The organism is Vibrio sp. 10N.261.51.F12 (assembly GCF_041471725.1).
Taxonomy (GTDB): Bacteria; Pseudomonadota; Gammaproteobacteria; order Enterobacterales; family Vibrionaceae; genus Vibrio.
Genome location: NZ_JBFROV010000014.1, coordinates 35,599 through 93,269 on the forward strand (window position 1 = coordinate 35,599; position 57,671 = coordinate 93,269).

Genomic DNA, 57,671 nt, shown 5'->3' on the forward strand with positions numbered 1-57,671 from the left:
CACGTTAACGTGAGACCAAGCCTCGCTATTTGGCGATAAAAAGTAACCACTCCTCATTCGGTTTGAGTGTTACTTTTTATAATCAAATTTCAATGGGTATACATTGCTATGACCACTAATAATACCACCACAAACCGCGGCTTTGTTTCTCTTGTCGGCGCAGGTCCTGGCGACCCAGACTTACTTACCGTTAAAGGTTATCGCGTCATCCAGTCCGCAGATGTGGTCGTTTATGATCGTTTGGTCTCCGATGAAATTCTTGCACTCGCCAAAGTCGATGCGGAAATGATTTATGTCGGCAAAAAATTAGATTTTCACTGCGTACCTCAAGACCAAATAAACCAAATTCTCGTCAAAAAAGCGCAAGAAGGCCACAACGTTGTTCGCTTAAAAGGTGGCGACTCGTTTATCTTTGGTCGTGGCGGTGAAGAGCTAGAAACGCTGGCCGAAAACAATGTTCGATTTGAAGTTGTCCCTGGCATTACCGCCGCAGCCGGCGCTACGGCTTACGCAGGTATTCCGCTAACCCATCGAGACCATGCACAGAGCGTTCAGTTTATTACTGGGCATGTACAAAAAGATGGCAGAGAAATTAATTGGCAAGCCTTGGCACAATCCAATAACACGCTTGTTTTCTACATGGGTTTAAAGCAAAGCGCTCATATCACCACACAATTACTCGAACAAGGCCTCAACGCGGACACACCGTGCGCGATCATCGAGAATGGCACTCGCAAAGAGCAACGCGTATTTCAGGGATCACTGAACACACTGCCTGAATTAGCCAGCCAAGCAAAAAGCCCTGCACTCATTGTTGTTGGGAGCGTGACCCAATTGCATAACAAGCTAAAGTGGTTTTAATCGCCACTCTTTCGTTTGAGAATCGTTTCCACTTAAAAGCCAGCCTTGAGCGCTGGCTTTCGTCCTTATGGCGTTTTGGTCGCCGAGTCTTCTACCGGTATATAAACATCGGATCGTCGATTTTGAGATCGTCCATCTTTGGTTTTATTCGATGCGATTGGTTCAGACTCTCCAAATGACTTTAACGTGGTATTTTGTTTTTCAATACCATATTTATGAAGCTCATTTGCGGTACTTTGTGCTCGATTAAGCCCTAGAGCTTGATTATAGGCATCAGAGCCAGCCCAGTCCGTGTGCCCTTCCACGGTAACCTGATAGTTATTCTGAGCCAATTGCCTTGCTACACCAGAAAGGACATCTCTTGCTAACGGTGTTAGGTTGTATTTGTCAAAAGCAAAATGCACTCTGGCCACCAAATACCCCTTGTCTGTTGCCTCCCCAAACGACGCGATACCTAAGTTAGATATATAGGTTAGGCAATCACTCTTATCTGTAAGCAAGGATGAGCGCTTTAGTAGCTGCATTTTTAACTCGTCATCATTACTGGTTTCAGTCACTTGTAAAAAACCGTCTCGGTGGCTAGCTATGCCATTAATTTCGCCGATAGTAATTTTATGCGAATATTCATAAGCCTTGGTACCACAATACTCATTAATAAAGGTACTTGGATCTTCGGCTACAACAACAGAAGATGCGAATACGCTGGTTGCAATCAATGCATTTATTTTTGACATTCCTAATCACCCATACAGTCTCGTCACACCGGTACCACGAGATCCTTTTTGAATAAGTTCTTCAATTACTTCAATAAAGTCTTCTGTATCTGTGACGTCAATAATGTCTTCGTCAACATCAATAACACAGTCCTGAAAACCACTTTGATCAGAGGCTTGAAAATCAATACCGATCACCGCGATGTACAAACCCGGTATTTCTTCTCTGGCCTTATCACACATTCCTTCATCGACTAACGCACCAAGAATGCCATTATTTGGACTTTCTACACCATCACTAAGCACAATAACCATCTTGATTTTTTCATCATAGGTCGCCAACTCATCCACATCTTCGGTGTCTGGCTTACCTTCAGCTAGATGTTGAAAGCCCCTTAACATTCCTTGAAAGGCTGCCGTACTGCCGTTGGCGTTCATATCATCAACTTGGTCTATGTCATCTCGATTATTCGTGAGCGCAATGTTGTAAAATTGTCCCGCGTCCGAGTCACCATATCCACGATACAGTTCATTATCATCGACCCGATATTTTGTTTTCATGTCAGGGAAAGTATTCTCGAACATTTCTTCAACGGTTAAAGAAAAATCTACATAGTCGTAAACCTCAACGCGATAAGAGTCATCGTCATCATCTGAGTCAATGTCGAAAATACTGACCAGTCTCTGTGCTTGTTTTCTCTCCCAAAGTTTTTGACTGGGACAATCATCTTGGTCCTCAGCACAGTCATAAACCTCACCAGACGTGTGTTTTCGCCATTTATTCCAGCTGACTTGTTCATAGGTTCGTTCGGAATCGGATGCATCCACATCATCACGGTACCGTAATTGACTAACGGTAAACTCTCTTGCACTTAAATCAGCGGTCGCCTCTCTTGTTTCTCGTGTCCTGATGTTAAACGGTACAATCGCTATTCGGTTGTCTAACTTACTTGTAAGACCACTTTGATCATCATCGTCACACACATCATCGCCACTCACAGCATCAGTCGACACATTCGAACACAAAAGCTTGTCTGCTATCGCCTTAACCGCGACTTTTAGATCCGCTATTTTGCAACTAGAACTGCTGCACGAATCGTTACTTCCCCATTGCCAACTCATCGACCCAGAAAAATCCGACACAAATACAATATCTATATTTTTATCGCCCAATATGATGGGATATTTTTTAGCTACCCCAACCCCGTTTAAGTTTTCACTGGTATCAAACGAAGGGATAATATTGCTCGCAAACCATGAGTGATGCGTTGTCGTTGCATTAACCGAGTACTCAATATACTCATCTTGAGTATCGGTTTGTTGTTGATGAACCCAGTCAACCGTTACGTTGGAGACTTGGATGTTTCTCACATAGTCATGGATATACGCGTCAGAAATCCTTTGCTCATCAGCACCATACGAATCTCTCTTGTCTTCAATGGTTTCCGCTATGGACGCGGCTTTCGCGGCATCTCTTAACCGGTTCGTTTCTTGAATGTAACGCGTGCCCTCTACCGCCCAAAAGGTCAATCCCAATACCGGTACAAGAGTAAATGCCATCCAAACTGCCGCCATACCTCGTTGGCGCGACATTGGTGCGTATGGTCTGGTATCCAGCGTTAACGATTTTTCATTCAGGGTTAACGTCTTTTTCTTCAGTGTATTTAGGTACTTCATGTTACCTCCCCGCCACGACTGAACTTGATGTGATCGTGAAAGTAGGTGTCCCAGAGTCTCCCCAAAAATTTGCAAACCAAGAATCCTTTTGGTCACACAAACTCACTTGATACAGTGAGTAAATTGTTCCGTCTTCTACTGGAGCTAGCGCCCCTTTTTCTGAAATACCCACCGCCTGGCAACCCAAGGCTTCAAACGGGGCACTTGTAAACACATCCACTGTCGATTTGTTATGCAGTGCTTCAATCTTGATAGCAAGGTTGGTCTCATCTTTGTCGAGCATGCGATAAGCCAACTGTCGCATGTCCGTTTGATCTGAGTCACTCAGAGAAGAAACGCCACCATAAAATCGAGTGCGTTCTTTTAGTATGTTGACGAGAGCAAAGCTGGTTCTATCCAACTGCGCTCTCACCAATAATTTATGGCTGATGTCTGTCATGAATAAATAGATACCAGCAAATATGAACAACACGATCATCAGCTCAATGGCAAAAGCACCTTGTTGGGATTGTATGGAATGCTTCATAGCTGCTCCCCCCAACCTTCATGCTCAAGATTAAGCACTGTCGTTCTTGAAATAGTTTGTGGCTCGTTACCGAACAGATTTACGATCGGCGTATATTCATAAGATAGGGTCAACTCAGCAAGCGTGTACTGCCCGGTAAAACTGGGATCATCTTCCGACAACCCAGTATTATTGACGAATTCTGAATACGAATTGAAGTACTTACCCGTTAACGTGAAGTTTTCATGTGGCGTCATAAACGACCACAAATGCCCATCGTCAGTCACTAAGTCATCAATTCGACTTTTATAATTATCATGGGTGCTATCCCCTGCATAAAATTGAGTATTACGTACAGTTTCTCTCAGTGCGTATTCCACTAAGTTATTGACATAAATATGATAACTGGCTTCGAAGATCATCAGCGTCGTCAAAATCAATGCCATGGCACCAATTGAAAACTCGACTGTTGTCACCCCTTTTTGACGTAATTTATGAGCACCCATAACAACTAACCATCAATGTTGTAGAGTTGTCTCGAGATTAATGACACTTGTGTTTCTGTATAATCTCCACTTAACAACTCTCTAGCTTGTCCAAATTGGCCAAGTTTGAAAAAAGCGATTGCCAAATTCGCCTTGACCACCTCATTGCTTGGATTCTCTTTGAAAACGGGTGCCAAAAGCTCAGTCACTCTTGCATATTTGCCTTGCGCCAAATACACAACCGCTAGATTGTTTTTGACGGCTACATCATTATGTCCTTTTAATCTTGCTTGATTAAATTCCTTTTCTGCTCGTTCAAAGTTATCCAATTTACTGTAAGAAATTCCCGATAAAACATGAATTTCACTGGTTTTATTACCGAGATCAACCGAGCGTAAATAACGTTCGATCGCCTGTTTATCTTCGCCTCGTTTATCATGAATCTGCCCGCGAAGTTGATACAACTGCCAATTGCTGACTCCTTTATCTAACAAGTGGTCAGCATAAAAACGAGCGGATTCAATATCGCCTTTTCCATAATAAACTTTGGCCAGTTCTTGCGTGACTTTCAGGTCTTCAGGGCTTTGTTGTAGGTGCCCTTTATAATGCTGAATCAAACCTTCGTGGTTATCGACTCTTTCCATGCTTGCGACCATCTCCTGATCCGTCGGTGCATTACTCGACGCACAACCGAGAAGCCATGTCGTAGTCAGAATTAACAAAATCCATTTAATATTCATGATCATTTTCCTACATTGAAGTCCACCTGCATCACGCCAGGTGCAAGAATCAAAATGACGATGGGAAACATAATGAGCAAGATGAGCGGAACACTCATTTTTGCCGCTAACTTCCCAACCTTTTCCTCAACCTTTAATAACTGAATTCTCCGCATGTCTTCTGCTAAATCACTTAATATATTGGCAACCGAGGTACCGTAATGTAGGTTTTGTACAATCGTTAAAACAAAACTCTGTACCTCTGGCGCGGGTAATCTAACGTTTAAATCATTTAGCGCTTTCTCTATACCGTGAATTTTGCTTGCGTCTGACGTTTTCTTGATTTGATAACTTAAGTCTTTATCGAATGCCTTTAATTCCCCGTGCAAGTAGCTAAAAGCCGCTTCTATCGTCATACCGGTTTGTACACACACCGACATCATGTCCAACAAATAGGGCAAACTACGGGATATCTTTCTCACCATGTAACGCTTTCGCATCTCCAGTAACAGATCGGGGACCACAATAATGCTCACTAGAGCGATCATCAAAGCGACTAACTGGTTGATGACTGGCAGACCACTGAAGAAGATGAGGATCGCTACCAAGGTTGCAACGATGACCTTCGCTGGTAGATAATATTTCGCGAGATTTTTGTTGTAATACCCCGCATCCAGTAGCTTCTGTTCTAAATCTTTTCTCTGCTCCTTCGCAAACCCAATAATAATTCGATTGGTTTTAACCGGCACCAAGGGCTGGTTTTTAATCATCAACGTCGATAAACGTTTATGGCGAGCGTGTGAGCGCATCCCCTCACTCACCATGAACACAATCGCAAAAACGACAAATAATATACTCGCGATCAAAATCATAGCTTCACCGCCTTAACCAGCAACCACACGATAAATAACCCCAGTAACTCGCTACCCACTACGTAATACAAGACGTACACACCTTCAGGGTCATACAGAATAAAGTTGATATTGTCCGGGCTAACTTGATACAAAATAATGGCAAATATGAGGGGTATCGCAGCCACAACCTTGGCTGAGATACGGGCTTCTGACGTCATTGCCATTTTTTTCGTTTCCATCGTCCTCGCGTCGACCAATACTCGAATAAGTCGCGCCAGCACGCCTCTTAACTGACCACCTCGGCTAATGTTGGCTCTAAGTGTAATGGTGAAGAAAATAAACTCAGGGTATGGAAAGCGCTTAGCGGCTCGTAACAACACTTTTTCAGGGGTCTCTCCAAGTTTGAGTCGGTCGCCCATATTCTTAAATTCACGACCTATTTCATTATCAAGATTCTGACCAACAAAACTGATTGCCTGCATCAAACTTTCACCGGCCGTGATGGCGCTCATCAATATATTCAACGCATCAGGAAAACTCTGCTGAAAGAGCTTACGTCTCCGCCCGAGCAGCCATTGATAGCCAATAAACACTAATCCAATCATGACGAGAATGGAGATGACAATGGCGTTCGTTTTTAAGAACTGAAAGCCGATATACCAAGCAACAAATCCACACGCCATTAAGTAGGTAAAGACCAAAAAATTCGCTCTAGGACCCAAGCTCTGGGCCGAAAACTTAAAAGAGTCCTGCGCTCGTTTAAAGCCTTTTTTGGGTACCAATGACCCTACATTGATTGCAGAAGCAGACTCCACATCCGTTTCTGCATCCGGGAAATAATCACCAATTTTGTGCTTTTGTCCTGTCATCAGCATGAGTGCAACCACACCAAACAGCACAAGTGAGAGCCAAATCATCATAATCTCGCTCCTTGGAATGAACTCATCAGTTCATCATAAAGGCCGTAAAACTGGGCCTTTTTGACAAGTTCCGAGCGCTGCATAATGCCCTGGGTAACAAACTTACCTTTTACCGCTTCACCATATCCTGACTCTTGGTAATCAAAACGATAGAGCTCCTCCATCACTACACTGTCGCCTTCAAGCCCGACGATTTCAGAAATGTTCGTAATTTTTCGCGTACCATCCCGCAATCGACTAATCTGCACGATCATTTGAACCGCACTAACAATGGAGCGGCGAATAGCATCGAGGGGTTGGTTGAGATTTGCCATCATGATCATCGACTCAACACGACTGATGGCGTCTCTTGGTGTGTTGGCATGCAAGGTTGACATCGAGCCATCGTGGCCCGTATTCATAGCCTGGAGCATTTCAAACGCTTCGGGTCCACGGCACTCCCCTAAAATAATTCTATCGGGGCGCATCCGCAGCGCGTTAATAACCAAATCTCTTTGCGTCACAACGCCGGTATGTTCGATACTCGCGGCACGAGTTTCCAAACGTACGAGGTTAGGTTGTTGAAGGCGTAACTCGGCGGCATCTTCTATCGTGACGATTCGTTCATCTTCCGTAATGTACTGAGACAATGCGTTGAGCAAAGTGGTTTTACCTGAACCGGTACCGCCAGAGATCAGTACATTCATACGGCAACGAGAGGCAATAGATAACACCCTTGCCATATCAATCGTCATCGACCCAAAATCAACCAGGTCTTCAACGCCAATGGTCTGCTCTCTAAATTTCCTGATAGAAATAGACGTTCCGTCTAACGCGATCGGTGGAATAACAATATTGACACGACTGCCGTCTTCTAAACGTGCATCCACGGTAGGAGAAAGTTCGTCAACACGACGCCCTACTCTTGACGCAATTTGCTTCGCGATCGCCAGTACTTGCTCTTCGCTTACAAAGGATATCTCTGATCGTTGCAACTTACCGTCTCGTTCAAAAAACACGTCAGAAGGCCCGTTGATCATGATATCGGTAATACTCTGGTCTTCGACGAGAGGCTGAATGGGCCCTAGACCGAACAGTTCATCCATCATACTTTTGACCAAACCGCTCTTCATCATGGCGGTAATCGGTCGCTCGAAACTGTTTGCCAATACATCTACCGCACTGCGGATTTGGTGCTCAACCTCTTTTTCAGAGAGCGTTTGAATCGCTTCCGGATCTAATGCTTCAAAGATCTGGGAGCGAAAAGCAACATAAATTTCTTTATTAGAGCTCATCGGATACCCAACCTTTGTAGTAGTCCTTTACTTTTATTCGCCGAACGTCCGTTAACCAACCGAACCAATTGTTCAATCGATTGGTTTACGTGTCTATCGTGTTTATAGGCGCGCTTACCATCAACGTGGAGGTGCGGCAGGTTTTTGCAATAGTTGAAATCCAGATCGACACTAGAGCCTAAGTATTTTTCTAACTCATCGCGCTCAATAACAAAACTTTTATCGGGTCTGTGGTGATTCACAACGGTGATAATACGAGTACGTTTTCGAGTGGCATCTCGTATCGCGTCAAGACTCGCTATAATGGATTTGGCTTTTCTTACCGCGGCAACTGAAGGCTCAACGATAATGGCAATCACGTCATAATTTTCGACAAGCAGGTTACAATCCACTTGAAAATCAACGCTGCCAGAGAAATCTTCAACAATAAAATTGGTATTTCGAGTCAGTAAGTCGCAAAGTGTCTGATTATATGCGAGCAGGTCACTTTGAGAAGCCTCCCCTTGAAGCGACAGCAGTCTAAGGTCTCGACTAACTGGATGTAAATAATTGACTGCCCCATCAAGATCCAGCTCATGGAGCGGCACTGAAAACTCATCTAATGCTCTAGGCGTATGGTCGGTTAACCCCAATAGTACATCTATGTTGCTGTCATTGTATTGGTGGTCGACCAGGATGGTATCCACCCCATCGTCTGCCATCTTGGCACTTAATTCGGTAGCAATGTATGACGTCCCGATGCCCCCTTTACTTCCTACTACCGCGACTCGTTTCGCTCTTCGTTCTTTGCTCACGCCCGAGTATGACTTCAGATCATTATGTACGTGCATAACAAATTCAGCGAACTCGTATTTGTTAATCGGCCAGAACACATAGTAAAAACCCATGCCCTTGAGTGAACGAAGCGTCGATATTGCGTCTTCTTGGCCGATAATCACCACCCCTTTATGGGTGGGTAATGTTGCAGCGATCGCTTGAGCATCTTCGACAACACTGGATGATTCATTGAGTTCAACAATAATCAAATTACTGTCTTGCTTTGCATAAAACTGGCTGTCGACTTTATGGTTATCCACACTATTTGGTGCGTCCCACCCTTCAAATTCAAATAACTCTTCGACCAATGTTTTGCATTCTTGTGTTTGAAAAATCAATGCGCAACCCGTTGGACCAGAACTGATCGGTATCTCTTGTTTTGACGCTTCAACTTCAGGAAGTTTTTTCGTAATATCGAACATTAGATTCCCTCCACTAAACGTTCTTTATGCGCTACCTGGTGTACTCTCGCCGCTTCAGAAAAACAATTTCGACTCGCGTTATCTGATTCAATCCTTGAGGGTTCACACTTTTTCATCACCAACGTGTGAAAGGTAATGGTGAGCTTAACGTCACTCGCTAGCGTGCTGTTTTTCGTGACCGCGAACGCCTCGGCTCGATAAGGTAATAGTTTTTTATCCGCTAGCGATGCATCGAGTAATTTTTTGGCCTTCGCATTTTTGTATTCAATGGAATACGACGCGCCAGAGTCAATCTCATCAACTGAATCAAAGATTTGAGATAATTTATCGATGGCTTCTGCTTTCGTTTTTGCAGTAAATTCATAAACGTGCTGTTCTGGATAAACCAACATTTCCGCTCCCTTACCATTGTAGTAACGTTCGCTACACCCCGTAAGCAAGAGAGTGATGAGCATTCCTTGCCATAGTTTCATTGGATAAATCCCCCTTTAGATAACAGCTCAATCGTTGGATTATCTCCGCTGTTAGTTTCTTCTGGTTCCGAAATATTCAACCAACGTCGTAACGTGTTCGTCTTGTTGATATAAGGAAGTTGGATATCTCTTTTCTTCATCGGCTTCACAAGGTTCACTGTCGCAACGATAAGGAGTTCGGTTCGACGACGATCCGTTGATGACTTTCTAAATGCAGCACCCAAAACTGGAATGTCACCAATAATGGGCGTTTTCTGGATTTCTTCGAAGTCAGTACTGCTCATTAATCCACCCAATACGAAGCTATCACCATCACCAAGCTCTATCGTTGTCATCGCACGACGAGTCGCGAGCTGTGGGACTTCAATGCCGGCCGCACGAATGTAACGCTCGACCTCGCTGACTTCAGGAAACAATTGCATGCGAATTTTTTCTTCAGAAAGGACTTTGGCGGTCAAGTCCAATTTGATACCAAACTCTTTAAAGGTGATATTGACGTTATTGTTAGTCGAGACAATTACTGGGATTTCTCCACCAACGAGGAAGCTCGCGGATTCGCCTGAAATAACGGTAAGATTAGGTTCGGCTAATACTTGAGCAACATTTTCATTACCTAGCGCGGTGATAAGTGTGGTGAGATCGGCGGCTTCAAATTGCTGAAATAAGAACTGCCCAACGTTTGCACCAAGTGATGACCAATCCACGCCGACCGTTTCGGCAAAACGCTCCGTGACCTGAGCTACCGATATTTTTACGTTAACTTGTTGCACTGTCGCGACTTCCAGCTGCTCTAAGATGCCTTCCCACGTCATGTTTCGTGCAAATATCATGCTTTCTGGTTCTTCTAGCGTCACGGAATCTGATTGGAATTCGAGCTTTTGCTTTCCATCCCAACGCTCTACTTTCCCTCGACCTAATAACGTTGCGACGGTACGGTATATTTCATCACGCTGTTGCTCAGAATGAACAATGCCGCTCACGGCGACCTGATTACCTACCGACTCAATTTTGATATCGACATCTGAAAAATGTAGTTTAATTTGGCGACGAACTTGGCTGAGGTCTATGTCAGCTATGATTCGGTCTGACATAAGAAGCTTTTCTGACTCGCCGTATACCATGAGCCGCGCTTGCCCTACCGCCTTGGCAAAAACGACAATCGTAGATTCGTTAATTACATTGTAATCCACAACATCGGGATCACTAATAAAGACCTTTGTAATCCTCTCGTCCAACTCGATGTGTTTCGCGTCATTAACCGTGATGTACTGCTGTCCTGCATAGACACTTGCACTACAAGCTAACAGGAGCACAACAAATACTTGTGTCCAAGACACGCTAAAATTGTCATCCATTACAATTCGCCTCCATGTCCATTTTTATTCTTTGACCCGCGCATTTCTTCAATACCGATATAGTTATCCATCACATTGCGCACATCCGCATAAACAGGTTCTTCATATTGTCGGCTGCGATATACTTCGAGATGCATAGTTCGCTGCGCTAAGGCTAGCCTCGCAACTTCGGTCGGTGGTATCTCAATAATGATTGTTGTGAAGCCATCTTCCTTCTGTTCGGATAATGGCTTTACTTTTTGGTCATTATCTTCACCACCCATGTTCAATACTTTAATGTTTTTAAGAAACAGCGTCGCAGTTACACCTTTAAAACGAATAGGCTTTTCTGTAGCTCCGGATAAGTTAGAACTTGGAGAGCTAACGGTGAGAATGTCTATTCGAGCACCTGGTCGAATATAGTCACTGATAAGATTGCTATTACTTACTGTCAATGGATATAACGTCATCCCTTCTGTCACTAATAAGTCAATATATCCAGGGTCGTTCTCACGCGTGATATATTCGGGTAACACGAGTACGCCTGAACTGATATCACGATTAAACAATGTAGACGGACTGAAATCTAAATCGACATCTGCTCGCAACCCCTCATCAAGCGCTTCCGTGAGCAACAATTGCTCGCGCTTTAACACATTAGAAGTGATTCCATCGCCACGCTTAACAGTCGTATTTGTACGCCAAACTGTTATGTAATCTACTTTGTCGGCTATTGGTTGAGGTGTTTGTTCCTTGACAATAACTGGCATGCTAGATTTATTTTTCAATACGCTATCATAGATTCCATAGCCACCAACTAATATAGCTATGAGAGCTACGAACATAATTATTCGTGACCTCATATTCTCACCCGTTATATATAAAAATTATATATCGTTATATAAAATCCAAAGCTTATGGCAATCCCATAAGGTAAACCAAGCTCCCCACCCTGCGGAACTAGCTTTAACACTCTATATTTCATTAAATAAAATATCGCTAACACGCCGCCTACGATTGCAATATTAAACAGGGCATCATCTAGATAGTGAATCGGTATTGCTAACGAAAAAGCAATCATTAACTTAACGTCTCCACCACCTATCATTTTTAAAACGTAAGCAAGTAACATAATTAAAATGACACATATTGCACTGAGCACATGCATTGAAACATTTTGTTTACTTTCAAACGACAACAATACTGAACAACAAAAAATAACAAACCCAAGTACATTACTTATTCTACGTAATGCTACATCACTTGCACAAACTAATGCACTAGTCACGAGCATTACGTATATAAGTATTATCATTAAGCTTTCATGATTCATCTAAAATATAAGCCAATGACTTTTTTAACTTAGAATGAAACGGCTGCTGCATCAGAAATATTGTCGGTAACAGTGTCAAAAGCACTGTCTAACTCAGACAAGAAGCCATCGGTGCCTGTTAATACTGCAGCCAATAGCACAGCCATTGCAACCGCAATAAGCCCATATTCAATTGCGGTCACGCCTCGGTTATCTTCTTTTAGACCATTAAGAAACATAGTCGCTTTTACATATAATTCAGTCATCATGGTATATTCCCTCTATCAACTGTTTGCACTTAGCATTGATAACTGTAGGAGTCGGATCACTGTCTCAAAAGTGGACAATATCGGTCAAACCGATACGGTTAATAGGAATATAAACTTGCCGATTAAGCCAAACGGATTAGACACCCATAATATAACCTATAATTTCAATAAGTTACTGGGAAATAACTAATTTCACTATGCGTACAAAGAGTTCAAACCCCCACACCAAAGCGTGATGAAGATCACAAAAAACCAAACAGGGCATTCAATGTTTATTTCAAATGTTACGCTTATATAATGTGTTACTAACGAGACATAGGTGTGTATTAATGAAATTGCCGTTTGACAATTTATTATCTTTTCACGCCGTAGTTAGTTGTGGCTCATTTAGTAAAGGGGCAAGAAAACTTGGGAAGTCCCAATCTACCGTATCCGGTGCTATTAAAAGCTTAGAAAATGAATTAGATTATTTATTAATTGACAGAAGTAAAAGTACGTTAACACTCACAAATCGGGGTGAAAAAATATACCACCTATCCACTCCTATTATTTCTAAATATATTGAACTAGTTCAAATAGCTGACTCGCTTCACGACAGTGATACCAAAAAAATTCATATCGGTATTGATCCGCTAATTTTCAATGATGATGTAAAGAAAGTACTAATAGAGTTTTCAGAGGTTTTTCCGGAAACAGAGCTTACAGTATTAACCAAGCCCAGCCATATTCTAGGGCAATACGTAAAAAACCATCAGATTGATATCGCCATCGGTAACCCGTACCATAAAACAGAGTATTCATTTAATATTGATGAATTATTCATGGTAAATTGCAGCTGGGTTATCCATAAAGACGTGTCCACCGACTCCAATCTTTCGGCAATGAGGTTGCTACTTCTTGATGGTTGTGACAATTTTGTGGACCTTTCAAGTATCGCCAAGCATAACGTGTGGATCTTAGACGATACCCGCACAATTCTCGATCTTTGCTTAGCGCAAAAAGGGATCGCCTTTCTACCTCATCATCTTATCGAAAATCATTTGAAACGTTCAGAATTGATCGCGTTCTCCGATGATTTACATTTATATGGTAAGCAATTGTACGCATCCTTATTTTGGCCTTTACACTGTGACTACACAAAACAACACCAATGGATACATGATCAATTGCGAAAAGTTAGATAACTCCGTAACTACGCAGATAAAACCTAAGCCTTTTCTGTCCATACATGTCAAAAATGAGACACGTTACTCTGCAAATCTCAGACTACTATTCAGATATTATATTGTGAAACATTACCTACCTTATCTCTATATACATAATCACCTAAACGTTAGGAAACTCATTTGGCTTCAGAGAAAAGTAACCGCTACATGATAACATCCTCACCTCTGCTTTGGTGCCTAATCTTAAGCGGATATTGTGCCGAGGGAGCCAGTAAAGCAAACAATCATCACCAAATGAAACCAGTCGTTAACATTGAAGATTTATCCACCAAACAACTCACGATAAAATCCACTCTAAAGACTAATGGTACAACGCTTAAATCACCGTCTTCTATTAAACACACCGACGTATATCGCATTACCCGCAAAGTACAAGAACTACGAGGCGGAGCTCTAACTCAAGGCTCGAAAGTGAGGCACAAGATAAATCGCCTTAATCATATTAACACTATCGGTAGCCCCAATAACACCGGCTATCTCTACGACATAAATACCGTCAACGCCCTTCCGCTAACCACTAAAGCCCGCGAGTTTCTACCTTTGGTGCGAAAAGCCTCTCATGCATGGGGAGTAGATGTCAGCTTGATACTTGCCATTATTCATGTAGAAAGTTACTTTGAACCGAAAGCATTATCACACGCCCCAGCCTACGGCTTAATGCAAGTGATGAAGTCGGGGGCGGTGGCTGAAATTATCGAACGTTATTATCCTCAGTCTCAATTTACTACTGAACAACTCTATACCCCAAGTGTCAATATCGATATCGGTACCGCATACCTCAATGTCCTTCAAGTACATTATCTACAAGATATACGTTCACCTATTTCCAGACAATGGCTCGCTATTGCTGCTTATAATTGCGGACCAGCTAATCTCCAAAAATACTTTAAACGAAATAATTATGTAGAGAGCTTTTCCCACACCGTTAATCAAATGAGTGATGATGCCATTATCCATTACCTCACTACCGAATTTCCCATTGATGAAACTAGAACGTACGTCACTAAGGTGTTAAAACATCAGCAAGGGTATCATAATGTTCATTAATCGCTGCGTAATTCTCTAACGTACAGTTCGTATGTCGATTCTTCTATTGAAGCCTTATCAACTTTTCTATATGTGCTGAGTGCAGTAACGAATGGCGGGTACTCCATCAATGCATTTAATAGATCACTCTCGCCATAGCGTGTCGCGGTTCTCTCCCTAAGGTGCACTACGATTAACGATGGTTTGTTATCGTTAATATCGTCTGTAATCGTCTTTTGTACAAATCGCATGGTGTCTTTATGGCTATCATTCTCTCGATACTTAATGGTAAGCGGTAGCAACCAGAAGTTAGGTTGTTTTGTTAACCAAGGTAAGCCTGAATGAATAGGAATAGTATGATGCGGTGACATGCCAGTAGAAGCAACAAACGTAATGTTTTGGCCTCGAACGCTATACTGATCAATTTTTTTAGAGAGATTTAGAACCTCTTCATCTACAAACATTGATTGAGTGATATTTTGTTTATCCGACAATAGACGGTGCAAAGCTAAGCCATAATCTAACTGGTAGCTTCTCTTTAAATCTTGATATTTAAACACACATACCGGTACAAGCGCTATCATCACGAATATTATATTAATAATACGAATGTTATGAACAAGCTTGTTTGATAGCAAGATTATTGCCATGTAAACCAAAGAAAATGAAAACGTAAATGCTGGAATAAGGTGATATCCAAATGCACTTCGCCCCATAATATATGCACTTAAACAGGAAACAAAAAATAACAACAATAAAAATACCACTCGTTTATCAAAATATACTTTTTTTAATAGCAAATAAGGGAAGAACATAACTATAAAAATAACCGACGCTGTCTTAACTACATCTCTCATACTTTTGAAATACACGCCATAATACTCCCTTGCCAAAGGAATGATATGCTCTATATATTCAGTCTGAAACTGGTATACAAAAACAATATAACTAAAACCAAGCAGTCCAACAGTAACGTACTCTTTCCATCTACATGCAGTGCTCTTCGTGACAAGTAGATATGCCTCTACAACTATAAAGACAATAAAGTACTGTGGCTTTAGACATATTGACATTGATAGCATAAACATTGAAATCACGCTTAATGCGCCACCTCCTTTCCCCAACTGTGCTCTTACGATGTGGCTGAAGTAAACCACCAAGCCTGCAGCAATCAAATGTTCTCTTTGAGCAAATGCTGATTGCGAAATAGTAAACAGACCTAAACTTAACGAAAATATTAATAGTAGCCTCTGATTTATTTCAAACATTAACAAATTAGCCCAACTTAAGTAAATCGCGAAAAGCAGATAGCTTACTACAGCTATTCTCAAAGAGGATATATCACTAACATACCCCAGATAATAAGGAACCATGAATAATTTATAGATGTATATAATTAAAGGTGGGTTTACTTCATAATAATCTAAATAAAAGTGACTCCACTCGGTATGCTTCGCCATATTGAGTAAAAATGCCACATCACCGTTTAAGGGCATCTGAGCTTGCAACAACAGCGTATGAAAAGCCAACATAAGTAAAAGCAGCAGTAATAGCGCCCTTTTTGATGTATTTGACATTGCCACTTCTCCATGTGCGCTGATTTTTCTACTGCATTAACACTTAGCAGGGTCTGCGCTAAGTTCAACAACAATAAACCTGAAAAGTAGGGCTGTCTTTAAAACGCTACAAATACTAACCTATCCGTTATATTCCCCCTTTCCCTCTACACTCCAATTTTAAAACATACTCTAAGCCAATTACCAGCCATCAAAAAAGCCAATAGTTAACTATTGGCTTTCATTCTTTACTCTACAATAGTTAAGTTTAACTAAGTAATATTCAAGAACGCCGCACCACGCACACCACCAGAGTCGCCGTGCTTCGCCTTAACGATTTTCGGGCACTTCGCCACAGACATTAGATACTTAGGCACACGTTTAGGCATTTCTTCGTAGATAAGTTCATAGTTTGAAAGGCCACCACCAAGCGTCACGACATGTGGATCGTTGGCTGTGAAGATGTTCGCAAAACAAATGGCTAGCAGTTCCATGAACATATCAACAAACTCGGTTGCAGACGGGTCGCCCGCTTCTCGCGCCTTGATAATATCGATCGCTTTCTTCTGCTCACCGTAGTAGTTCGCATAGAGAAGCTCAAAACCTCGACCAGATAGGTAGTTATCCAAGCAGCCTTTTTTACCACAGCCACAATCAAGCAACGGCGCTTTTTCGCCTAGGTGGAACCAAGCATCGATAGGCAAACGCATATGACCTAATTCACCAGCGACGTTGTTACGGCCTGAAAAGACTTTACCTTCATAGATAAGCCCGCCACCGAATCCTGTGCCCAAAATCAGCCCCATCACGGATGGTGCATCTTTTAGTTCATCATCCCATGCTTCAGAAAGTGCAAAACAATTCGCATCATTCTCGAGCTTCACTTCTCTACCGATTAACGCTTCTAGATCGCGGCGTAGTGGTTGTCCTTTCGCACAAGCGATGTTCACCGTTAGTACCGTTTCATCATCCGCATCTTCCATTCCTGGAAGCCCAAGTCCAACTTTTCCTTCTACCCCGAGTTCACGGTCATATTTCGCGACTAAACCAGCTAATGTATCAAGTAGTACCTGGTAATTATCACTTGGTGTAGGGACACGTTCAGTAGCGACTCGTTCTAATTTCTCGTTGAATGCACCAAACTCAATTTTTGTGCCGCCGACATCAAAGCCGTAATACATAGAAAACTCTCCTTGCTAACCCAAAATACGGGTAAAAATAAGATCACTTTAGACATTATCCATATCCCTACCCCCTCAAACCGTGACTCAACCCAAAGTTATCCCCTTGGTCGAGCTACTTGGTCAACAAGTCAGCACAATATCGAGTGTACTTTAGAGCGACGTCTCGTTTCTGATGAGTGCGATGTATTTATGCAAGTCCGGTCTTGTATGGTCAACCGAATATCGGGTTTTGCTCATCATGTAGCTCTCTCTAAAAGCCGCAAACCAATGGTCTAACACTCGAGCCATATTCGTCTCACCAAATTGCTCAAACACCAAACTCGCCACTTCTGCCGTCGCTAAATGCTCTTCAATGTCTGATTTTCTCATTACGTAGTTGGACATCACTTCGGGCTTGATTGAGCAAACGGGAAATCTATCAAGGTATGGTGATTTTCGAAAAATACGTCTTGCCTCTCGCCAGCTTCCATCTAAAAAAATGAACAACGGCTTCTTGACGGTCATCGCGACGTTGTCTTTATTATCAGTGCTCAATAGCCTTGATTTATCATCCACATAATCTTCCGGAAACACGACAATCGGCTGATAGGACTCATCGTTTAACAACGCGAGTAGACGCGGATCAGGTTCTGTGCGGCGCCAAGCGAAAGCGTAACCCTCTTTCACCGCATCCAGAATCAACCGTCCAGTATTACTAGGCTTTAAAATTTCGTTATCCGAAACCAGCAGTAACACGGCGACATCCGACTCTACGTCGGGCTGATGTTCGCAGATACAGTATTGCTGCGCGATTTGACATTGTGGGCAACGTTTAACCTTAGCTCCGCGAGCGTTGAAAGGCTTAGTGGCGATCGCGAGTCGCTCGTTGTACATTCGGTGGAAGGCGTGAAGTCTCATTTTTATGGTAATCTTAGGGCAGATGGCGGGATTCTAACCTCGCACTCTATATTTAAACAGCGGAAACCGTCATTTAAGTAAAGGAAATAGCAAATTGATGGAAAATAGCGACGCTTATCGACTGATCATCTTCGTCACTGTGCTGGTTGTTTGTGCCGTCTGGGAATATCGAGCCCCAAGAAAAGCGCGAACTCGAACTCGACAACTGCGTTGGAGTAATAATCTGGGATTGGTTGGTCTTAACTCGGTTCTACTCGCGGCTGTTATGCCAGTACTCGCGATCGACGCTGCTTATATAGCCCAGCAACACCAAATCGGTCTATTTAATCAATTCCAACTCTCAGCATGGCTTTTGGTGCCACTCGGGGTTGTGCTTCTCGATGCGGTTATCTATTTCCAGCACTTACTATTTCACCGCATACCGCTACTATGGCGCTTGCATCGTATGCACCATTCTGACAGAGACATAGACGTCACAACGGGTGCAAGGTTTCATCCCATTGAGATCCTATTGTCGATGTTGATAAAAATCGCAGTAATCACCGCTCTTGGCTTGCCTCCTCTCACTGTATTGCTATTTGAAATCATATTGAATGCCAGTGCCATGTTTAACCACAGCAATGGATTTCTGCCCCTGTCACTCGATAAGAAACTTCGACGAATTATCGTGACACCTGACTTTCATCGTGTTCATCACTCTATCTTAGTGGAAGAAACCCATTCAAATTTTGGTTTTTTTCTATCCGTATGGGATATCCGCTTTGGTACCTATCGCGAACAGCCAGCACAAGGTCATGATGACGTTGAAATCGGCATTCCCCAATTTAGTAACCCAAGCGAACAAAGACTGGATAAGATGCTCACCCAGCCTTTTCGAGAATAAACATTGGCCAAGGAAGGATGATCAGTGACGCTGTACCAATTCATATTTGTGTAGCATAGCTTGTTGGTGACCGGCAATATCAGCAACTTGCTCGGCACTTTCTACCATCGACTCTAATTGTAAGTTCGCGTTTTCAGCCTGCTCGCTGACATGCGAAATGGAACGCCCAACCTCGGCCGTCGCACGTTCTTGTTCCTCCGTCGCAACCGATACTTGTTCTACACGCTGGCGAATTAAGGCAACCGCACCTTCTATGTCTTCGAAAGAGGTTTTTACACGTTCGCTCGATACTAGCGCTTGATTCATTTCGTCACGAGACTCCACGACAGATTGGCGAGATTCTTGAGCGGCCTCTTCGAGCTCTGACATCATTTGTCGAATATTCGTCGTTTGGCTCGATGTGTCACTGGCAAGTTTTCTAACTTCGTCTGCTACCACCGCAAAACCACGCCCCATTTCACCCGCTCTCGCGGCCTCAATGGCTGCATTTAGAGCCAAAAGGTTCGTGTTGTCGGCAATACCACTGATCAAATCCACCATTTTTTGAATCTGTTTCACTTTGTCGTCAAGCTCATTCATAGATTCGGCATTACTGCTGAGCGTCGTCTCCAAAGAAAGCAAACGTTCTCGATTAGATTCCACCGCTTCTAGGCCGATAGTGGCAAAGTTTTCAGCTTGCTGTGAATCAGTAAATGACGCGTTAGTCACCGACGATATTTCATTAATGGACGCTTCTAGTTGCGTCACTGTGGTCACCATACTTTCCAACGAGGTATTTTGCTCTCGCATGCTGTTGCGAGTTTCTTCGGCCGCGCCATGACTGATTTCCGCGGTTTGATACAGGGTTTCACAGTTTCTTGTCACCATTTCAATCGAATCATGGGTTGAGTTGATTACCAGGTTTAACTTATGAGCAATATCCTGCATCTCTGTCGGTCCAGTTAGCGAGACATTACTCGTCAAATCATGCTGTGTCAGTGTCTTTAATTGGCTCGTGATATTTTTAAGCGAACGATTCACCCAGCGACGCAGCATAAAGAAGAGTAAAACGATCGCTGCAATCAAAATCGCCGTTGCCACAAATAAACTGTAAATATTGAATTGAATCGTATCGGTCACTACCGCTTTACTGCTATCAATCAACGTTGATGCGGTTGTCGAGATATCCGTTAATAGGTTTGTCGTCTCGTCGGCAAGCACCGTCGCTCGCGATAGCTGCTCTTGTTGCTCTTCCACCAACTCTAAACGTTCCAAGATTTGACGCAGCACGCCATCAGACTTAAATCCTTCTTGAACCATACTAAATGGCGCCGTTAAGCTTGCGAACTCTTTGACGTCGGGTTGCCATTGAGAAAAATCATCAAAGGCCAAGTCGATACCCGCAATACGATTACGCATTTCACGATATTCATTTTTCGCTTTTTGTAGCTCGTCTTGCATCATCAATACAAGAAAAGTGCTTTCCATCGAACTCGCACTGGCAATAAATCGGCTGGCGGCATCTGATGCCATCGGGTTGTCCTGAGCGAGAATCAAGCTGATACGGTTCATTTCTGGGCCAATAGAGCTAAGGCCATATCTAAAACCCACTACGTCTTTATCTATTTGGCTTTTCATAAATAGAATCTGTGACTGTAGCGCTAATATCGACTGGGTAAGGGATTGCAGTTCAATTATTTTTTCACTTAATTGCTCACGTTGTTCAATAGTGACCGCATTATCTAACGTACCTGCAATATCAAAAAGGCTTCTGACTCTTCTGTCACTCTGCTGGGCTAAAACATTGATCCGTTGCTGTGTAATGTCGAGCTCATCCGTTGCCGTTAATTGCGTACCATAAGTCAGCAATTTAACTTGTTCCAATACGTCTTGTGTGAGCGATGCATTGTTCATTGATAGCGGCAATGCTTTATCTGACAAATTGTCGAACTGCTGCTTAACTTGAGTGAGTCCGTTCGCACTGAGTAGGCTTAATCCAACAAAAAAGGAGGCGATGAGAGTAAAGATGACACTGAGTGAACGTATAAGTGAGGTCGAGCCTTTCCTAGCTTTCGAGGGAGTCATGCAAAATCCGTTACATTAGGTCACACAAACAGTGCCTTCCCATCACCGATGAGTATTAGACAACTATTTGAATTGGTATAGAATTAATAGGAATACTAGTTATTCTCAATGACAGATTTATTACACTTTTATTGAATGAAGATGACAAATGAAAATTCATAAGCTATTGATATGTTGCAGTATAGTTGCCGCTTTATCGGCGTGTTCATCTTCTCCTGAACGCCCAACGCATACGCAACAGTCTTACAACTCCCCTAATAATGCCCCCTTTTTAGCCGAATATAAAAAGTGGCAAGGTGTGCCTTATCGATTAGGAGGGACCAACTATAGTGGCGTGGATTGTTCTGCGTTCGTACAAGCGGTCTATAAAGATGCGTACTCAGTAAGCCTACCTCGTACCACCGCCCAGCAAATCAATATCGGCAGTAAAGTCGGTTACAACGATGCGAAAAGCGGTGATTTGGTCTTTTTTAAGACCGGTTACAAAACGCGCCATGTCGGTATTTATTTAGGTGGGAATACGTTCATGCATGCATCAACGTCGAAGGGCGTCATCATGTCGCGATTGGATAACCCATATTGGGCCTCCACATTTTGGCATTTCCGCTCAGTCAACTAGCTTTTTATGAACCTATAAGCCAAACGTACTCATGAACTCGTTAAACTAAAAAAGAGGCCAAATAGCCTCTTTTTTTATGTCATTTTTCACCGCTAATCGTACTTTGCAACCGCCGTGTCAAACAGGTTTTTCACCAGCGCGATGTATTCTTCAAGAAAGAACACTTGTTCGTTAGTGGCATTTTTATTCCATACACCCGCTAAGACTTCTTCAAGGTCTTGGATGACCAAGTCGACTTCTTTCAACAACTTAAATCGTACACTTGAATGAAGCTCGGGGTTTTGTTCAAACAAAACAATAATATTGGATGCCACCATATCCGTTGCTACGTCTTCAATGGTTTCAGATCCAGTGTCCCCGACTTGCGAGGTAAACACGTCCAAATTCATAGCAAGGTGTTCTATCAATGCTTGATAGCCGTCTGTCTCTACAACCACGACTGATCTCCTAGACACTACTTAAAGGTTAGTATTAAACATATCAAAGAAGATTAATCTATGTAAGCATTTGATTTAGAAAACGAGTGTATTCTTTTCTAGCTTTGCTTTAACTCACATCTACCCTGCTATTCCTGCCTTGAAAACATCCGTCTCAAAATCAGTTAAACAGCTCTATGACCAGTTTGTTGTCTTTTATCACTAAACTTGGCTCAGCCGACTTCAACAAGGCTTGCTTTACCTGAGAGGCATCAAGCTTATAAACAGGATGCTGCGAAAGCGCATAGCCGATCATAGAAACAGCAGGATTAATGAGAGCCTTCATTTCAGGCGTCAGCAATTGGCTTTTCTCGTCGAAGCGCTCCAGGCGCAGTGCTTTCAGATAGACCTCCCCGGTGTCGGGTTGATACTCAGGAACGGCACTAAATTCAATATCAAGATCTAATCCCACGCTTTTCGAGTTGAGCATCTGCACTTTCGCATTGGTATTTGCAAACACGGAAATCCGCTCAGCATCGGCTCGACCTATCTTAACGTCCAGATCTTCGATGGAGACCTGTGCGTACATCACATTTTCAATCCCTACCGATTGCTCGTACTGTACAGAATCTTGTAAATAGTTGGTCATGTCTTGTTCCGTGATGCTGTAACTTGCGCAGCCTGAAAGCATCACTGTACCGATTGTCATAGCAAGTTTTTTTATCGCTTCCATTTTTATGTACTCCAACTTATCTCGATCAGTTTCTGCTTAGCGTAGTAATCACTATATGTTATTCAGTAGGCCAGTGCATGTCCGTTTTTGATACACCCCAATTCTCACTGCTTCCTTAGATATCAATCAATGAGAACTCGCATCAATTCCATAATTCCTCCCCCCTATAAGAATGTCCTCAATGGCTTTTAAAGTGTCGCGTTGTTTTACCCTAAATCTTCTTTTGTGACTTATCTCTCATGTCTGTTAATTGTCTAATAAATCTGTATAATTCGCCGCGTAATAATATGTACTTTCATTTCCGTTGATTTGCTGTCTCACAATAAGTAGATCGACAACTATAATACCTAGGAATACTTCTTTGATATCTACCGCTAACATCACCATGCAATTCGGCGCTGAGCCGTTATTTGAAAACATTTCAGCTAAGTTCGGTAACGGTAATCGTTACGGCTTAATTGGCGCCAATGGATGTGGCAAATCAACATTCATGAAGATTCTTAGCGGTGCATTAACTCCGAGCTCCGGAAATGTCTCGATTACTCCAGGGCTTAAGCTTGGTGTCCTAAGCCAAGACCAATTTGCCTTTGAACAGTACAACGTTATCGACGTTGTCATCATGGGTGATCGCAAGTTATGGGAAATAAAACAAGAACGCGACCGTATTTATTCACTTCCAGAAATGAGTGAAGAAGATGGCATGAAAGTGGCCGAGCTTGAAAGTGAATTCGCTGAAATGGATGGCTACACCGCAGAAAGCCGTGCCGGTGATATTCTCATCCAGGCAGGTATAGAAGAAGAGTTTCACTTCGGTTTGATGCAACAGGTTGCGCCCGGCTGGAAACTGCGTGTTCTTCTCGCTCAAGCATTGTTTGCAAACCCAGATATTTTGCTACTTGATGAACCAACCAACAACTTGGACATCAATACCATCAACTGGCTTGGCGAAGAGCTCAACCAGCGTAAGTGTACAATGATCATCATTTCGCATGACCGTCACTTCTTGAATTCTGTGTGTACACACATGGCTGATATCGATTATGGCGAGCTTCGCATTTACCCTGGTAACTACGAGTACTTCCTAGAGGCGTCTGGCCTGATTCGTGAGCAACTGCTTGCTGGAAATGCAAAGAAAGCAGAGGAAATCAAAGAACTACAAGATTTCGTTAACCGTTTTGGTGCAAACGCTTCAAAAGCAAAACAAGCAAGCTCTCGCGCCAAAAAAATGGACAAAATCAAGCTAGACGAAGTTAAGTCAACCAGTCGTATTAGCCCATCGATTGATTTTGGTGAAGGCAAGAAATTACATCGCCAAGCATTACAACTGCAAGATCTCGGCCATTCTTTTGATGACGAGCTGCTATTCGAGAAAGGTAATCTACTACTAGAAGCCGGGACTCGCTTAGCGGTTATCGGTGAGAATGGTGTGGGTAAAACAACACTATTACGCTGCTTAGTTAATGAGCTTGAGCAAACGGCCGGCGTTGTTAAATGGTCTGAAAATGCATCTATCGGCTACTGCCCACAAGACAGCACCGCTGACTTTGATAATGACCTTAGTATCTTCGATTGGATCTCACAATGGCGCACCGTTAAGCATGATGACCTCATGGTACGCGGTATTCTAGGTCGTTTATTGTTCACCGCTGACGACGCCAACAAAAAGGCGAAAAACTGCTCTGGTGGAGAAAAGAACCGCTTGTTGTTTGGTAAATTAATGATGCAAGACGTGAACGTTCTTGTTATGGATGAACCAACCAACCACATGGATATGGAAGCCATTGAGTCACTCAATAATGCGTTAAAGAAATACGAAGGTACATTGATTTTCGTTAGCCATGACCGTGAGTTTGTTTCTTCTCTTGCCACTTCCATCATTGATGTAAAAGACAAAAAATTGGTTCAGTTCCAAGGGACGTATAATGAGTACCTTGCACACCAAAAGAAAACACTGGCGCTAGGATAATCTAAAAGTAATTTAGCTTACCCGCAGACACGAAAAAGGCAGGGATTACCTCATGGTAATCCCTGCCTTTTTACTATCCAATATCCTGACTCTACTCGGTTAAGCTGCCTTGCCATTGTGAAAGTGCTTTTATATGCTTTGGGCCTATTCCACAACAACCACCGATAATTGAAGCCCCCAATTCATGCCAGCGTTTGGCATAAATCAAGTAGTCATCAGGTGACAACTCCCGCATGGATTGAAGTGTGCCATTGGCTTCATGCCCCGATACGATTGGCATGAAATTATTCGCGTAAACGCCAATCGTCATCTCATACGGGGCATTGCTATTCGCTATCTGGTTCGCAATGACTTGGTTTGCATCTTGTATTGCCTGCTCCATAACTTCAGGTACTGAGCAATTAAACATGATCCCTTGCACATTGTTTCTACAGGCCAACATGATTGCTTCAGTGACAGTGTCACCCGATCTTAAGCTCGCGACTGTCGTCGCAGTGTCATCCAAACTGAACGCATAGAACGTAGTCTTATCTGAAGTTTTCAAAATCGAATGTGTTATCTCAAACTCTTTCAGGCTTGAGATCGTCTCTACAATCCACATATCGACATAAGGGGCTTGCGCGTCAAACAAGGTTTGAATGATCGAGTGAGCTTTGTGCTCTTCGAACAAGTCCGGACGATAACTCCCTAATGGCGGAGGAATAGCACCCGCAACTAGCACTCGTCCATTACCGGTAGACGTCGCAACTGAAGCCGCTATCTCTGCCGCTTGTCGCGCCAATATCGCCCCTTCTTTTTGGTAGCGCGCCTCACCTAGGTGAAACGGCACGCAAGCATAGCTATTCGCTATAATAATCTGAGCACCTGCATCAATGAAATTTTGATGCGCTTTACGGACATAATCTGGTGACTCTATTAGCGCTTGAGCACTCCATAGAGGTTGTGAAAACGGAGCGCCTATTTCTTGAAGCTCTCGCCCCATTCCGCCATCCAATATTGTTAATGGTTTCATAATATCGCGATCTAAATTATTCATTGAACTCAACCTTGAGAATATCAGACAGCGTAGCCTAGTGCCATTTCAGAATTTTCCTCTATTGTAATAACAGCAAAAGACGTGATCTCACCGGTTGACTCATTCATCGTATAAATTAAATAATGGAGACTATTGGTTAAATCATGCCCCCTATACCACGACATAGGGTTACTATCTAATTACTCGCTCGTACCCAGTTGGCAGTATGATGTCAGGAGCGATAAAACATCACGACTATTCAAGGAAGAACGATGAAAGACGAAACCCTTTCGATTCATTTTGGTTACGAAACCGACCCAACGACAAAATCTGTTGCCACACCCATCTATCAAACCGTCGCCTATGAATTTGATAACGCGCAGCATGGTGCCGATCTGTTCAACCTGGAAGTACCGGGGAATATTTATACCCGCATCATGAATCCTACCAACGACGTTTTAGAAAAACGAATGGCTGCACTAGAAGGCGGAATTGCCGGATTAGCGGTCAGTGCAGGCAGCGCTGCGATTAATTATGCCGTGTTAACCTTGGCACAAATCGGCGATAATATTGTTGCCACCCCGCAATTGTACGGGGGATCGTACACCCTTTTTGCTCATATGCTGCCAAACCAAGGCATCGAAGTTCGCTTTGCTAAAGATGATAAACCAGAAAGCTTGGCGGAACTCATCGACGATAGAACAAAAGCTATCTTCTGCGAAAGCATTGGTAACCCTGCAGGTAATATCATCGATTTGGAGCGCGTTGCAGAATTAGCTCACGCGCAAGGTGTGCCCGTTATCGTCGATAATACCGTCGCGACGCCAACGCTTTGTAAACCTATTGAATTTGGCGCCGACATTGTCGTTCACTCGCTGACTAAATACGTAGGTGGTCACGGAACAACGTTAGGTGGCATGATTGTCGATTCAGGCAAGTTCCCATGGTCAGAACATAAAGATCGCTTCCCTGTTTTCAATAAACCCGAACCCTCATATCACGATGTCGTTTATGCCGAAGCCTTTGGCGAAGCGGCCTTTATTGGGCGAGCTCGTACCGTTCCACTTCGTAACACCGGGTCTGCACTCTCCCCAATGAATGCGTTTATGCTCATTCAAGGGTTAGAAACCTTGTCTTTGAGAATGGAGCGTCACACTGAAAATGCGCTTAAGGTTGCACAATATCTATCAAATCATGACAAAGTCGCATGGGTTAATTACGCAGGACTACCCGATTCTCCGCATCATGCACTTGCTGAAAAATACATGAAAGGGAAACCTTCGGCTATCCTCTCGTTTGGATTAAAAGATGGCTACGATGCCGGCGTGCGCTTTTATGATGCGCTTGCCATTTTCAAGCGCTTAGTAAATATTGGCGATGCTAAGTCACTGGCGTGTCACCCAGCGTCTACCACCCATAGGCAACTCAACGAACAAGAACAGAAACAGGCAGGCGTTTCTCCAGAAATGATTCGCCTTTCTGTGGGTATTGAGCATATCGACGATATAATTGCCGATCTAGAGCAAGCGCTGAACGTTTAAAGCGTTCCTGAGGTCGGTGCTCTGAGCGCCGACTTTTATCACGCCCACACCTTTCGATTTTTATCCATTAGATTTACCCAAGTATCATTTTTAAGTGTCTAGATTTTCGTTTCCAAAAACAACAATGACTAAGCTGTGTCGATTATCACTGTATACATTGCAAAGGTGTTCTAAAATACAAAGAGATTGATTAACGGGAGTGGCGTATGTGGCAAGCGATTTCAGACCAACTATCAGACACATTGATGTTCAAATTTAACATCAGAGAGCATGTAAAAATGGAAGGTGGCGACATCAACCAATGTTATATGGTGAGCGATGGTGAGCAGCGCTATTTTATCAAAACCAATCATAAAGACCTTCTACCTAAATTCGAATTAGAAGCAGAAAACCTGCACTCCCTTCGAGAAACCAACAGTGTTCAACTCCCAGAAGTCGTGTTAACAGGTAAAACTAAAGAATGTGCCTTCATCGTACTCAACTACATCCCGGTAAAACCGTTAGATGTGGCAGAAAATAGTTATCGCTTTGGGACCCAGCTCGCCAAATTGCATAAGTGGGGTGAACAAGCTGAATTTGGTTTTGACCACGATAATTATATTGGTGAAATCGTACAACCAAACCAATGGCATAAAAAATGGTCTCGTTTTTTTTCCGAGCAACGCATTGGTTGGCAGCTTCAACTCCTCAAAGAGAAAAAAATCAGCTTCACACACATCGGTAATTTTGTCGACTTAGTCAATGAACAGCTCGCAGGTCATAACCCAAAACCCTCTTTATTGCATGGTGATTTATGGAACGGTAACGTTGCCAATACCGCGTTTGGTCCCCTTTGCTTTGACCCAGCCAGTTACTGGGGAGACAGAGAATGTGACCTGGCGATGACTGAGTTATTTGGCGGCTTCCGGCCGGAGTTCTATCAAGGCTACGAAAGTATTCTCGCAATTGAACCTATGTATGAATACCGGAAAAATATCTATAATTTGTACCATGTACTCAATCACTGTAATTTGTTTGGTGGGCAGCACTTAGAAGAAGCTGAAAAGTTAATCACAACGATTCAAGCATCATAATACCCATCAAACTTCATTACGGTTTAAGCCACCTTGCAGTAAAATGACAGCGGCTTAACGTGGTGGATTGCAAATAGCTCCATGCATCGTGGAGCTATTCAACGCCAAACCAAACTCATTGCAATCACTAACATAATGCAGCCAACTACTGCTTCTAATACCTTCCACGATAATGACTTACTAAATAACGGTATGAGTAAACGAGCACCGTATCCAAGAGAGAAGAAGAACACAAACGATGCCATAACGGCACCAACACCAAACGACAATTGCGATGGCGCATATTGTGTTGAAATCGACCCAAGCAGTACGACAGTATCTAAATAGACATGCGGGTTTAACCATGTCAAAGCAAGGCAAACCCCTAACGTTTTCCAGAGGCTAGACGTTGACTCACCTTCTGGAGTCAGTTGGTGCTCGGCAGTAAAGGCCGAGCGGAAGCTTTGCGCGCTGTATACAAACAAAAATATCGCGCCCGCATAACGTGCCACGACTTCGATCTGTGGATACGATTCAATCATCACTCCAAAACCGCCAACGCCAGCAGAAATAAGCAGTGCATCCGAAACGGCGCAAACCAAACACACCCAGAAAACGTGGTGCTTTTTCAAACCCTGCTTAAGAACAAACGCATTCTGAGCACCGATAGCCAAAATGAGCGAAATGCTCAGTGAAAAACCAGTGACGAGAACGTCAAAATCTAAACCCACGCTTTTAAATCCCTACAACGAAATTGGTGTCAAACATTTTACCCTACCCCAAAGAAACAGAATAGCGCCACCCTCTCTCGACGAGGACGGCTATTGGCTTGTGATTTATACTCCATTAATGACTAACATTCATCTTCATGTCGCACAGAAACAAATAATTCCTCATCGACTATCGTGATAGCAAATACAATGGGTCGACAACAGACATAGCAATCTTCTACGTAATCTTGTTCCCCATTTGAGCCATCGATAGAGGTCTCAAACGTTTCGCCACAATAAGGACAGTCGACAAATTTAAATTCTACGGTTCCCAATGTTAGTTCCTCTTAAGCGCTATGTAATTAATAGCCTAGCTTAAAATCAACATTGTTTGTCGCGCTATGTAACTTGAGCCTTTAGATAGTAGATTTTAAATAATAAGTGCTGTGGATTTTAGATTCCTAGCGGCTTTAGATACGCTAGGTGCTTTAGATACACTAAGGGTGTTTTAGATACGCTAAAGACGTAACCGCTTGGTCATAAATACGCTATTTGGATCAAGCGTATAATCAGCAAATGGCGAGCAATCTACAAAGCCAAAACCGCGATACAAGCTTCTCGCTGGATGAAAAAAAGCCTCCGTTCCGGTTTCTAGGCTCAAACGCTTTAAACCTTGCGCCTTAGAAAAATCAAGGACATGACGAACGAGTAGCTTAGCCACTCCTTTTCCACGCGCGGCACTCGTTGTGCGCATTGATTTGATTTCACCATGCTCGTGGTCGAGAACCTTGAGTGCCACACACCCTACCAAATCATCTTCAATCCATGCTGACCAAAATGTAATCTCTGGTCGCTGTAATCCTGTAACATCTAATGCATGGACACTTTCAGCTGGGGACGTCGCATGCATTTCGTCTAGATGTTCCTGCAAGAGCACTTGAATCTGAGGGCCTTGCAAGTCGTCTTCAATAATTCTCATCAGTATTTCCTTATACTTGTTGATTCATCTTTTTTATTGATATTGGACTACCGTTAATCGGAAACCCTACCACGCAATGCTTTGGTATTGCCTTTGCGTTTCTTCGAGTCCATCCTACGTTTCTGTGAATTGCGTGTAGGCTTGGTCGCGCGCCTCGCTTTTTGGACCACAGCAGACGATACAATCAACTGCTTGAGTCTTTCTAGGGCATCTTCTCTGTTCTGCTCTTGAGTTCTATAAGCTTGCGCTTTAATAATAATGACCCCATCTTTCGTTATCCGTGAATCTGAAAGTTTGAGCAGGCTTTCCTTGTAGAAATCGGGAAGTGTCGATCTCTTGATATCAAAGCGTAAGTGTATCGCAGAGCTTGTTTTATTTACTTTTTGACCACCCGCCCCCATCGATCGTATCGCGGTAAGTTCGATTTCCCATTCGGCTAGCTCTACGGTGTTGGAAATTTTAAGCATTCGTGGCTCTATTTGGAAATAACATGAAAATGATAATGTTGGCGGCGCCCCAACCAAAGAATAGCTCTAACTGGGAGGAGCGAGACATAGGTTGAGTCTAGTTTAGCTGAAGGTTGACACATACAAGGCTTCTACCTTGTCTCTCGCCCATTGAGTTTTTCGTAAAAACTTCAGTGATGACTTAATCGATGGGTCATTGCTGAAGCAGTTAACGTTAATGTGATAATACAAATCATCCCAGCCATAGTGCTCGACTAAGCGCGTTAGAATTTTTTCTAATGTTAAGCCATGCAAAGGATTATTTTGTTGCTGATTACTCATGAAAAGAGTCCTAATAAAAAATCGAATAAACGGGAGTGACAGAGCATTATCGCAGTGAAATCACACACTAGAAGCCTGCGCTTGTTAGGCAACACTCACAATGTGACAAGCTTATTATGAATTGCAGATGGGATCAAAGCTAATGGCACACTTATTCGAATTTGACTTCGTTTTGGGTGAATGGTGTGCACTTGAAGTGAGGTGATGTAGAACGTCAAGTAAACGCTAATTAGAGTGACGACAAACTCATATGTCGTCCGAACGCATAGGAATATAACCTAAATGATATATTCACTCGAAAATTAAATAATCATAAGATTGATAATTAATATTAAAACACTCAACAGTGTCAGGTTAAAAAATATAAAAGGGGAGCTCGACACTCCCCAATATTAAGCAATAAAAAGGTAATAGAAAATTGAATTGCTAAATATTCTTTATTGCCTTATTCGCTACTTTCCACTCCTGTACAGAGAAGCTCTGCTGCTAGCACCCCTGTACTCAGGGTGATACCCGCTACCAGTAACACCGCTGCGTATTTACTCGCAAGTATACATAATCCAAGGGTATTGATTATTTTTTCCATATCGTACTCCTTTGAGACATCCACGTTAATTAATCTATGTTAATTTTAGTTCACCCATGAATTACAAATTGAGAGTTCAAGCGACAATTAGTGTATAGAGTCAATTTTTATGGTATAAAAAATGATAATTCCACAAATTTACAACTGCTTACAAAATAAGACTTTGGTATTATTAAAAATAAGATAAATAGAACAACATCATGGGTAACTTTACTCAGCAATATTCACTAAGTAAAGTTACCTGCCTACCGAGTTGTCTTACGATTCTTTTTTGTCAATCATATGCAGATGCACATCCTGTTGAGGGAACGGTATTGAGATGCCCTCTTTATCAAAACGAAGCTTCACCTCTTTCGTCACATCCCAGTACACGTCCCAGTAATCATCTGTCTTGACCCATGGTCGAACAACAAAATCAACTGACGATGTATTTAGCGTATGTACTTTAATCATTGGTTCAGGTGATTTGAGAACGCAAGGATGAGCCGTGACGATATCATTAAGAACAGACTCAGCTTTTAGCAGATCGTCACCATAGCCGATGCCAAACACCATATCGACTCGACGAGTACGCTCATGTGTCACATTTTTAATGACATCCCCCCAAATCTTGCCATTAGGGACAATAATAATCTGGTTGTCAAAGGTGCGGATTGTCGTATTAACCAAGCTCATATGGCTTACCTTGCCATCAACGCCACCAGCAAAAACGAAGTCCCCTACATCAAACGGACGGTAAATGAGAAGCATCATCCCAGCCGCAAAATTAGACAATGTATCTTGGAGTGCAAAACCAATAATAACACCCGCAATACCAAAACCCGTCAGCACCGGCGCAAGGTTTAAGCCTACTTGCGACAGGCCTACCATGATACCGATGATCCAAATAATGTTGCCCGACATTGATACAAAGAAGTTTTGCATCAAATGAGATAATTTGAAGTTCTTTGTCACCACAGCTTTACTAACAAGCTTACGAACCAACTTCACTATCATCCTAGTGGCCATCAATATGAGGATGAAAATAAACACTTGGAACAATTGTTGTGGTGCATTATCAGCAAGCCATGTTAACCCTGCATTCCACCATTCACTTAATAGTGACAAAAACACCTTAACGTTCAAAATGTCTTGCGTAATACTACCGGTGACCTGAAATACCTGCCGTTTATATTCAGAGGTCTCAAGATCCATGTCGTCCCCGAGAACGATCAGCTCCTGTAAACTCGTGGTTTCAATAGATAAGCGCTGTTTAGTAATCAGTTGCGTCATTTGCAATGCCGCTTTTTCTGACTCTGGCGCAACCGCTATTTGCGTCGCCACAGTCTTAACTTGCTGATCAAAATACTCGACCGAAGCGGAGATCAAACGCATACGTTTGGCTATACGTAGAGCGAGCGCTTGTTCTAAGTCGGAATTTGGCTCTTTTAATTTTTGCAACCAAGTCAAATTTTGCCAGCTACTATCGTAAGTGGAATCTAAATAGTCTTGCAATTCTCGGTATGTGTTAAGAATCGACAGTTTTTCTTCATCTTTCGCTGAGTTAAACGACTCATTAGCTGATTTTATTTTGTCTTCAAGATACGTTTTCGCCCCTTGAGTGTACTGTTGTTGCAATATTACTTGTTCCAACAATAAAGGCTTAGGAAGTACACCTTTATCAACTGCAGTATTTATGACCTCACGCAATTCATTGTTTTTATTAAACAAACGAAATTGGATTGCATCTTTTTGGTCACCGGTGGAATGTTTCAAAGAATCCGCGAGTTCTTGAATTTCTCGATTGACACGATCTAACGCTAACTGCTCTTTGCTCTGCTCGCTCTCTGCCTCGACTGACGCATACGTTGGAACACAAAAACCGAATCCAATCAGAAACAACAATAAGGTTAATGGCGCTTTTACTATCCGTGACACATTCATTCCCTACTCCTTGATGGGTTTGATTACCGATACCTTGGAAAAACTTCTAACTTCTAACTTCTAACTTCTAACTTCTAACTCATCATCCTAGATTTGATGATGGATGTTTAAAAGCAATTCATTGATTAGCAGACCCATTCAATAATAGATCATATTTTCACTGGTATAGCATTGGAGTCGAAGAGAATTCGCCTGCACTTCACAAATAAATATCTGCTTATTTACTGAACGATAACGTTATTGGTCTATGATTAGCAAACGTAGTATTAACAATTGCTGTGGCATAGTAAGGGAATGGTTATGGGTATTTTATCTTGGATTATCTTGGGGCTCATCGCAGGCGCACTAGCAAAATGGTTGATGCCGGGTAACGATGGCGGCGGTTGGTTAGCCACTATGGGGCTTGGTATTGCCGGTGCTTTTGTGGGTGGGTTTCTAGGGAGCTTCCTCGGCTTAGGCGGAGCAAATGGCATCAACATCGGGAGTATTGTGACCGCAACTTTAGGTGCATTTGTCTTGCTCTTTGTCTATAACCGATTCATTAAAAATTAAGCATTGATGACTATCAGGTCATGGCTTTTTAGTTTGTGGTAGCGCCGGGCATGCTCAGTCGACGAAAGCAGCGCGAACACCGTGTCGGTTTCTACCACTCGTTTGGTTTACTTCCCTCAACCTTAAAGTTCAGCTTATCTGTCTTAGATTCAATAGCTCGAGTCGGTACTAAAACGCTTAGTATGTTAAGCATCGATTAGATATTTAAATTGGCCGATGCATTAAAAGAGTACATCTTGATTTCCTTTCGATCTTCCCACCCCAGTGAGCGATAAAACTGTTGCGCATTTTCATTTTCTGCTGTGACAAAGAGGTGTGTTTTGCGGATACCAATGAGACCAAGGGCGGTTGTCGCCTGCTCGATAAGCCCCTTACCAATGCGCTTGCCACGGTGTTTATCTGCCACCGCAAGGTGCTGTATATAGCCGCGACGTCCATCTGTCCCAACGAGTACGGCGCCAACCATTTGTCCACCCACGGTAGCCACGAAGCTTAAATTCGGGTTTTGATCGAGATAGTCAGTAATGCTTTCACGACTATCCGCTTCTCTCAGCTGCATATTTTCCGTTATGCCCCATAACGCAATAACCGCATCATAATCGGTTGTTTGCATTTCTCTATAACTCACCTTCACTTGAGTACCTCCTTTTTAACTCGACGACCTCAACGTTATAGTCGTGATACCACGTTTCCTTACCTAGGCGTTGCGCTTCCTTATGCAATGGATCTTGATGCCATTTTTGTATGTCTTCTTGGTTATGCCAATATGAAATGGCAATTTCTTTATTCCCTTCCAATGACGTAACAAAATCAATGCAACGATATTTTGAAAACGCTAATGACCTCAGACGTGCGGCCATTCTTTCATATTGTTCGTTAGGGTGCTTCATTGTTGCTCGAAATATAACCGCATACATAATCGTTAATCCATTTTAAAACCGGTCCCGACGGCCGCTCTTCACGCCGCTAACCGTCAACGCTCAAAAATCCGGTCATCATAAACAACACCGTCGATGGCGTAAGCATTCGCTATTTGTTCAATGAAAGTAAACCCACATTTAGTCAACACTCGTTCAGACGCTTTATTACCCTCTGTAACGACAGCAGAAAAATAGAGTGGCCGGAGCGATTGTTTTTCCCATGACAACTGTGCCCATAACAATAACGCTTCGAGTGATTCCGTAGCAAAACCCTTACCTTGATGTTCAGGAGCAAGTAAATACCCAACTTCCGCTCTACCTTCGTTGATGATAATACCCGTAATGCCTATTTTTTGTTTGGTGCTCTTATCAACAATAGTTAAACATAGCCAATGATGAGAGGTACAACACCACGGTGGCAAGCGTGACTGAAATCGTTGTTCAATCTCTTGATCGCTCGGAGTATCAAAGCACAATCGCGTCACATGAGGGTTTTTATGAAGCTGTTTAAAAATATCTTCATCACTAACATTAATTTGGCGCATTTTCAGGCGACGACTTTCAAACTTAATAGACATCCTTAATCATTATTCCTCGTTTCTTATTCTTTATTAACTTGCGTGCTCTAAGTGAAGCATAATAAACGAAACGTGTCAGAGACCATCGAGCACTCAGAAACAGATAATCAACCATCGCCAGGCCATAAATATTAAACCGGATAGACTTTTTCAAACAGTTCGAGGACGAGCTCATCTCGAGTTGTGAAGTGATGCCCTAGCTCAGAAGAATGGCGTTGAAAGAAGTCAATATGGGTACGTCGCCAAGAATCATACGTTCTATCTCCCTCACCTTCTTGATACGCAAACTCTTCCGTCACACTATCAAATGGGCAAATAAGGACATCGGTCAGCTTAATAATGCAGATAGGCATCTCGGCCCAGTTGAGAACCACTGCGACTCTTCCAATTTGGGGCAGAGGTTCGTGATCAATGTCGTAACCTATTTTTAAGCTGCAACTGGCCGTCTTGATTCCTGCATTAATAAGCCTTGCACACTCGTTAGCGTTGTATTCATCAGCGCAAAAGTATTCTGCGACCACATCAGGGATCCTTGACCTCTCATGTTGAGATAAGGTAGTAAGATACTCATTCAAAAATGCGCTTTGCTGTGGCGTCATAACCCTTCATTCCCATTACGGTGTTAAGATTCGTCTATGGTACAGGGAACCACAATACATTAATTAACTATTGGCGTACTCCGTGTCGTCGGCACCATTTATCATTTCGTTATTTTGGCCTCAGCACACGATAAAACATCGAGACGATGAGTAACAACGCTACGACGATGGGCAACCCCCACAGCACCATATTTTGCCTTGAAAGCGCCGGTTGATACAGAACGTGTTGTCCATATCGTTCCACCATATAGTCTTTTACTTCTTGGTCTGTTTTCCCTTGCTTAATCAATTCAAACACTCGCAGTCGAATGTCTTTAGCAACGGGTGAATTTGATTCAATCAAATTCTGATTTTGACACATCGGGCATCGAAGCGTCTTCGCTAATGCAATCGCATCTTTTTGCTGCTTGATAGAATCAAATTCAAATAATTCAACCGATTGTGAATTTTGCGCTACCGCACTAGGAGCAATGAAAACAAAACAAGATAAGATAGCCGTGAGGAATAGCCGTCTACTCATGTTTTCAGATAGCCGTAACCCAGCCGTACCGACGACTCTAAAATACAACACGATGCTCCTACTGATCCAGTTACGCAACATCATCCGCCTTCATATTTGAAGAAACATATTTACCCGGTGATTCTGGTCGAGTTCTCGGCATAGATGGCGCATAACTAGCTTGACCTGTGCGCTTACTAAATAACACACCTGTAACGCCAAGCACCATAATCAATGCGCCCAACCAAATCCACCGAACGAAAGCTTTGAACTGTATGCGCACCGCATAGTGTGAAGCATCAATTTTTTCCCCAAGTGAAATATAAATATCACCGTGCCAAAAGGCCGTCATCGATGGCTCAGTCATATTCATCACTCGTATCGGATAATGTCGCTTTTCCGGAGTCGCAAGCCAAGTGTGCGCCGATTCATCTGATATTGAATCCAATGTTTTAATTTCAATGATTGCACGCTCTGCACTAAATGACTGAGTTACATAGAGCTCCGTAGAAACATAACGAAGTTGATAATCGCCAAATTCTACTTGAGATTGGGGGCCTAACTTACGTGTCATCTCGTAGGAATATTCACTGTTCATCGCGGCACCAAAAGCCGTAACCGCCAGCCCGATATGCGCCATTGAGATATAAACACATCGTCTGATCATCTTAGAGGTGGATTGAGGGTTCAGACAAACTCTGTACAACCCGACCCCATGGCAGCCAATTACCCATGTCGCCCCCCAACACGTCCACACTGCCCACATCGACCAATCGGCACCCACATATTGATTTCGCGTGACGTAATAACTCACAACCGTGGCTGATACTCCCAACGTTACCACACCTATCCATAGCGAAGTCCGCATCAATGAATAAGGAACCACAGCATTCCATTTAAGCAAAGCAGCGAAGCCAACCACGAATAATGCCACTATTGCCAGCGGGGCAATAAGTAAATTGAAGTAAGGTGCCCCAACAGAAATATTACCCAGTCCAGCGAACTCGTACACCATTGGATAAAACGTGCCAAATACCACGATGATCGTGGCTAACGTAAAGAGGTTTGCGCACACCAACAATAAAAAGCCCTTATTCAATATCCCTTTTAATGGTTGTGATTCAATACCATCAATCCGCTTAACAAGCGTCAAGAAAGACAAAACAAAAACCAGGGTTAATATCGCTAACAACGTAAAGCCTTTACCTGGGTCCACCGCAAAGGCATGTACGGATGTTAGCACCCCAGATCGAACAATAAACGTACCGAGTATACTTAAACAAAACGTCACAAAAGCGAGAGAATAAGTCCAGATAAGTAACTGTTTCTTAGTTTTAGAGGCCAGTAAAGTGTGCATCAGAGCTGTCGCCGTGAGCCAAGGTAATAGGGAAGCATTCTCCACCGGATCCCAAAACCACCAGCCCCCCCAACCCAGCTCGTAATAGGCCCACCACGACCCAACCGCAATGCCGACGGACAGAAATATCCATGCGATTAACGTGAATCTTTTTGCGATGATGACCCATGTCATGGTCATGTCGTTTGCGAGTAATGAACCAACAGCAAGTGCCAACACCGAAGCAAACCCCACATAGCCCACATAAAGCAGCGGAGGGTGAATAATCAAACCAATATCTTGTAGCATCGGATTTAAATCACGGCCTTCTAGTGGCAATACTTGATTAAATTCAAACGGATTAGACGCCAGCAAGGTAAACCATGAAAAAATAGCCACGAACGCTTGCATGATCCATGTGGCGTGGATGAGATATCGATCTGATTGACACGATAATGAACGGGATAAACTCCATCCCCAAAGCGAAAGCGTCACTACCCAAAAAAGCATCGACCCTTCATGGCCACCCCATGTCGCGGCAATTTTAAAAGGCAGTGGTAGCTGGCTATTCGAGTTATGGGCAATGTAGCTTAGTGAAAAATCGTTAAGCGCAAATCCGTAAGCCAGAATAGCCATCGATACAAAAGCAAAGAGTAACGCGAGAACACTGGTTATACGAAGTGTGCGTGATATCTTGCCTACATGTTGTTCTGCATTAGCTAAGGTCGCGGTAAACCCCAAGCCCGCACCTAACGAACTCGTCATGGCCGCGCAAATTAACGTGAACAACCCAACATAGCCGATCATAAAGCCTCGGTAGAAACAGTAAGCACAATTGAGAAATAGTTTTTGATTTCAATGCTCTTGTAGGTGCTGATAATAGACTCCTCCATCCACTCACTTTCGATATTAAAAATAGGCGTAGATACAACTATGCCGCACGGAAAGTAACGATGCCGCACGAAAAGTAACGATGCCGTCATTCCTTTTTCGTTATGAATGACGGCATTACGCCACGTTAGAACCGTAGCGGAGCAAAAACGTTAGTCAACCTAAACAATCGTCATTTGACCGGCGTACAACACGAAGGTTCTCAGCATCAATACCCCTAATAAACTTAACGTTGTCACGACAAGAATAAAACCGTGATTGTGCTTCACCTTATCAGAGCTAAAGAAGTTCATCGCTAATGGCAACAACATGCCGAAACCAATCACGCCATACCAGAACCAATTGGACCAAAAGCCACCGCCGATAGCGTTCCAAGCCGCCGCTTCATTCTGACCACCACTAAAGATTAAGCCTGTAAAGAAAGTAATGATCACAAATAGCTCAAACAAAACGACTGGACGTTCGAATCGATGTACCCACTTCACGCTTGGGCTATGCGCATCCTCTTTAAAGACTAAGATCCCAAACAGTAAACTTGCCGCCGCACCCGATGATAAACTAGAAAATAAGAACAAAATCGGCAGCACCGGATTGTTTAACATTGGATAGGTCTTTAACGCGGATAATAAAAAACCGGTATACGCGGCAAGAGCAATCGCCAACACACCCAAAAACACCTCGAGTCCATTCTCAATTTCTTCCAATTTAATCAGAATAGTTTCAACAAAGTCGAACTTACTGCCTAAAACGTCCATGATTGGCTTGCGGAAAATCATCCCTATCCACACAAACAAAACCACCATATAAACTTGGAACAAAATCACCCCCATCGACATCACGGAGGTCGGATTAAAGTAAATCATGATTTTCCAAAACTCGAGCGGTTTAGTGAGGTGGAAGACCAAGATCAACAATCCAACAATAATGCCAAATGGAGCTAACCATGCCATCGCTTTTAATATGCCGTTATCTGCCGGGTTACCTTCGATAACATGACGCTTCAAATACAGCGCAATCATTACCGCCCCTGCCGACATCCCTGCTAAAAACAGATAGATAGCAATGATCCAATCCCATACTAACGAGTCAAAATGAAATGCAGTTTCCCAGATACTCATGCTACACCTCCCCCTTATGGAACGGTACTTTGTACAGCTTAGGCTTCGTGCCTAAATGCGCTTTATCTCGATAAACCGCATTAATCGTGATGGCTTGGCTAATATTACTCTGCGGATCATTAAGGTCACCGAAAACCAACGCTTTGGTTGGGCAACTCTCGACACAAGCAGGTTGTTTCCCGGCCGCTAGGTTGGTATCTCGACAGAAATTACATTTATCTGCAGAGTGATCTTCTGGATGGAAGAAACGCACTTGATACGGACAAGCAGCAAGGCAGTACCCACAACCTACACATTTTTCTTTGTGGACATCGACAATACCGGTTTCTTCATCTTTGTAAGCGGCGCCTGTTGGGCAAACGTAGACGCAAGGTGGGTTTTCACAATGCTGACAAGAAGTTCGAGTAAAACGGTATTCAACATCTGGGTACTCACCCATAGGCTCAGAGCGATTTATCTCGAGTCGAGACACGCCCTCAGGCACATTGTTCACTTCTCGACACGCTTCCGTACACGCCGTACAACCGATGCAAGCATTTTCATCGTGTAGCATACCGTAACGTTTGACTGATTCCGTATTTTCGGCTGACGCATTCGAATTAGTGCTGGTTAATACCGATGTCGTTGCAACACCTGTGGTAAAGATAACCGCACCAGAACCGGCTAAAAAATTTCGTCTAGAACAACTCATATCATTTGCCCTCCTCTTCACGCAATTCGTTGAAGTCTTTATGGCAATCGACACACATCTTAATTGTCGTTTTGTGGTCATAAGACAAGGCTTTTGCTTTTTCCGCGTGAACAGAATGACAATTGCTGCACGTCAGGTTTTTAGCATGAACATCGTGAGTCCAATTGGCTTTACGTAATTCTGGAGGTTGGTGGCAGTCGGTACAGAGTTGGTTAGCCTTCAGTATTGCAACAGAGTTAAGCTGCGTTTTGTCGCTGCCGGCTTGGGATTGGGCTTCATGATACTGAATGACGGTTGAAGCACCATCACGATGATCAGGTCCAATGTTGCTATGACACTGGGTACAGTTTACCTCTTTACCTAGTGCCGCCATTGCGTCTTCACCATGCGACCCTGCAAGGGGTTGTTTTGAGTCTTTATGACATTGGACACATTTGTAATCCTTGTCACGAATCAACTCTACCTTATACCGCTGTTGCGCAGCGCCCTCTTGTGGGAATGCAGCGTCGTCGGCAAAGGCATTGAGTGAAAAACCATAAAAAGAAAATGCTAGAAGGGCTTGAAGCATTATCGTTATGGTCAATTTAACATTGCCCATCGTATCCTTTCCTTAAACCATTTCTACCAATCAGTTAGCTGGCAGTTAGGTCGATAATTAATACTTCTTCTCGAGCGAACTCGACAAAATGCTATCAATTCTTATTCAGGAGGAGCCACAACGCTTCACATATTGATCTTATTCCTTCATGGCTGGTTTGCCTACTACCCCTTGATGAATTAGTGAGCAAAGTCACTATATTCTGTGTGTGAATTTTCACATAAACCCCTGTTTTATAATGATAATTAATATCAACAAAACAGGCGGAGCGTAACCCTTTAGGGGTAGATTTATTTGGGTATGATCAAGATCACTGTCGTAAATTGATCTAAAACAGTAAAGGGCCGACATGTAAAAATTTATGTCGATTTGTGACGTATTATTACTTGGTCACCCGCTTATGCCTATAGAGAGCGTTATTTAGCATTAGCACAAGACATCTCCAGTTCTTATTAACGGAAAAGCCCCACAACGCATTTCAACTATTAGAATACGGAGATTACACTGTGAACAAGCATTGGATTATTAGTTCCGTTGCATCGCTGGCAATACTCGGTGCCGCTAGCGCACCCGCCTTTGCTGCAACAAAGGATGGATTGGCTGATCCTCGAAACCAAACCTATGAAGAAAACCACCCTGATCAATACAAGACCTGGAAACAGACCAGCGAAAGTGATGGGATAGAAGATGCACTTAAGCAAGACCCTAACATGGTCATTCTATGGGCCGGGTATGGCTTTGCAAAGGACTACAATAAAGCCCGTGGTCACTTCTTTGCCATCGATGATGTCACCCAAACATTGCGTACTGGTGGACCTACCGACCCGAAGTCCGGACCTATGCCTATGGCATGCTGGAGCTGTAAAAGCCCAGATGTTGCCCGTGTAATCGAAGAGCGAGGCGAAGACGGCTATTTTGAAGGTAAATGGGCTCGCCTTGGTGGTGAAATTTCCAACCCGATCGGTTGTGCCGATTGTCATGACACTCGTAGCGAAAAATTCAAAAATGGTGAACCCGAACTCGCACTGACTCGGCCTTACGTCGAACGAGCATTTGAAGCCATTGGCAAAAAATTTGAAGACCAATCTCGCCTTGACCAACAAGCGTCAGTTTGTGCCCAATGCCACGTCGAGTACTACTTCACTGGACCCAACAAAAGTGTCAAATTCCCCTGGGACCGTGGCACCAGAGTTGGTGAAATGGAGCAATACTATGACGACATCGAATTTAAAGATTGGCAGCATGCTGTCTCTAAAGCGCCGATGTTAAAAGCGCAGCACCCTGGTTTTGAAACATGGCGTGAAGGCATACATGGTAAAAACGGCGTCGTTTGTGTTGACTGCCATATGCCGAAGGTAACTAAAGAAGATGGGACGGTTTACACCGACCACAAAGTCGGCAACCCGTTTGATCGCTTTGAAGACACCTGTGCAAATTGTCATACGCAGAGCAAAGATCAACTGCAAGGCATTGTTTCATCGCGTAAAGCACAAGTACTCAACATGAAGCTCACCGCAGAGAAGCAAATTGTTGCCGCGCACTTCGAAGCGGGCGCCGCATGGGATGCCGGTGCAACTGAAGAAGAAATGAAGCCTATCTTAATGGACATTCGTCATGCTCAATGGCGCTGGGACTATGCTATTGCATCACATGGCGTCCATATGCACGCACCAGAGGTGGCTTTAGAAGTGCTTGGCACGTCAGTGGGTAAGGCTGCAGACGCTCGAGCCAAACTCATCCGCCTACTCGCGAAAAAAGGCATTACAGACCCAGTTGAAATTCCAGATATTTCAACCAAAGAAAAAGCACAGGCCGCATTGGGTATGGATATGGATAAAATGAACGCAGAGAAACAACACTTCCTAGAAACTGTCGTACCACAATGGGAAGCAGAGAAAGAAGCAAGAGAATCAAAATACTGATTATCCGTGTTTTAACGATTCAACGTCAAAAACCGGTGCGTGGGGGTAACGTTTAAAATCAATACCTCCATGTTCACCGATAGACACTTGCGTGACCTATGCGATTGTTTGCCAAAGCCCTAACCAAAAGTTAGGGCTTTTTACTGCTTTCTACTATAACCTTTTATTAATAACCCCTTAACCTATTGCTGCTATCTCTATGTTGTATCAATCTATAATGTCAGCATGCCGCAAAGTTCAATAGAAGGTCATTATGAAATTACGTTTGCTCACTTGTTTATGTTTTCTTAGCTCACCTATCCTTGCTGGTACCTACAACAGTGTATCCGTCGGTACCACAAGCGAAGGTGGTTTTGGGGTTGGGCTTTATCATGATCGTAACCTGAGCTTCGGCTTCTATTCCAACCTTGCTGGGGGCACAGGACCAAACAATGATGACTTTGCGCTAAATGTCGGCGTCGTTAAATCGTTAAGTGAAAACATTGTCGGTTATGTCGGAGCTGGCGTCGCCAATCGAAGTATTGAAAAGCTCGATGACGTCCCTTTCAAAGAGTATGAGTCAGACTTACGATTCAACGGCAATATCGGTCTTTTGTTTAAAACTAGTGTCACCGGTTTTACCGCCGACGTTGGTTACAACACAGGATTAGAATCTGCATTCTTTGGGATTGGATACACGTATTAACGTTCATTGCAAAAGTCATTTTGTGCTGCAAGTTCTTCGTGGTGGGCAACTTTCCACCCAACGAATCAAACCCTCCTTCCACCTGCCTAGCAATGTAACGCCGTACAGGGGCGACTACCAATAGTTCTCACTAGCAAACTGCCCCGGCTTTTTACGCAAGTGCTTAGAGAGCCCTAGGTCAACCAACGTCTGACTGGTATCTTTAACCATCTGAGGGTTTCCACATAGATAAACAAAGCTTCGAGCCGGATCGAGTTTTTCACCCAGCGTTTGTTGTATCACACCGCTTATCAATAACTCTGGTATACGCCCGCGCAGACTGTCGTCATGCGATTCCCTAGACACGACGGAAAGGTAACTAAAAGCATCCCCCAATCGTTCACTACACGCTGCGATTTGATCCGGGTAAACCAATTCACTCGCGGTGCGCACGGCATGTATTAGATTGACCTTATCGAACCGTTCGCCAATTGAGTCATCCTCTATCATTGATAAAAATGGACCAACAGCGGTACCCGTTGCTAGCATCCACAGTTCACGCGCTGTATCCGGGATTTCATCCAATGTCATAAAACCTGAAGCTTGCTTACCCACGTAGACCGCGTCGCCCACGCTCAGCGCATTTAGCTTTGGCGATAGCAGCCCTGAATCATCAGCGACGATCAGAAACTCTAGATGTTGATACCCATAGGCGTGTTGAGGATGGTTAACCATCGAGTAAGCACGCCTCGCCCATTCACCATTGTCGTTAATTAGACCGAGCTTTGTAAACTGACCCGCGACATAAGGCGTGATTGGTGCAGAGATCTCTAAACTAAACAATTTATCCGTCCAGTTTTTTTTTGCTAATACGCGTCCTTCTATAAGGCCATTCGGTACATCTTGCATTCGATACCTCTTTTGAAAATGACACAAACTATATCTATATTAGGTCGTTATTGGAGATTACTTAAACTACAATTTAAAAATATCTTGTGTACTTAATTGATATAGTTGTGAAAGATTCATCACGTTTTCCGGTCTATGTATAATACGAGTTATTGAAGGAACAGTGACCAAACATTATGAAGCCATGTTTTCCAGCTCTCCCCCATACTGCAGAAAGTCAAAGCCCAGTGAAGCAATGGCTCGAAACGCATTGTGCGCAGCCCATTGTCTTCAGCGATGCCCAACACGTAGCCCTTGCGCGATTACTCCCATTACTAATCTGCGGCGAGCAATCTTCCCAATGGGTTTTCCATAACGAGGTACAACGTCAACGTGAATCTAACCCAGTACTCGAGGCTGCACAGGATTTCGAATCGATTGTTGCCGATGAACAATATCATGAGGAAGCACTAGAGTGGGTTCGCAACTCTCTCAGTGAACCCGCCGATATTGTTCAAATAAAACGACGTAGCCAACGTTTTTTTGCTTCATTAGGAGTCAAGCAAAGCTTCGATATACATTTTGCGCAGATCGCCTGTCTCGATGCGTTGGTATGTCGACTCATGTTAGCGATAGAGAAAGGCAGCTTTGATACTCGCCACCCGTTTGTGCTGTTATGTCGCGCAATAAAACAAGATGAGGCCAAGCATGTCACCTTATCGAAAAGGCATGCCATTACGCTCGGTTTTGACAGTACACAATGGCGAGATTTTCAACTTAACATTTCCAAACGCTTGTACGAATTACTTGCCACAGAGCGAGCAGCTTTCAACACCATTGGTGTAAACCTCGACGACATTTTCAATGCTAAGGATGAACATTAATGACCACGACTTTCTTACCCGGCCAAGTCAAACTCCTTGCTGCAGGTCACGCGTTTCCAGACCAACAGTTAGACAACGATCAGCTGCTTACGGCATTGGAGAAACTATCTGGTCGACGTTATGCAAAAATTGCCGCTCGAATTGCACCTTTTTTAGGTATTAAACAACGTCATTTTTGTCGCAGTATTCACGACCACGTCAGCAACCCTAATCCGAGCAATTCAGACTTAGTCGTCGAAGTCATGCACCGATTAATGATTCAATCTCAAACCTCACTCAGTGATTTAGACTACCTAATAGGTCACACTACCACCCCTGACACTCAACTGCCGCCAAGCATTGCTTGGGTCACCGAGAAGCTTAAATTTCATGGACCATTCATGGAGTTAAGACAAGCTTGTACTGGGTTTGCAAGTGCACTGCAAATCGCGATACCTCGCATTACCCTGCTTGGAAAGCCAGTGGCGCTCGTTGGAAGTGAAACGGGCTCCGTATACTTTGATTATAGAGAAGAGTTCTTAGACCAATCCCAGCTGGTCAACTACATGCAAATGGGCGATGGTGCTGGCGGAGTCATACTCGGCGCTGATGACGGCTCGCAACGCGGTATTATCTCCCACTGCTATATGGGACAAATAGGCTCGGGAATGGAACCCGGTCTTTCGCTCGATGGCGGGTCGTTATCCGTGCACACACAAGAAAGTGTCGCTCGATTCCATCACAATGCCACCAATGTCCGCCAGAGTGGTGAAGCATTATTCAATGCCAGCATAGGGGCACTTCAAGCACAAGGGCATCATATTCATGACTTTGATTACATTATTCCCCATCAAGCTAGCGGTAACATTGACGTTCAATTGAGCGAAGCCTTAGGTATAGAAAAACATAAGATCATCAACGATGCCAAAATATGGGGTAACCTTGGTTCCGCTGCGATATGGGCCAGCTTTGCGAAACTGGTCAACAGCGGCAACCTTCAACCTGGTGATAGGGTCGTGGTTTTGGGCGCGGAAGCCACAAAGTACATGTACGGCGGTTTTATCTACCAACATTAACACCTGACAAGCGAGCGTCCTTGCACTCGCTTGTCACAACATCGAATTCATCATTTTTCACAGTTGAATGTTAAGTGTTAATCGTGATCTATAACGAGTTGTCGTCTAAAAAACATAAAGCTAACCCGATTGTTATTCCATTAGAGCAACGCTTTAGCCTGGTTGATTTTTTCGATTAATGCGGCGCGTTTCACCCCCTGACGATTCGAATCTAGGATGATCGTCCACTGCGTAATCGCGTCCTCATAACGCGAATTAAGGAAATGGTCCGATGCGATTAATAACAGCGCCGTATCATTTTGAGGGTCCATTTCTAGGGCTTTATTCAGCAACACCATAACCTCAGGCGTCATTGACTGCGATGCTGCATAATATTTAGCGGTCGCAATCGCGGCATACTGACCGGCGTATGGGTTATGCGACAAACGGATGGAATAATCGAAACAGGTAATCGCCGATGCAAACTCTCGCGTCTGCATATACATCTGACCCAGTGAAAACCAATTTTTACCATTGTTAGGGTCTTCCGTTAATGCTTCTTGCAGCTCAGCCATCACCATTTCACCATTTTTAAATGGTGGCAATGTCGGTGCCTCCGGCTGTTCTGTTATTAGTTGCTTCCATACAACCAATGAGACGCCACAGACCAATGATGCAAGGACAAGCGCTCGCATCAATGCTTGCCTTTGATTGAGATGCCAACTTTTCTCATCCTTTTGCTTATTGTTAGCGTCGCTCTTATTACGGTCATGCTTACTGGGCGCAAAACCCAAATAAGACACAGCAACGATCAGTAAAAAACAAATGAATACAAATAGTGGAAATAACATACACAAAGCCACAGAGTGAAGAAGGCACTCAGTATACCGCCTCAATACCTTGAGTACGTTAACAACCTATCGAGAGTGTGATGACCTATGCTGATCTTTAGAATAAACGTCTCTTCAACCCTGCTCGCTCTAACACTCGCGTTGAAATTTCCTCTACTGACAATGACGAGGTATTAATATACGGAATCGCTTCCCTACGAAACAACGCCTCAACGCTCGCCAGTTCTTGCAAACATTGCTCTGTACTCGCGTAGTCACTGCCTGCCAAACGATTTTCACGGATTTCAGTCAACCGTTCAGGGTCAATCGTTAATCCAAACAACTTATGACGATGAATTTCAAACTCAGGCAACAAACGTAGCCGTTTTATATCGTCATCAATAAAGGGGTAGTTCACCACACGCAGACCAAATTGCATCGCCATATAAAGACTTGTTGGGGTTTTACCACTTCTTGATACGCCCAATAAAATGATATCGGCTTGTTCAATGTTCTTCAGCGACACACCGTCATCATGCGCCAACGTATATTCGATGGCGGCAATACGATCAAAGTATTTATCAGAATCTTTAGCAACGCTATGTGAACGCTGTAATTTGGGTGTTGGTTCCATTTTCAGGTCACCTTGCACCTGCGCCACCATGCTTTCCAAGACATCATAACTGTGCGCACACGCCGCGAGTAATTTAGTCCGAATTTGAGGAAGAACAATAGAAAAAAACACGAGGGGTTTAACGCCGTGACGTTCATAAGATTGATTAATTTCTCTAATGAGTTCATCTACCTTATGTTCGCTTTCCACAAACGGAAACGTTTTTTCTCTAGCAGTAATGGCAAACTGCCCCAAAACCACATGTCCCAATGTCTCACAAGTAATCGCTGTTCCGTCAGAAACGTAGAATACGTCACGACTTTGGCCTAAATTCTTCATTTTATAGTTAAGTTATCAGATTATTTTAAGTAGGATGCGTTACATAATATCGATAACAAACCCTAGCATTCAATAACGTCCCCCCACAGTTTTGAAAAATAATGTTAACTATTTTCCAACTGAATACGTAATCGTTTGCTTATTACCCTACGCTGCAATGTTTCTGGAGAAAGACATGCAAAAAAATACCCTCTGGTTCGATGGCCTATCGATGGAAGATGTCGACAAAGTCGGCGGAAAAAATGCTTCATTAGGTGAAATGGTGTCAAACCTTTCTAATGCTGGTGTTTCTGTCCCAAACGGCTTTGCCACCACGTCTCACGCGTTCAATCAGTTCCTAGATTTTGAAGGTCTTGATGAGCGCATCCACGGTTTATTAGATGAACTAGATGTTGACGATGTTGACGCTCTGCGAAAGACAGGTGCAATGATTCGTCAATGGGTGCTCGATGCCCCGTTCCCTGCCGATCTTGAACAAGATATTCGTACTAATTATTCTGAATTGATTAATGACAACCCGGCTTTATCCGTGGCCGTGCGTTCTTCGGCTACGGCAGAAGATCTGCCCGACGCGTCTTTTGCAGGCCAGCAAGAAACCTTTTTGAACGTGCACGGTATTGACGCTGTACTGGAAGCGACTAAGCACGTCTATGCCTCGTTGTTTAACGACCGCGCTATCTCTTATCGTGTACACCAAGGGTTTGACCACCGTGGTATCTCACTCTCGGCAGGCATCCAGCGCATGGTTCGTTCGGACAAAGCCTCTTCTGGTGTCATGTTTACGCTAGACACCGAGACGGGCTTTGACCAAGTCGTATTTATCACGTCGGCTTGGGGATTGGGTGAGATGGTCGTACAAGGTGCCGTCAACCCTGACGAATTCTATGTCCACAAGCCACTGCTTGAAACAGGCCAAGCCCCTATCGTGAAAAAAACGTTTGGGTCTAAACTCATCAAAATGATTTACTCTTCCAATCAAGAAATTGGTAAGCAAGTCGATATCGTTGACACAACAGAGCAAGAACAAAACCAATTCTCATTAACCGATGATGAGATTAAAGAGCTCGCAAAACAAGCGATGATCATTGAAAAGCACTATCAACGTCCGATGGACATTGAATGGGCCAAAGATGGTTTTGACGGCAAGCTGTATATCGTACAAGCTCGCCCAGAAACAGTATGCTCACAAAACGAGAAAAACGTTATTGAGCGCTTCCAACTTAATAGCAAGGCTAAGGTGTTGGTAGAAGGTCGCTCAATTGGCCAACGCATCGGAAGCGGTCCTGTTCGCTTAGTAGATTCTTTAGATCAAATGTCATTGGTGCAAGAAGGCGACGTGCTTGTCACTGACATGACGGACCCAGATTGGGAGCCAGTGATGAAAAAAGCATCGGCAATCGTGACTAATCGCGGTGGCCGAACTTGTCATGCCGCGATTATTGCTCGTGAGCTTGGTATTCCTGCGATTGTGGGCTGTGGCGATGCCACATCTTCTTTATCAGACAGCTCTATTGTGACCGTCTCATGTTCAGAAGGGGAAACGGGTTACGTTTATGAAGGCGAGCTGGATTTTGAAATCCGACGCTCTGCGGTTGATGAGCTGCCAATGTTACCGACCAAGGTCATGATGAATGTGGGTAATCCAGATCGAGCGTTTGATTTTGCACAGCTTCCTAATGAAGGTGTAGGGTTGGCTCGATTAGAATTCATCATCAACAAGATGATAGGTATTCACCCCAAAGCACTGCTTAACTTTGATGCACAAACTGAAGCGCTACAAGCCGACATCACTCAACGTATACGCGGTTATCGAGACCCCATCGATTTTTATGTCAGTAAGCTCACCGAAGGCATCGCAACGATCGCGGCAGCTTTTTGGCCAAAACGTGTCATCGTGCGAATGTCTGATTTTAAATCAAATGAGTACAGCAACCTAGTTGGTGGCGCAAGTTTTGAACCGCACGAAGAAAACCCAATGTTGGGCTTCCGTGGTGCGTCTCGATATATTTCACCGGCATTTGAAGATTGTTTTGAGCTTGAAACTCAGGCAATTAAACGCGTCCGCAACGAAATGGGACTGAAAAATGTTGAGATAATGATTCCTTTCGTACGTACGCCAAGTGAGGCCGCATCTGTCATCGACCTACTGGCAAAGTTTGACCTTCGTCGTGGTGAAGAAGGCCTCAAAGTCATTATGATGTGCGAGCTTCCATCCAATGCAGTATTGGCCGATGAGTTCTTAAAGTATTTTGATGGGTTCTCAATCGGATCCAATGACATGACGCAACTTACCTTGGGGCTAGATCGTGATTCCGGTGATGTCGCTCACCTATTTGATGAGCGCAACCCAGCGGTCAAGGCCATGCTCAAGATGTCGATTGATGCGGCCACCAAAGCTGGCAAATATGTTGGTATCTGTGGTCAAGGACCATCGGATCACGATGACCTCGCGTTATGGCTCATGCAGCAAGGGATCAGCTCTGTATCATTGAATCCCGATACCGTTATTGATACATGGGTTAAATTAGGTAAAGTCGTAGATAAATAGCGCGGCTCGCTGTAATTAGACTTATTAACGCTTTAGGCGTTGGCGTTACTAGCCAACGCCTTTTTATTTCGACTCCGACCACACTGCGAATTCATTACCACTAGGTTCTAGAAAATGAAAGCGACAACCGCCGGGGAAATCAAAAACTTCACGAATAACTTTGCCGTTATGAGCGATGACTTTTTGATACGTTTCTTGGATATTACTGCTGTAAAACACTAGTAGAGCACCGCCCTGCGCGGATACTGAACTCAAATCTGCTTGGTAGAACCCACCATTTAACCCTTGGCTGGAGAACGCACTATACTCATCGCCATAGTCTTGAAACTCCCAACCAAACACTGCAGTAAAAAATGATTTGCTCGCGCTCAAATCACATGCCGCAAATTCAACATAGTCTAACTTTTCATGCTTACTCATTATGTGTCTCCTCAGTTGCCGTCTTTCGTTGACTGCGTGCCAACGCTAAGGTTCTGCTGGTCATGGATAGAGTATAGAGGTCACCTAAGAAAATACCGTCGAGCGGATCGCTATTCGGGCAACCGAATTCTCTGGTAGCGAGCAAATCTAGGAATGCCGTTTTCTGTCCAACCATTATGTTTGAACGTCACGATATCACCGAGTTTAGGTGGGTCATTTCTTTCTCTATCACTAAATCCCGTCCCAATATAAAACTGGGTCCCACCCTTCAACTCCACTAAAACCGCTCCCATCTTTCCCTTGTACTTTCCTTTCCCCGCCTTATATCCCACGACTGTCGCTTCCGAGTCTTGATTGGTCTTCATTTTTAACAAAGAAGTATTACGACCAGCAAGATATACGCTCATTCGCGATTTCAACATCAAACCCTCACCTCCAGCACGCGATACCGTTTCTAAAAGGTGCTGCAAGGATTCATGCGATTCAATGTCGGTCTGCTCTACACATTTAACATGTTTCACAGACAAGTTTTGACACAATGAAGTAAGAAACTGATAACGCTCTTCAAACGCCCCAATATGATCCGGGGAGTCAAATAACATGAAGTGTATTTGTCGCCATGCCTCGTGGTTAGGTTCGGCGTCTAAGACCGTGCGTTGTACCAATGCAAACTGCCCTCGCCCAGCCCAAAGTTCCCCTTCAACGGGGAAGTCTGGTAGAACTGCGATAAACCAATCAGGCGCATGAAGCTCTCGACCTGAGCGCGAAATTAATTGCTGACCGGTCCAGATTGCACGAATCCCGTCGAGTTTTTCGCTAACAAAATAATCTTGGACATTGATAGTGTGATGATAATTGATTGCGTTGACGACAGCAGGCGCTTTGCCATTATGTGTCGTCAGGTTGGTAGTACTTTCGGACAACGCACTGGTCGATAGCATGGCAAGAGAAAGCGCACTAGCCGGAAAGGATAATGGATAACGATAATTAGGCAGGAACAAAGCAAACATCCTATAAGACAGACTAGTTTGCCAATTTACATGCGCGATTCGGATCAAGCATTAACATGGCCAAAGAAACTCGACCCATTACGAAGGAAGTCATTATCGCGTTTATTATCAGTTACATAAACGATGTAACTGGGTCAATAGCACGACTATTTCACAGCGCAAGGCGAGGTTCATTTGTTATCAGCATGGGGCTAAAATCAAATGAACCTATACTAAAACGTGCGTTATTGGATACCAAGTTCTTGCTTAAGAGTCGCAATATGGTTGAGATCCATATTGTGTACTTTGAGCATTTGGTCGATTTGGCTTAATCTTGAATTTACTTTGTCATTACGATCGCAAGAATCAGATTTTGCGTCCCATGATGTGCCCTCTAAAAACAAATCACAGTCTTTTTTCAACGACTTACTTTCAGGTAAAAGCTTAGACTTTTCCTGTTCTAACACGGCAACTTCTGTTTTCAACTCACTTTCACGTTTGAATAACTCTTGAGATTGTTCAAACATCGAACTTTGAATATCGGTTTTTCTCACAAGTTTGGTGTTCTTTTCTTCCTGAACCACAATCGCTTGTTTCTGGTTCGCGACCTGTCCCTGCAGCGCTTTATTATCTTTTTCTAGCTTAGCAACCTTGTCATTCAGTTGCTCCAGCTCAACTTGATGCGCCTCGACTTTGGATTCGACTGCCTTACGTAGCTTTAATTGCGCGTCTGAATCGGCTTGGGCAAGTTGGTCCTTAAGCGCTACATCATGTTTTTGAGTCACCTGGAGTGAATTTTGATAGCGAGTATCAAGCTCTTTATAACGCTGCTGCCAATCGTTTTGGGTGATAGTAGCACCAATCAGCCCCCCAGCCGCTAAGCCTAGTGCAGCAGCAATACCAATGTACAAACGGGCACGTTTGTCTTTTTGTTCAATAACAACTACTTCTTCATCGTGTTGTTGATTTTCAGTTTTATTTTCCATACGGGCCCCTGTAAAGCGTGTACATACATTTTCTATTTGAGAGGAATATTTCGCGTACCGCTTAACGAATCAGTTCAGTGACCACGAGCGTGGCGACATAAACGGCAAAACCTGACAACAAGGTGACAATGACACCTTTTTGTACTTTTTCATTCGTTCGATACCTAAAAAGTATAAATGCCAACGCAATTAAAAATACAATAGCAATTAAACGAGTCATAACAGCTCCTTTAGCCACAAGGCTAAAAAGTACACAAAATAGCGTATTTCCAAAGGGTTACCTTGACTGTACGCTACTCTAACTTAATACAATTTGCGTTAAGTCAGAAACTTGTTCAAATATAACAAATGGCGGACCAGAGCACTCGATTTACCGAAATAAAATTGTAAATTTATTCATGACTTATCTATTTAACTGCGCTACGATTGCTCCCGCAGATTATCTAACATTAGATAATTGTTCCGATGAAGACAGCAGGAGAGCGGTTATTAACTGAATTATTACATTTAGTTAACTAAACCCACCGAAGAAGTAAATCTTTCAGGTGCTTTATTCTGAGAAATCAGACTTCGATTTAATCGAAGTATAAAGTGAGGACTGTTGTTGGAGGAACCTCTGGAGAGAACCGTTAAATCGGTCGCCGAAGGAGCAAGCTCGACGCATACGTTGAGTGAAACTCTCAGGCAAAAGGACAGAGGAGAGAATAACAACATTGAACAACTCACCGTTTTCATGAGTGGTAATGTACGTTGGATGCTTGCGTCTAATGGATTACTGCCGTTTCTCTCTTCTCCTTAAATTATGTTTTATTAAGGGGAAATCATGAACAATCTACAATCTACGCTTCAAACCATCGACAATTTTGTCTGGGGCCCGCCACTTTTAATTCTGCTTGTGGGCACGGGTATCTATTTCACACTGAAACTTGGCTTACTGCAATTTAGATATTTGCCAACCGCACTCCGTCTCGTCTTTTCAAAAGATAAATCCACTAATGGCGATATTTCTAGCTTTGCAGCACTTTGTACTGCTCTCTCAGCGACCATCGGCACCGGTAATATTGTTGGGGTAGCCACCGCAATTAAACTTGGCGGACCTGGTGCGCTATTTTGGATGTGGCTTGCCGCTGTGTTTGGAATGGCGACTAAATATGCGGAATGTCTGCTGGCGGTCAAATATAGAAAAGTCGATGACAAGGGCCAAATGCTGGGTGGCCCTATGTACTACCTTCGCGATGGCGTCGGCTCTCGCGTGCTCGCGACAATGTTTGCCGTTTTCGCGTTAGGCGTCGCGTGTTTCGGTATTGGTACATTTCCACAGGTGAATGCCATCCTTGATGCCAGCGAGATTTCATACGGTATTTCGCGTGAGATCTCAGCAACGGTACTGACATTGCTCGTCGCCTTTGTGACGTTAGGTGGTATCAAATCCATCGCGAAGGTCGCGGGTAAAGTGGTCCCTGCCATGGCTGTTTTCTATGTTATTGCCTGCATGAGTGTCATCATCATGAATGCTGATCAGTTGCTGGCGGCCGTGACGCTCGTAGTAACTTCTGCATTTACCGGCACCGCAGCAACAGGGGGATTTGTTGGCGCGAGCATCATGCTTGCGATTCAATCGGGCATCGCACGTGGGGTGTTTTCCAATGAGAGTGGATTAGGAAGCGCCCCTATGGCCGCCGCCGCTGCGCAAACGGATAGCTGTGTGCGTCAGGGCTTAATATCAATGACCGGTACCTTCATCGATACCATCATTATTTGTACGATGACCGGGTTAGCGTTGATTCTAACGGGTGCATGGCAAACTGATTTTGCTGGCGCAGCGATGACAACCCACGCCTTCGCGGTGGGTTTAAACAGTGACACGTTAGGCCCATTATTAGTGTCTACTGGCCTAATCTTCTTTGCATTCACCACCATCCTAGGTTGGAACTATTATGGTGAACGCTGCGTGGTTTACTTAATGGGCACCAAAGCCGTACTACCCTATAAAATCATCTTCGTCGGCTTGGTTGCCTCAGGGGCATTCTTGCATCTCGACATGATTTGGATAATTGCTGATATTGTGAATGGTTTGATGGCTATCCCTAATCTAATTGGCTTAGTTCTTCTTAGACATGTCGTCATTGAAGAGACCAAATTGTATTTTTCTCAGCAACGCGATGGTAAGCAACCGCTGCAACAAGCTTCACTGTAACCATCCCCCTAAACAGTGGTCACTTAGGAACACCGTTTAAATGCACAAGGCCACTCGTGGTGGCAAATTGTGATGTGATTGCTGATAGTTCATCCGTTAATTTCTAGGCGGGACTGACAAATAAAAAAGGGCATCGTCATGGAAGCGATGCCCTTTCAAATCATTTGAATGTCTTTATGTCACATTCTGGAATAAGTCATTTTAGGATGTTAACGACGAAGACGAAACACCAACATAACAAGCGCGGGAACGGCTACCATAATTGGCAATACTGCCGTATGTAGTAATAAAGAACCGATGCTACTGTACGAAATCAGAGCTTCAACTGAAAAGTAACCTAAAAGCAGAACAAGAGTAATGCTAAGTGAACACAATAATTCTTTCAGACACATCACCGATCGAGGCGCACAAAACTGGCTCGCAATGGCAAAAAGTAACATACCCAACGTCAAAGCAAGCCAACTTAAAAACATAGGGTACGGCCAAATCATTGATATCGTCCCCGCCACGGCTGTCATAATGAGCCAAAGGGTTACTTTGGTAAACGTATAATCTTCACTCACTGCAATACTTAAATAGTGACGAATAAAATGCCAGGACACCAACGCCCCTAATATTGCTCCAGCCAGCATATCCGATAAGAACGAGGCACCACTTATAAACTGGTAAAAAGCGAGCAATGCCATCAGTGCTATCGCCACAATAGTAAACACTCTCACAAGCCTTTGTTTTATCTGAGTTATCACAATACTTGAGATACATACCCAATTTGCCAAATACAAATCAGGAAAACTGAAACCACTACGCTCAGTAAAGTTAATCGACGGTATGTAGGCATGAGGAACAGGAAAGGCAAACCCTTGTTTTACCACTAAGATAAACAAAGAGGTCGCTGTGACAGCAAACACCAATTGCGCAGTGAAATACCGTCCCCACAACCAAATAAATAATGGCAGAAACGACACAAGCAACAACGGTTGAGTGAGAACTTGAAGAATTCTACCACCAGCAATAATAATATCTCTAAGCCAGATTGGCGCATCAATCACGGCTTCTTGTGCACTTAGCAACCACCCCAACTCGATCTGATGTAACTTAGGCGCAGCGCTAATAAGGTTATCAACATATTGCACAGGCTGATGCGACGCATTGTAAAGTACCGCTACGACTTGTGGCCATTGCTTTGGGTAACGGTAGTCTGATGGAGTAATCGCATTAGGCGCAACAAACCGAGCACTACGAACTTCGACTCCGTAATGAGGGGCAAAATATATTGGTAGCTCCACCCCAATGCCTGTGTTGTTTTCTTTGTAAGCAATAACATCAGACTCGGCATCGCAGTCGTAAAAAACGGCCGTACGAGTTCGTAACAGTTCAGAGCCGACGTTGACGACGAGCCCCGCCTCTTCCCATGTTTCACGCTGCGCGGCGAGGCGCGGGTTTTCATTGTTTTCAATCGTTCCACCAGGGAGAGAGAGCTTCCCTGTCACGATTTCACTGACCAGAAGAATACGGTCATTATTGCGGACGATACAAAGCGCCCCTCTCACACTCGACGGCAAAGGCTCGTCCGAAAGAGAAACTAAAGGCATCGAAATAGCGTCACCTTGCGTGGTCGTTGATAGAGACTCAACGTTGGCAACCGCAAAGCTGATATGTAAAAGTGTAAGCGAAAGTCCAAGGACTAGATGGCTCAAAAATTGAGTCACAAAACTACCTAAATTATATTTTTTTTCTAAGACAATGAATGTGCGAAGAAAATCCCACATTTTTATAC

At 43.6% G+C, this 57,671-nt stretch carries 61 protein-coding genes and 1 riboswitch (1 of these 62 running past the window's edge); of the genes, 15 read left to right on the top strand and 46 right to left on the bottom strand.

The features are described from left to right. The first annotated feature begins 108 nt into the window (after positions 1-108). Positions 109-861 (top strand): uroporphyrinogen-III C-methyltransferase, encoded by a 753-nt coding sequence (gene cobA / locus AB4405_RS07410; RefSeq protein WP_372060258.1) that lies wholly within the window; start codon positions 109-111, stop codon positions 859-861. A 65-nt stretch (positions 862-926) separates the two neighbouring features. Here the strand turns inward: cobA and AB4405_RS07415 are convergent, their stop codons facing one another. The 14 genes from AB4405_RS07415 to AB4405_RS07480 all read right to left on the bottom strand — a co-directional run bounded on the left by AB4405_RS07415 (position 927) and on the right by AB4405_RS07480 (position 12,634). Beyond that, positions 927-1,595, bottom strand: a complete 669-nt coding sequence (locus AB4405_RS07415) for an OmpA family protein (RefSeq protein WP_372060259.1) — start codon at positions 1,593-1,595, stop codon at positions 927-929. Positions 1,596-1,601: 6 nt separating this feature from the next. After that, on the bottom strand, positions 1,602-3,167 hold the full coding sequence (locus tag AB4405_RS07420) for a TadE/TadG family type IV pilus assembly protein (protein ID WP_372060680.1): 1,566 nt from the start codon (positions 3,165-3,167) through the stop codon (positions 1,602-1,604). A gap of 85 nt (positions 3,168-3,252) precedes the next feature. Further along, positions 3,253-3,777 carry a tight adherence pilus pseudopilin TadF gene (gene tadF, locus AB4405_RS07425; RefSeq protein WP_372060260.1) on the bottom strand — a complete coding sequence of 175 codons (525 nt, stop codon included), beginning with the start codon at positions 3,775-3,777 and terminating at the stop codon, positions 3,253-3,255. Beyond that, entirely contained in the window at positions 3,774-4,262 is a 489-nt protein-coding gene (locus AB4405_RS07430) for a TadE family protein (protein ID WP_372060261.1), read from the bottom strand. Before AB4405_RS07430 ends, tadF begins: the two co-directional genes overlap by 4 nt. Before the next feature lie 5 nt (positions 4,263-4,267). After that, positions 4,268-4,981 (bottom strand): tetratricopeptide repeat protein, encoded by a 714-nt coding sequence (locus AB4405_RS07435; protein ID WP_372060262.1) that lies wholly within the window; start codon positions 4,979-4,981, stop codon positions 4,268-4,270. 2 nt (positions 4,982-4,983) lie between these two features. Continuing rightward, a complete protein-coding gene (locus AB4405_RS07440) occupies positions 4,984-5,832 on the bottom strand; it encodes a type II secretion system F family protein (protein WP_372060263.1) in 849 nt (282 codons plus the stop codon). Continuing rightward, positions 5,829-6,731: a type II secretion system F family protein gene (locus AB4405_RS07445; protein ID WP_372060681.1), complete on the bottom strand. Its 903-nt coding sequence runs from the start codon at positions 6,729-6,731 to the stop codon at positions 5,829-5,831. Before AB4405_RS07445 ends, AB4405_RS07440 begins: the two co-directional genes overlap by 4 nt. Next, entirely contained in the window at positions 6,731-8,008 is a 1,278-nt protein-coding gene (locus AB4405_RS07450; protein WP_102467855.1) for a CpaF family protein, read from the bottom strand. Before AB4405_RS07450 ends, AB4405_RS07445 begins: the two co-directional genes overlap by 1 nt. Next, positions 8,005-9,246 (bottom strand): CpaE family protein, encoded by a 1,242-nt coding sequence (locus AB4405_RS07455; RefSeq protein WP_372060264.1) that lies wholly within the window; start codon positions 9,244-9,246, stop codon positions 8,005-8,007. Before AB4405_RS07455 ends, AB4405_RS07450 begins: the two co-directional genes overlap by 4 nt. Further along, positions 9,246-9,719: a hypothetical protein gene (locus AB4405_RS07460; RefSeq protein WP_372060265.1), complete on the bottom strand. Its 474-nt coding sequence runs from the start codon at positions 9,717-9,719 to the stop codon at positions 9,246-9,248. The genes AB4405_RS07455 and AB4405_RS07460 overlap by 1 nt, the downstream gene beginning before the upstream one ends. Beyond that, positions 9,716-11,074: a type II and III secretion system protein family protein gene (locus AB4405_RS07465; protein ID WP_372060266.1), complete on the bottom strand. Its 1,359-nt coding sequence runs from the start codon at positions 11,072-11,074 to the stop codon at positions 9,716-9,718. Before AB4405_RS07465 ends, AB4405_RS07460 begins: the two co-directional genes overlap by 4 nt. Beyond that, on the bottom strand, positions 11,074-11,916 hold the full coding sequence (locus AB4405_RS07470; protein WP_372060267.1) for an RcpC/CpaB family pilus assembly protein: 843 nt from the start codon (positions 11,914-11,916) through the stop codon (positions 11,074-11,076). The genes AB4405_RS07465 and AB4405_RS07470 overlap by 1 nt, the downstream gene beginning before the upstream one ends. Before the next feature lie 11 nt (positions 11,917-11,927). Further along, entirely contained in the window at positions 11,928-12,341 is a 414-nt protein-coding gene (locus tag AB4405_RS07475; RefSeq protein WP_372060268.1) for a prepilin peptidase, read from the bottom strand. Positions 12,342-12,415: 74 nt separating this feature from the next. After that, positions 12,416-12,634 (bottom strand): Flp family type IVb pilin, encoded by a 219-nt coding sequence (locus tag AB4405_RS07480; RefSeq protein ID WP_372060269.1) that lies wholly within the window; start codon positions 12,632-12,634, stop codon positions 12,416-12,418. Between the two features lie 329 nt (positions 12,635-12,963). On the opposite strand from AB4405_RS07480, the gene AB4405_RS07485 reads away from it, so the two are divergent. Together AB4405_RS07485 and AB4405_RS07490 are read left to right on the top strand one after the other, a co-directional pair. Then, on the top strand, positions 12,964-13,818 hold the full coding sequence (locus AB4405_RS07485; protein WP_372060270.1) for a LysR family transcriptional regulator: 855 nt from the start codon (positions 12,964-12,966) through the stop codon (positions 13,816-13,818). A 276-nt stretch (positions 13,819-14,094) separates the two neighbouring features. Continuing rightward, positions 14,095-14,907: a transglycosylase SLT domain-containing protein gene (locus tag AB4405_RS07490; RefSeq protein WP_372060271.1), complete on the top strand. Its 813-nt coding sequence runs from the start codon at positions 14,095-14,097 to the stop codon at positions 14,905-14,907. Here AB4405_RS07490 and AB4405_RS07495 read toward each other — a convergent pair. From AB4405_RS07495 to AB4405_RS07505, 3 genes are all read right to left on the bottom strand, one after another. After that, positions 14,904-16,463: a hypothetical protein gene (locus AB4405_RS07495; RefSeq protein WP_372060272.1), complete on the bottom strand. Its 1,560-nt coding sequence runs from the start codon at positions 16,461-16,463 to the stop codon at positions 14,904-14,906. The genes AB4405_RS07490 and AB4405_RS07495 overlap by 4 nt on opposite strands. A gap of 251 nt (positions 16,464-16,714) precedes the next feature. Next, complete coding sequence (gene nagK / locus AB4405_RS07500; RefSeq protein ID WP_372060273.1) at positions 16,715-17,623, bottom strand: N-acetylglucosamine kinase; 909 nt, start codon at positions 17,621-17,623, stop codon at positions 16,715-16,717. Positions 17,624-17,776: 153 nt separating this feature from the next. Further along, positions 17,777-18,529, bottom strand: a complete 753-nt coding sequence (locus AB4405_RS07505; RefSeq protein ID WP_372060682.1) for a tRNA-uridine aminocarboxypropyltransferase — start codon at positions 18,527-18,529, stop codon at positions 17,777-17,779. A gap of 91 nt (positions 18,530-18,620) precedes the next feature. On the opposite strand from AB4405_RS07505, the gene AB4405_RS07510 reads away from it, so the two are divergent. Next, a complete protein-coding gene (locus AB4405_RS07510; protein ID WP_372060274.1) occupies positions 18,621-19,406 on the top strand; it encodes a sterol desaturase family protein in 786 nt (261 codons plus the stop codon). A gap of 21 nt (positions 19,407-19,427) precedes the next feature. Here the strand turns inward: AB4405_RS07510 and AB4405_RS07515 are convergent, their stop codons facing one another. After that, complete coding sequence (locus tag AB4405_RS07515) at positions 19,428-21,470, bottom strand: methyl-accepting chemotaxis protein (protein ID WP_372060275.1); 2,043 nt, start codon at positions 21,468-21,470, stop codon at positions 19,428-19,430. A gap of 148 nt (positions 21,471-21,618) precedes the next feature. On the opposite strand from AB4405_RS07515, the gene AB4405_RS07520 reads away from it, so the two are divergent. Continuing rightward, positions 21,619-22,089, top strand: a complete 471-nt coding sequence (locus AB4405_RS07520) for an NlpC/P60 family protein (RefSeq protein ID WP_372060276.1) — start codon at positions 21,619-21,621, stop codon at positions 22,087-22,089. Between the two features lie 92 nt (positions 22,090-22,181). On the opposite strand, the gene AB4405_RS07525 is transcribed toward AB4405_RS07520, so the two are convergent. Beyond that, complete coding sequence (locus AB4405_RS07525) at positions 22,182-22,526, bottom strand: DUF3802 family protein (RefSeq protein ID WP_102467870.1); 345 nt, start codon at positions 22,524-22,526, stop codon at positions 22,182-22,184. A 160-nt stretch (positions 22,527-22,686) separates the two neighbouring features. Further along, a complete protein-coding gene (locus AB4405_RS07530) occupies positions 22,687-23,238 on the bottom strand; it encodes a DUF1439 domain-containing protein (RefSeq protein ID WP_372060277.1) in 552 nt (183 codons plus the stop codon). Between the two features lie 361 nt (positions 23,239-23,599). Between AB4405_RS07530 and AB4405_RS07535 the strand changes: the two genes are divergently transcribed. Beyond that, the gene (locus AB4405_RS07535) at positions 23,600-25,204 is read left to right on the top strand and encodes an ABC-F family ATPase (protein ID WP_372060278.1); all 1,605 of its coding nucleotides are present in this window, start codon (positions 23,600-23,602) and stop codon (positions 25,202-25,204) included. Positions 25,205-25,295: 91 nt separating this feature from the next. Here AB4405_RS07535 and AB4405_RS07540 read toward each other — a convergent pair whose 3' ends face one another. Then, on the bottom strand, positions 25,296-26,216 hold the full coding sequence (locus AB4405_RS07540) for a homocysteine S-methyltransferase family protein (protein WP_372060683.1): 921 nt from the start codon (positions 26,214-26,216) through the stop codon (positions 25,296-25,298). Positions 26,217-26,491: 275 nt separating this feature from the next. Between AB4405_RS07540 and AB4405_RS07545 the strand changes: the two genes are divergently transcribed. Continuing rightward, the gene (locus AB4405_RS07545; RefSeq protein ID WP_372060279.1) at positions 26,492-27,760 is read left to right on the top strand and encodes an O-acetylhomoserine aminocarboxypropyltransferase/cysteine synthase family protein; all 1,269 of its coding nucleotides are present in this window, start codon (positions 26,492-26,494) and stop codon (positions 27,758-27,760) included. Between the two features lie 206 nt (positions 27,761-27,966). Continuing rightward, positions 27,967-28,833 carry a fructosamine kinase family protein gene (locus AB4405_RS07550; RefSeq protein WP_372060280.1) on the top strand — a complete coding sequence of 289 codons (867 nt, stop codon included), beginning with the start codon at positions 27,967-27,969 and terminating at the stop codon, positions 28,831-28,833. Between the two features lie 98 nt (positions 28,834-28,931). On the opposite strand, the gene AB4405_RS07555 is transcribed toward AB4405_RS07550, so the two are convergent. From AB4405_RS07555 to AB4405_RS07585, 7 genes are all read right to left on the bottom strand, one after another. Next, the gene (locus AB4405_RS07555) at positions 28,932-29,543 is read right to left on the bottom strand and encodes a LysE/ArgO family amino acid transporter (protein WP_372060281.1); all 612 of its coding nucleotides are present in this window, start codon (positions 29,541-29,543) and stop codon (positions 28,932-28,934) included. Between the two features lie 122 nt (positions 29,544-29,665). After that, entirely contained in the window at positions 29,666-29,857 is a 192-nt protein-coding gene (locus tag AB4405_RS07560) for a CPXCG motif-containing cysteine-rich protein (protein ID WP_102467876.1), read from the bottom strand. Positions 29,858-30,039: 182 nt separating this feature from the next. Then, complete coding sequence (locus AB4405_RS07565; protein WP_372060282.1) at positions 30,040-30,501, bottom strand: GNAT family N-acetyltransferase; 462 nt, start codon at positions 30,499-30,501, stop codon at positions 30,040-30,042. 53 nt (positions 30,502-30,554) lie between these two features. Further along, positions 30,555-30,968, bottom strand: a complete 414-nt coding sequence (gene arfB / locus AB4405_RS07570) for an alternative ribosome rescue aminoacyl-tRNA hydrolase ArfB (protein WP_102532409.1) — start codon at positions 30,966-30,968, stop codon at positions 30,555-30,557. A gap of 102 nt (positions 30,969-31,070) precedes the next feature. Beyond that, positions 31,071-31,289, bottom strand: coding sequence for a VF530 family DNA-binding protein (locus tag AB4405_RS07575; RefSeq protein WP_102467879.1), 219 nt, complete (start codon positions 31,287-31,289; stop codon positions 31,071-31,073). 445 nt (positions 31,290-31,734) lie between these two features. Then, entirely contained in the window at positions 31,735-31,875 is a 141-nt protein-coding gene (locus AB4405_RS07580; protein WP_198593075.1) for a hypothetical protein, read from the bottom strand. A gap of 258 nt (positions 31,876-32,133) precedes the next feature. Further along, complete coding sequence (locus AB4405_RS07585; RefSeq protein WP_102532410.1) at positions 32,134-33,798, bottom strand: mechanosensitive ion channel family protein; 1,665 nt, start codon at positions 33,796-33,798, stop codon at positions 32,134-32,136. Positions 33,799-34,098: 300 nt separating this feature from the next. Here AB4405_RS07585 and AB4405_RS07590 point away from each other — a divergent pair, with 300 nt between their 5' ends. Continuing rightward, positions 34,099-34,350, top strand: a complete 252-nt coding sequence (locus tag AB4405_RS07590; protein WP_372060283.1) for a GlsB/YeaQ/YmgE family stress response membrane protein — start codon at positions 34,099-34,101, stop codon at positions 34,348-34,350. Between the two features lie 196 nt (positions 34,351-34,546). On the opposite strand, the gene AB4405_RS07595 is transcribed toward AB4405_RS07590, so the two are convergent. From AB4405_RS07595 to nrfB, 9 genes are all read right to left on the bottom strand, one after another. Continuing rightward, on the bottom strand, positions 34,547-34,963 hold the full coding sequence (locus AB4405_RS07595; protein WP_102467882.1) for a GNAT family N-acetyltransferase: 417 nt from the start codon (positions 34,961-34,963) through the stop codon (positions 34,547-34,549). Positions 34,964-34,967: 4 nt separating this feature from the next. Continuing rightward, positions 34,968-35,267 carry an antibiotic biosynthesis monooxygenase gene (locus AB4405_RS07600; protein WP_372060284.1) on the bottom strand — a complete coding sequence of 100 codons (300 nt, stop codon included), beginning with the start codon at positions 35,265-35,267 and terminating at the stop codon, positions 34,968-34,970. 56 nt (positions 35,268-35,323) lie between these two features. Continuing rightward, positions 35,324-35,848, bottom strand: coding sequence for a GNAT family N-acetyltransferase (locus tag AB4405_RS07605; RefSeq protein WP_372060285.1), 525 nt, complete (start codon positions 35,846-35,848; stop codon positions 35,324-35,326). Positions 35,849-35,979: 131 nt separating this feature from the next. Then, positions 35,980-36,447 carry an ASCH domain-containing protein gene (locus AB4405_RS07610; protein WP_372060286.1) on the bottom strand — a complete coding sequence of 156 codons (468 nt, stop codon included), beginning with the start codon at positions 36,445-36,447 and terminating at the stop codon, positions 35,980-35,982. 109 nt (positions 36,448-36,556) lie between these two features. Beyond that, a complete protein-coding gene (locus AB4405_RS07615; RefSeq protein WP_372060287.1) occupies positions 36,557-37,018 on the bottom strand; it encodes a cytochrome c-type biogenesis protein CcmH in 462 nt (153 codons plus the stop codon). Positions 37,019-37,037: 19 nt separating this feature from the next. Further along, positions 37,038-39,089 carry a heme lyase CcmF/NrfE family subunit gene (locus tag AB4405_RS07620; RefSeq protein ID WP_372060288.1) on the bottom strand — a complete coding sequence of 684 codons (2,052 nt, stop codon included), beginning with the start codon at positions 39,087-39,089 and terminating at the stop codon, positions 37,038-37,040. 245 nt (positions 39,090-39,334) lie between these two features. Next, on the bottom strand, positions 39,335-40,291 hold the full coding sequence (gene nrfD / locus AB4405_RS07625; RefSeq protein ID WP_372060289.1) for a cytochrome c nitrite reductase subunit NrfD: 957 nt from the start codon (positions 40,289-40,291) through the stop codon (positions 39,335-39,337). Position 40,292: 1 nt separating this feature from the next. After that, entirely contained in the window at positions 40,293-40,982 is a 690-nt protein-coding gene (gene nrfC, locus AB4405_RS07630) for a cytochrome c nitrite reductase Fe-S protein (protein ID WP_102467888.1), read from the bottom strand. A 1-nt stretch (position 40,983) separates the two neighbouring features. Then, positions 40,984-41,580 (bottom strand): cytochrome c nitrite reductase pentaheme subunit, encoded by a 597-nt coding sequence (gene nrfB / locus AB4405_RS07635; protein ID WP_372060290.1) that lies wholly within the window; start codon positions 41,578-41,580, stop codon positions 40,984-40,986. Positions 41,581-42,086: 506 nt separating this feature from the next. Here nrfB and nrfA point away from each other — a divergent pair. Further along, a complete protein-coding gene (gene nrfA, locus AB4405_RS07640; protein WP_102467890.1) occupies positions 42,087-43,502 on the top strand; it encodes an ammonia-forming nitrite reductase cytochrome c552 subunit in 1,416 nt (471 codons plus the stop codon). Between the two features lie 253 nt (positions 43,503-43,755). Beyond that, positions 43,756-44,187, top strand: a complete 432-nt coding sequence (locus AB4405_RS07645) for a hypothetical protein (RefSeq protein WP_372060291.1) — start codon at positions 43,756-43,758, stop codon at positions 44,185-44,187. Positions 44,188-44,301: 114 nt separating this feature from the next. Here AB4405_RS07645 and AB4405_RS07650 read toward each other — a convergent pair whose 3' ends face one another. After that, the gene (locus AB4405_RS07650; RefSeq protein WP_372060292.1) at positions 44,302-45,075 is read right to left on the bottom strand and encodes a ferredoxin--NADP reductase; all 774 of its coding nucleotides are present in this window, start codon (positions 45,073-45,075) and stop codon (positions 44,302-44,304) included. 176 nt (positions 45,076-45,251) lie between these two features. On the opposite strand from AB4405_RS07650, the gene AB4405_RS07655 reads away from it, so the two are divergent. Together AB4405_RS07655 and AB4405_RS07660 are read left to right on the top strand one after the other, a co-directional pair. Next, complete coding sequence (locus AB4405_RS07655) at positions 45,252-45,938, top strand: hypothetical protein (protein WP_372060293.1); 687 nt, start codon at positions 45,252-45,254, stop codon at positions 45,936-45,938. Beyond that, a complete protein-coding gene (locus tag AB4405_RS07660; RefSeq protein WP_372060294.1) occupies positions 45,938-46,993 on the top strand; it encodes a 3-oxoacyl-ACP synthase III family protein in 1,056 nt (351 codons plus the stop codon). The genes AB4405_RS07655 and AB4405_RS07660 overlap by 1 nt, the downstream gene beginning before the upstream one ends. A 140-nt stretch (positions 46,994-47,133) precedes the next feature. On the opposite strand, the gene AB4405_RS07665 is transcribed toward AB4405_RS07660, so the two are convergent. Both AB4405_RS07665 and AB4405_RS07670 read right to left on the bottom strand, forming a co-directional pair. Further along, positions 47,134-47,823 (bottom strand): hypothetical protein, encoded by a 690-nt coding sequence (locus AB4405_RS07665; protein ID WP_372060295.1) that lies wholly within the window; start codon positions 47,821-47,823, stop codon positions 47,134-47,136. 97 nt (positions 47,824-47,920) lie between these two features. Then, on the bottom strand, positions 47,921-48,754 hold the full coding sequence (locus AB4405_RS07670) for a pyruvate, water dikinase regulatory protein (protein WP_372060296.1): 834 nt from the start codon (positions 48,752-48,754) through the stop codon (positions 47,921-47,923). Between the two features lie 157 nt (positions 48,755-48,911). Here AB4405_RS07670 and ppsA point away from each other — a divergent pair, with 157 nt between their 5' ends. Continuing rightward, positions 48,912-51,302: a phosphoenolpyruvate synthase gene (gene ppsA / locus AB4405_RS07675; protein ID WP_372060684.1), complete on the top strand. Its 2,391-nt coding sequence runs from the start codon at positions 48,912-48,914 to the stop codon at positions 51,300-51,302. A 63-nt stretch (positions 51,303-51,365) separates the two neighbouring features. Here ppsA and AB4405_RS07680 read toward each other — a convergent pair whose 3' ends face one another. From AB4405_RS07680 to AB4405_RS07695, 4 genes are all read right to left on the bottom strand, one after another. Continuing rightward, entirely contained in the window at positions 51,366-51,722 is a 357-nt protein-coding gene (locus AB4405_RS07680; RefSeq protein WP_102467897.1) for a VOC family protein, read from the bottom strand. 110 nt (positions 51,723-51,832) lie between these two features. Then, the gene (locus AB4405_RS07685) at positions 51,833-52,663 is read right to left on the bottom strand and encodes a DNA ligase (RefSeq protein WP_372060685.1); all 831 of its coding nucleotides are present in this window, start codon (positions 52,661-52,663) and stop codon (positions 51,833-51,835) included. A 293-nt stretch (positions 52,664-52,956) separates the two neighbouring features. Further along, positions 52,957-53,697 carry a chromosome partitioning protein ParA gene (locus AB4405_RS07690; RefSeq protein ID WP_102467899.1) on the bottom strand — a complete coding sequence of 247 codons (741 nt, stop codon included), beginning with the start codon at positions 53,695-53,697 and terminating at the stop codon, positions 52,957-52,959. A gap of 61 nt (positions 53,698-53,758) precedes the next feature. Next, complete coding sequence (locus tag AB4405_RS07695; protein WP_372060297.1) at positions 53,759-53,917, bottom strand: hypothetical protein; 159 nt, start codon at positions 53,915-53,917, stop codon at positions 53,759-53,761. 386 nt (positions 53,918-54,303) lie between these two features. Continuing rightward, positions 54,304-54,403, top strand: a riboswitch (glycine riboswitch). Positions 54,404-54,520: 117 nt separating this feature from the next. Between AB4405_RS07695 and AB4405_RS07700 the strand changes: the two genes are divergently transcribed. After that, complete coding sequence (locus AB4405_RS07700) at positions 54,521-55,894, top strand: alanine/glycine:cation symporter family protein (protein ID WP_372060298.1); 1,374 nt, start codon at positions 54,521-54,523, stop codon at positions 55,892-55,894. Positions 55,895-56,103: 209 nt separating this feature from the next. On the opposite strand, the gene AB4405_RS07705 is transcribed toward AB4405_RS07700, so the two are convergent. Together AB4405_RS07705 and AB4405_RS07710 are read right to left on the bottom strand one after the other, a co-directional pair. Continuing rightward, positions 56,104-57,603, bottom strand: coding sequence for an NUDIX domain-containing protein (locus tag AB4405_RS07705; RefSeq protein ID WP_372060299.1), 1,500 nt, complete (start codon positions 57,601-57,603; stop codon positions 56,104-56,106). Between the two features lie 13 nt (positions 57,604-57,616). After that, on the bottom strand, positions 57,617-57,671 hold the 3' portion of the coding sequence (locus AB4405_RS07710) for an N-acetyltransferase family protein (RefSeq protein ID WP_372060300.1). The gene runs 425 nt beyond the window's last position; 55 of the gene's 480 nt are visible here — the last part of the coding sequence; its start codon lies off the right edge, out of view; it ends in the stop codon at positions 57,617-57,619.

Coding starts and splice junctions, on each gene's coding strand:
- AB4405_RS07420 (WP_372060680.1), bottom strand. CDS start 3,167: ATGTCGCGCCAACGAGGTATGGCGGCAGTTTGGATGGCATTTACTCTT.
- AB4405_RS07530 (WP_372060277.1), bottom strand. CDS start 23,238: ATGGAAGCGATAAAAAAACTTGCTATGACAATCGGTACAGTGATGCTT.
- AB4405_RS07515 (WP_372060275.1), bottom strand. CDS start 21,470: ATGACTCCCTCGAAAGCTAGGAAAGGCTCGACCTCACTTATACGTTCA.
- AB4405_RS07495 (WP_372060272.1), bottom strand. CDS start 16,463: ATGTCAAATACATCAAAAAGGGCGCTATTACTGCTGCTTTTACTTATG.
- AB4405_RS07700 (WP_372060298.1), top strand. CDS start 54,521: ATGAACAATCTACAATCTACGCTTCAAACCATCGACAATTTTGTCTGG.
- AB4405_RS07455 (WP_372060264.1), bottom strand. CDS start 9,246: ATGTTCGATATTACGAAAAAACTTCCTGAAGTTGAAGCGTCAAAACAA.
- AB4405_RS07695 (WP_372060297.1), bottom strand. CDS start 53,917: ATGACTCGTTTAATTGCTATTGTATTTTTAATTGCGTTGGCATTTATA.
- AB4405_RS07580 (WP_198593075.1), bottom strand. CDS start 31,875: ATGGAAAAAATAATCAATACCCTTGGATTATGTATACTTGCGAGTAAA.
- AB4405_RS07575 (WP_102467879.1), bottom strand. CDS start 31,289: ATGAGTAATCAGCAACAAAATAATCCTTTGCATGGCTTAACATTAGAA.
- AB4405_RS07595 (WP_102467882.1), bottom strand. CDS start 34,963: ATGCAAACAACCGATTATGATGCGGTTATTGCGTTATGGGGCATAACG.
- ppsA (WP_372060684.1), top strand. CDS start 48,912: ATGTTTCTGGAGAAAGACATGCAAAAAAATACCCTCTGGTTCGATGGC.
- AB4405_RS07610 (WP_372060286.1), bottom strand. CDS start 36,447: ATGACGCCACAGCAAAGCGCATTTTTGAATGAGTATCTTACTACCTTA.
- AB4405_RS07485 (WP_372060270.1), top strand. CDS start 12,964: ATGAAATTGCCGTTTGACAATTTATTATCTTTTCACGCCGTAGTTAGT.
- AB4405_RS07480 (WP_372060269.1), bottom strand. CDS start 12,634: ATGATGACTGAATTATATGTAAAAGCGACTATGTTTCTTAATGGTCTA.
- nrfD (WP_372060289.1), bottom strand. CDS start 40,291: ATGAGTATCTGGGAAACTGCATTTCATTTTGACTCGTTAGTATGGGAT.
- AB4405_RS07450 (WP_102467855.1), bottom strand. CDS start 8,008: ATGAGCTCTAATAAAGAAATTTATGTTGCTTTTCGCTCCCAGATCTTT.
- tadF (WP_372060260.1), bottom strand. CDS start 3,777: ATGAAGCATTCCATACAATCCCAACAAGGTGCTTTTGCCATTGAGCTG.
- AB4405_RS07490 (WP_372060271.1), top strand. CDS start 14,095: ATGAAACCAGTCGTTAACATTGAAGATTTATCCACCAAACAACTCACG.
- AB4405_RS07470 (WP_372060267.1), bottom strand. CDS start 11,916: ATGAGGTCACGAATAATTATGTTCGTAGCTCTCATAGCTATATTAGTT.
- AB4405_RS07680 (WP_102467897.1), bottom strand. CDS start 51,722: ATGAGTAAGCATGAAAAGTTAGACTATGTTGAATTTGCGGCATGTGAT.
- AB4405_RS07585 (WP_102532410.1), bottom strand. CDS start 33,798: ATGAATGTGTCACGGATAGTAAAAGCGCCATTAACCTTATTGTTGTTT.
- AB4405_RS07465 (WP_372060266.1), bottom strand. CDS start 11,074: ATGGATGACAATTTTAGCGTGTCTTGGACACAAGTATTTGTTGTGCTC.
- AB4405_RS07600 (WP_372060284.1), bottom strand. CDS start 35,267: ATGTATGCGGTTATATTTCGAGCAACAATGAAGCACCCTAACGAACAA.
- AB4405_RS07445 (WP_372060681.1), bottom strand. CDS start 6,731: ATGATTTGGCTCTCACTTGTGCTGTTTGGTGTGGTTGCACTCATGCTG.
- AB4405_RS07665 (WP_372060295.1), bottom strand. CDS start 47,823: ATGTTATTTCCACTATTTGTATTCATTTGTTTTTTACTGATCGTTGCT.
- AB4405_RS07590 (WP_372060283.1), top strand. CDS start 34,099: ATGGGTATTTTATCTTGGATTATCTTGGGGCTCATCGCAGGCGCACTA.
- AB4405_RS07520 (WP_372060276.1), top strand. CDS start 21,619: ATGAAAATTCATAAGCTATTGATATGTTGCAGTATAGTTGCCGCTTTA.
- AB4405_RS07565 (WP_372060282.1), bottom strand. CDS start 30,501: ATGAGAATTATTGAAGACGACTTGCAAGGCCCTCAGATTCAAGTGCTC.
- AB4405_RS07660 (WP_372060294.1), top strand. CDS start 45,938: ATGACCACGACTTTCTTACCCGGCCAAGTCAAACTCCTTGCTGCAGGT.
- AB4405_RS07540 (WP_372060683.1), bottom strand. CDS start 26,216: ATGAAACCATTAACAATATTGGATGGCGGAATGGGGCGAGAGCTTCAA.
- AB4405_RS07550 (WP_372060280.1), top strand. CDS start 27,967: ATGTGGCAAGCGATTTCAGACCAACTATCAGACACATTGATGTTCAAA.
- cobA (WP_372060258.1), top strand. CDS start 109: ATGACCACTAATAATACCACCACAAACCGCGGCTTTGTTTCTCTTGTC.
- AB4405_RS07620 (WP_372060288.1), bottom strand. CDS start 39,089: ATGATCGGCTATGTTGGGTTGTTCACGTTAATTTGCGCGGCCATGACG.
- AB4405_RS07685 (WP_372060685.1), bottom strand. CDS start 52,663: ATGCTATCGACCAGTGCGTTGTCCGAAAGTACTACCAACCTGACGACA.
- AB4405_RS07670 (WP_372060296.1), bottom strand. CDS start 48,754: ATGAAGAATTTAGGCCAAAGTCGTGACGTATTCTACGTTTCTGACGGA.
- AB4405_RS07650 (WP_372060292.1), bottom strand. CDS start 45,075: ATGCAAGATGTACCGAATGGCCTTATAGAAGGACGCGTATTAGCAAAA.
- AB4405_RS07460 (WP_372060265.1), bottom strand. CDS start 9,719: ATGAAACTATGGCAAGGAATGCTCATCACTCTCTTGCTTACGGGGTGT.
- nrfB (WP_372060290.1), bottom strand. CDS start 41,580: ATGGGCAATGTTAAATTGACCATAACGATAATGCTTCAAGCCCTTCTA.
- AB4405_RS07655 (WP_372060293.1), top strand. CDS start 45,252: ATGAAGCCATGTTTTCCAGCTCTCCCCCATACTGCAGAAAGTCAAAGC.
- AB4405_RS07545 (WP_372060279.1), top strand. CDS start 26,492: ATGAAAGACGAAACCCTTTCGATTCATTTTGGTTACGAAACCGACCCA.
- AB4405_RS07430 (WP_372060261.1), bottom strand. CDS start 4,262: ATGGGTGCTCATAAATTACGTCAAAAAGGGGTGACAACAGTCGAGTTT.
- AB4405_RS07415 (WP_372060259.1), bottom strand. CDS start 1,595: ATGTCAAAAATAAATGCATTGATTGCAACCAGCGTATTCGCATCTTCT.
- AB4405_RS07605 (WP_372060285.1), bottom strand. CDS start 35,848: ATGTCTATTAAGTTTGAAAGTCGTCGCCTGAAAATGCGCCAAATTAAT.
- nrfC (WP_102467888.1), bottom strand. CDS start 40,982: ATGAGTTGTTCTAGACGAAATTTTTTAGCCGGTTCTGGTGCGGTTATC.
- AB4405_RS07440 (WP_372060263.1), bottom strand. CDS start 5,832: ATGATTTTGATCGCGAGTATATTATTTGTCGTTTTTGCGATTGTGTTC.
- arfB (WP_102532409.1), bottom strand. CDS start 30,968: ATGCTTAAAATTTCCAACACCGTAGAGCTAGCCGAATGGGAAATCGAA.
- AB4405_RS07435 (WP_372060262.1), bottom strand. CDS start 4,981: ATGAATATTAAATGGATTTTGTTAATTCTGACTACGACATGGCTTCTC.
- AB4405_RS07510 (WP_372060274.1), top strand. CDS start 18,621: ATGGAAAATAGCGACGCTTATCGACTGATCATCTTCGTCACTGTGCTG.
- AB4405_RS07690 (WP_102467899.1), bottom strand. CDS start 53,697: ATGGAAAATAAAACTGAAAATCAACAACACGATGAAGAAGTAGTTGTT.
- AB4405_RS07645 (WP_372060291.1), top strand. CDS start 43,756: ATGAAATTACGTTTGCTCACTTGTTTATGTTTTCTTAGCTCACCTATC.
- nagK (WP_372060273.1), bottom strand. CDS start 17,623: ATGTATTACGGCTTTGATGTCGGCGGCACAAAAATTGAGTTTGGTGCA.